General features: G+C 62.4%; 62 protein-coding genes and 1 tRNA gene (1 of these 63 cut by a window edge). 29 read left to right on the top strand and 34 right to left on the bottom strand.

Annotated elements, in window-relative coordinates; translation table 11 throughout:
- Nucleotides 1-88 precede the first annotated feature (88 nt).
- The 4 genes from lhpI to sppA form a co-directional block, all read right to left on the bottom strand.
- The gene (gene lhpI, locus NKJ20_RS01645) at nt 89-1,057 is read right to left on the bottom strand and encodes a bifunctional Delta(1)-pyrroline-2-carboxylate/Delta(1)-piperideine-2-carboxylate reductase (RefSeq protein WP_352742198.1); all 969 of its coding nucleotides are present in this window, start codon (nt 1,055-1,057) and stop codon (nt 89-91) included.
- Nucleotides 1,058-1,109: 52 nt separating this feature from the next.
- A complete protein-coding gene (locus tag NKJ20_RS01640; RefSeq protein ID WP_352742196.1) occupies nt 1,110-1,442 on the bottom strand; it encodes a LapA family protein in 333 nt (110 codons plus the stop codon).
- A gap of 47 nt (nt 1,443-1,489) precedes the next feature.
- A complete protein-coding gene (locus NKJ20_RS01635) occupies nt 1,490-1,774 on the bottom strand; it encodes an integration host factor subunit beta (RefSeq protein ID WP_023675261.1) in 285 nt (94 codons plus the stop codon).
- 81 nt (nt 1,775-1,855) lie between these two features.
- Complete coding sequence (sppA, locus tag NKJ20_RS01630; protein WP_352742194.1) at nt 1,856-2,812, bottom strand: signal peptide peptidase SppA; 957 nt, start codon at nt 2,810-2,812, stop codon at nt 1,856-1,858.
- 306 nt (nt 2,813-3,118) lie between these two features.
- On the opposite strand from sppA, the gene lptC reads away from it, so the two are divergent.
- The 6 genes from lptC to ptsN all read left to right on the top strand — a co-directional run bounded on the left by lptC (nt 3,119) and on the right by ptsN (nt 8,369).
- A complete protein-coding gene (gene lptC / locus NKJ20_RS01625) occupies nt 3,119-3,832 on the top strand; it encodes an LPS export ABC transporter periplasmic protein LptC (RefSeq protein WP_352469430.1) in 714 nt (237 codons plus the stop codon).
- Nucleotides 3,819-4,427, top strand: a complete 609-nt coding sequence (locus NKJ20_RS01620) for an LptA/OstA family protein (RefSeq protein WP_292664963.1) — start codon at nt 3,819-3,821, stop codon at nt 4,425-4,427. The genes lptC and NKJ20_RS01620 overlap by 14 nt, the downstream gene beginning before the upstream one ends.
- Nucleotides 4,427-5,245, top strand: a complete 819-nt coding sequence (gene lptB / locus NKJ20_RS01615; RefSeq protein WP_292664962.1) for an LPS export ABC transporter ATP-binding protein — start codon at nt 4,427-4,429, stop codon at nt 5,243-5,245. Before NKJ20_RS01620 ends, lptB begins: the two co-directional genes overlap by 1 nt.
- A 197-nt stretch (nt 5,246-5,442) precedes the next feature.
- Complete coding sequence (rpoN, locus tag NKJ20_RS01610; RefSeq protein ID WP_023675266.1) at nt 5,443-6,969, top strand: RNA polymerase factor sigma-54; 1,527 nt, start codon at nt 5,443-5,445, stop codon at nt 6,967-6,969.
- A gap of 291 nt (nt 6,970-7,260) precedes the next feature.
- Nucleotides 7,261-7,845: a ribosome hibernation-promoting factor, HPF/YfiA family gene (gene hpf / locus NKJ20_RS01605; protein WP_023675267.1), complete on the top strand. Its 585-nt coding sequence runs from the start codon at nt 7,261-7,263 to the stop codon at nt 7,843-7,845.
- 59 nt (nt 7,846-7,904) lie between these two features.
- A complete protein-coding gene (gene ptsN / locus NKJ20_RS01600; RefSeq protein ID WP_023675268.1) occupies nt 7,905-8,369 on the top strand; it encodes a PTS IIA-like nitrogen regulatory protein PtsN in 465 nt (154 codons plus the stop codon).
- Nucleotides 8,370-8,480: 111 nt separating this feature from the next.
- On the opposite strand, the gene NKJ20_RS01595 is transcribed toward ptsN, so the two are convergent.
- Both NKJ20_RS01595 and NKJ20_RS01590 read right to left on the bottom strand, forming a co-directional pair.
- Nucleotides 8,481-8,738: a BQ00720 family protein gene (locus NKJ20_RS01595; protein WP_023675269.1), complete on the bottom strand. Its 258-nt coding sequence runs from the start codon at nt 8,736-8,738 to the stop codon at nt 8,481-8,483.
- 63 nt (nt 8,739-8,801) lie between these two features.
- Nucleotides 8,802-9,227 (bottom strand): Hsp20 family protein, encoded by a 426-nt coding sequence (locus tag NKJ20_RS01590; RefSeq protein ID WP_352742192.1) that lies wholly within the window; start codon nt 9,225-9,227, stop codon nt 8,802-8,804.
- A gap of 144 nt (nt 9,228-9,371) precedes the next feature.
- Here NKJ20_RS01590 and NKJ20_RS01585 point away from each other — a divergent pair, with 144 nt between their 5' ends.
- Nucleotides 9,372-10,313: a nucleoside hydrolase gene (locus tag NKJ20_RS01585; RefSeq protein ID WP_352742190.1), complete on the top strand. Its 942-nt coding sequence runs from the start codon at nt 9,372-9,374 to the stop codon at nt 10,311-10,313.
- A 9-nt stretch (nt 10,314-10,322) separates the two neighbouring features.
- Here NKJ20_RS01585 and NKJ20_RS01580 read toward each other — a convergent pair whose 3' ends face one another.
- The 6 genes from NKJ20_RS01580 to NKJ20_RS01555 form a co-directional block, all read right to left on the bottom strand.
- On the bottom strand, nt 10,323-10,682 hold the full coding sequence (locus NKJ20_RS01580) for a hypothetical protein (protein WP_352742188.1): 360 nt from the start codon (nt 10,680-10,682) through the stop codon (nt 10,323-10,325).
- A 3-nt stretch (nt 10,683-10,685) separates the two neighbouring features.
- Nucleotides 10,686-11,054, bottom strand: coding sequence for a hypothetical protein (locus NKJ20_RS01575; RefSeq protein WP_352742187.1), 369 nt, complete (start codon nt 11,052-11,054; stop codon nt 10,686-10,688).
- Nucleotides 11,055-11,106: 52 nt separating this feature from the next.
- Nucleotides 11,107-11,721: a LysE family translocator gene (locus NKJ20_RS01570; protein ID WP_023675274.1), complete on the bottom strand. Its 615-nt coding sequence runs from the start codon at nt 11,719-11,721 to the stop codon at nt 11,107-11,109.
- 103 nt (nt 11,722-11,824) lie between these two features.
- Nucleotides 11,825-13,285, bottom strand: a complete 1,461-nt coding sequence (locus NKJ20_RS01565; protein WP_352742185.1) for an amidase — start codon at nt 13,283-13,285, stop codon at nt 11,825-11,827.
- Between the two features lie 6 nt (nt 13,286-13,291).
- Nucleotides 13,292-14,200: a ribokinase gene (locus NKJ20_RS01560; protein WP_352640818.1), complete on the bottom strand. Its 909-nt coding sequence runs from the start codon at nt 14,198-14,200 to the stop codon at nt 13,292-13,294.
- A gap of 117 nt (nt 14,201-14,317) precedes the next feature.
- Complete coding sequence (locus NKJ20_RS01555) at nt 14,318-15,208, bottom strand: methylated-DNA--[protein]-cysteine S-methyltransferase (RefSeq protein WP_031211349.1); 891 nt, start codon at nt 15,206-15,208, stop codon at nt 14,318-14,320.
- Nucleotides 15,209-15,323: 115 nt separating this feature from the next.
- Here NKJ20_RS01555 and NKJ20_RS01550 point away from each other — a divergent pair, with 115 nt between their 5' ends.
- Nucleotides 15,324-16,139: a class I SAM-dependent methyltransferase gene (locus NKJ20_RS01550; RefSeq protein WP_352742183.1), complete on the top strand. Its 816-nt coding sequence runs from the start codon at nt 15,324-15,326 to the stop codon at nt 16,137-16,139.
- Between the two features lie 9 nt (nt 16,140-16,148).
- On the opposite strand, the gene NKJ20_RS01545 is transcribed toward NKJ20_RS01550, so the two are convergent.
- Nucleotides 16,149-16,643 carry a DUF2244 domain-containing protein gene (locus NKJ20_RS01545; protein ID WP_352742181.1) on the bottom strand — a complete coding sequence of 165 codons (495 nt, stop codon included), beginning with the start codon at nt 16,641-16,643 and terminating at the stop codon, nt 16,149-16,151.
- Nucleotides 16,644-16,665: 22 nt separating this feature from the next.
- Here NKJ20_RS01545 and nth point away from each other — a divergent pair, with 22 nt between their 5' ends.
- Nucleotides 16,666-17,487 (top strand): endonuclease III, encoded by an 822-nt coding sequence (gene nth, locus NKJ20_RS01540; RefSeq protein WP_352742179.1) that lies wholly within the window; start codon nt 16,666-16,668, stop codon nt 17,485-17,487.
- Nucleotides 17,488-17,521: 34 nt separating this feature from the next.
- Here the strand turns inward: nth and NKJ20_RS01535 are convergent, their stop codons facing one another.
- The 4 genes from NKJ20_RS01535 to NKJ20_RS01520 form a co-directional block, all read right to left on the bottom strand.
- Nucleotides 17,522-19,033 (bottom strand): tripartite tricarboxylate transporter permease, encoded by a 1,512-nt coding sequence (locus NKJ20_RS01535; protein WP_352742178.1) that lies wholly within the window; start codon nt 19,031-19,033, stop codon nt 17,522-17,524.
- Nucleotides 19,034-19,042: 9 nt separating this feature from the next.
- Complete coding sequence (locus NKJ20_RS01530; RefSeq protein WP_352742176.1) at nt 19,043-19,510, bottom strand: tripartite tricarboxylate transporter TctB family protein; 468 nt, start codon at nt 19,508-19,510, stop codon at nt 19,043-19,045.
- A gap of 79 nt (nt 19,511-19,589) precedes the next feature.
- Complete coding sequence (locus NKJ20_RS01525) at nt 19,590-20,567, bottom strand: tripartite tricarboxylate transporter substrate-binding protein (protein WP_352742174.1); 978 nt, start codon at nt 20,565-20,567, stop codon at nt 19,590-19,592.
- A gap of 184 nt (nt 20,568-20,751) precedes the next feature.
- Nucleotides 20,752-21,207: a DUF2214 family protein gene (locus NKJ20_RS01520; protein WP_352742172.1), complete on the bottom strand. Its 456-nt coding sequence runs from the start codon at nt 21,205-21,207 to the stop codon at nt 20,752-20,754.
- A gap of 226 nt (nt 21,208-21,433) precedes the next feature.
- On the opposite strand from NKJ20_RS01520, the gene NKJ20_RS01515 reads away from it, so the two are divergent.
- From NKJ20_RS01515 to NKJ20_RS01490, 6 genes are all read left to right on the top strand, one after another.
- Nucleotides 21,434-21,973 (top strand): GNAT family N-acetyltransferase, encoded by a 540-nt coding sequence (locus NKJ20_RS01515; RefSeq protein WP_352742171.1) that lies wholly within the window; start codon nt 21,434-21,436, stop codon nt 21,971-21,973.
- 205 nt (nt 21,974-22,178) lie between these two features.
- On the top strand, nt 22,179-23,156 hold the full coding sequence (locus NKJ20_RS01510) for a Bug family tripartite tricarboxylate transporter substrate binding protein (protein ID WP_352448305.1): 978 nt from the start codon (nt 22,179-22,181) through the stop codon (nt 23,154-23,156).
- 155 nt (nt 23,157-23,311) lie between these two features.
- Nucleotides 23,312-23,845 (top strand): tripartite tricarboxylate transporter TctB family protein, encoded by a 534-nt coding sequence (locus NKJ20_RS01505; RefSeq protein WP_352448304.1) that lies wholly within the window; start codon nt 23,312-23,314, stop codon nt 23,843-23,845.
- 4 nt (nt 23,846-23,849) lie between these two features.
- Nucleotides 23,850-25,373, top strand: coding sequence for a tripartite tricarboxylate transporter permease (locus NKJ20_RS01500; protein WP_352742169.1), 1,524 nt, complete (start codon nt 23,850-23,852; stop codon nt 25,371-25,373).
- 15 nt (nt 25,374-25,388) lie between these two features.
- Complete coding sequence (locus tag NKJ20_RS01495; protein WP_352448302.1) at nt 25,389-26,573, top strand: CaiB/BaiF CoA transferase family protein; 1,185 nt, start codon at nt 25,389-25,391, stop codon at nt 26,571-26,573.
- The gene (locus NKJ20_RS01490) at nt 26,570-27,421 is read left to right on the top strand and encodes a citryl-CoA lyase (protein WP_352703002.1); all 852 of its coding nucleotides are present in this window, start codon (nt 26,570-26,572) and stop codon (nt 27,419-27,421) included. The genes NKJ20_RS01495 and NKJ20_RS01490 overlap by 4 nt, the downstream gene beginning before the upstream one ends.
- Before the next feature lie 78 nt (nt 27,422-27,499).
- Here NKJ20_RS01490 and NKJ20_RS01485 read toward each other — a convergent pair whose 3' ends face one another.
- The 14 genes from NKJ20_RS01485 to NKJ20_RS01420 form a co-directional block, all read right to left on the bottom strand.
- Entirely contained in the window at nt 27,500-28,009 is a 510-nt protein-coding gene (locus tag NKJ20_RS01485) for an NUDIX hydrolase (protein WP_352703000.1), read from the bottom strand.
- 130 nt (nt 28,010-28,139) lie between these two features.
- Nucleotides 28,140-28,445: a hypothetical protein gene (locus NKJ20_RS01480; protein WP_352702998.1), complete on the bottom strand. Its 306-nt coding sequence runs from the start codon at nt 28,443-28,445 to the stop codon at nt 28,140-28,142.
- A 120-nt stretch (nt 28,446-28,565) separates the two neighbouring features.
- A complete protein-coding gene (locus NKJ20_RS01475; protein ID WP_352448298.1) occupies nt 28,566-29,258 on the bottom strand; it encodes a response regulator transcription factor in 693 nt (230 codons plus the stop codon).
- Entirely contained in the window at nt 29,255-31,996 is a 2,742-nt protein-coding gene (locus NKJ20_RS01470; RefSeq protein ID WP_352742165.1) for a DUF4118 domain-containing protein, read from the bottom strand. The genes NKJ20_RS01475 and NKJ20_RS01470 overlap by 4 nt, the downstream gene beginning before the upstream one ends.
- Nucleotides 31,997-32,049: 53 nt before the next feature.
- Entirely contained in the window at nt 32,050-32,619 is a 570-nt protein-coding gene (gene kdpC, locus NKJ20_RS01465) for a potassium-transporting ATPase subunit KdpC (RefSeq protein ID WP_352502664.1), read from the bottom strand.
- Between the two features lie 12 nt (nt 32,620-32,631).
- Complete coding sequence (gene kdpB / locus NKJ20_RS01460) at nt 32,632-34,725, bottom strand: potassium-transporting ATPase subunit KdpB (RefSeq protein WP_352742163.1); 2,094 nt, start codon at nt 34,723-34,725, stop codon at nt 32,632-32,634.
- Between the two features lie 213 nt (nt 34,726-34,938).
- A complete protein-coding gene (gene kdpA / locus NKJ20_RS01455; protein ID WP_352742161.1) occupies nt 34,939-36,642 on the bottom strand; it encodes a potassium-transporting ATPase subunit KdpA in 1,704 nt (567 codons plus the stop codon).
- Between the two features lie 25 nt (nt 36,643-36,667).
- Nucleotides 36,668-36,757 (bottom strand): K(+)-transporting ATPase subunit F, encoded by a 90-nt coding sequence (locus tag NKJ20_RS01450; RefSeq protein ID WP_023675300.1) that lies wholly within the window; start codon nt 36,755-36,757, stop codon nt 36,668-36,670.
- A 333-nt stretch (nt 36,758-37,090) separates the two neighbouring features.
- Entirely contained in the window at nt 37,091-38,530 is a 1,440-nt protein-coding gene (locus tag NKJ20_RS01445) for a hypothetical protein (RefSeq protein ID WP_352742159.1), read from the bottom strand.
- A 150-nt stretch (nt 38,531-38,680) separates the two neighbouring features.
- On the bottom strand, nt 38,681-38,863 hold the full coding sequence (locus tag NKJ20_RS01440; protein WP_352677561.1) for a hypothetical protein: 183 nt from the start codon (nt 38,861-38,863) through the stop codon (nt 38,681-38,683).
- Nucleotides 38,863-39,054 carry a DUF3606 domain-containing protein gene (locus NKJ20_RS01435; protein ID WP_352742158.1) on the bottom strand — a complete coding sequence of 64 codons (192 nt, stop codon included), beginning with the start codon at nt 39,052-39,054 and terminating at the stop codon, nt 38,863-38,865. Before NKJ20_RS01435 ends, NKJ20_RS01440 begins: the two co-directional genes overlap by 1 nt.
- A 115-nt stretch (nt 39,055-39,169) precedes the next feature.
- Entirely contained in the window at nt 39,170-39,448 is a 279-nt protein-coding gene (locus tag NKJ20_RS01430; protein ID WP_352702984.1) for a DUF982 domain-containing protein, read from the bottom strand.
- A 73-nt stretch (nt 39,449-39,521) separates the two neighbouring features.
- Complete coding sequence (locus tag NKJ20_RS01425; RefSeq protein WP_352702982.1) at nt 39,522-39,752, bottom strand: hypothetical protein; 231 nt, start codon at nt 39,750-39,752, stop codon at nt 39,522-39,524.
- Between the two features lie 405 nt (nt 39,753-40,157).
- Nucleotides 40,158-40,592, bottom strand: coding sequence for a DUF3597 domain-containing protein (locus tag NKJ20_RS01420; protein WP_352742155.1), 435 nt, complete (start codon nt 40,590-40,592; stop codon nt 40,158-40,160).
- Nucleotides 40,593-40,898: 306 nt separating this feature from the next.
- On the opposite strand from NKJ20_RS01420, the gene NKJ20_RS01415 reads away from it, so the two are divergent.
- From NKJ20_RS01415 to NKJ20_RS01395, 5 genes are all read left to right on the top strand, one after another.
- A complete protein-coding gene (locus tag NKJ20_RS01415) occupies nt 40,899-41,324 on the top strand; it encodes a cupin domain-containing protein (RefSeq protein WP_352742153.1) in 426 nt (141 codons plus the stop codon).
- Between the two features lie 120 nt (nt 41,325-41,444).
- Nucleotides 41,445-42,053, top strand: a complete 609-nt coding sequence (locus NKJ20_RS01410) for a YdeI/OmpD-associated family protein (protein ID WP_352742151.1) — start codon at nt 41,445-41,447, stop codon at nt 42,051-42,053.
- A gap of 457 nt (nt 42,054-42,510) precedes the next feature.
- The gene (locus tag NKJ20_RS01405; protein ID WP_352448287.1) at nt 42,511-42,783 is read left to right on the top strand and encodes a hypothetical protein; all 273 of its coding nucleotides are present in this window, start codon (nt 42,511-42,513) and stop codon (nt 42,781-42,783) included.
- Nucleotides 42,784-43,054: 271 nt separating this feature from the next.
- A complete protein-coding gene (locus tag NKJ20_RS01400; RefSeq protein ID WP_352448423.1) occupies nt 43,055-43,462 on the top strand; it encodes a hypothetical protein in 408 nt (135 codons plus the stop codon).
- 382 nt (nt 43,463-43,844) lie between these two features.
- On the top strand, nt 43,845-44,120 hold the full coding sequence (locus tag NKJ20_RS01395; protein WP_352742149.1) for an Arm DNA-binding domain-containing protein: 276 nt from the start codon (nt 43,845-43,847) through the stop codon (nt 44,118-44,120).
- 111 nt (nt 44,121-44,231) lie between these two features.
- On the opposite strand, the gene NKJ20_RS01390 is transcribed toward NKJ20_RS01395, so the two are convergent.
- On the bottom strand, nt 44,232-44,537 hold the full coding sequence (locus tag NKJ20_RS01390; RefSeq protein WP_352719647.1) for a hypothetical protein: 306 nt from the start codon (nt 44,535-44,537) through the stop codon (nt 44,232-44,234).
- A 284-nt stretch (nt 44,538-44,821) separates the two neighbouring features.
- Nucleotides 44,822-44,911 (bottom strand) — tRNA-Ser (locus tag NKJ20_RS01385).
- Between the two features lie 429 nt (nt 44,912-45,340).
- Here NKJ20_RS01385 and NKJ20_RS01380 point away from each other — a divergent pair.
- The 3 genes from NKJ20_RS01380 to NKJ20_RS01370 all read left to right on the top strand — a co-directional run bounded on the left by NKJ20_RS01380 (nt 45,341) and on the right by NKJ20_RS01370 (nt 47,598).
- Nucleotides 45,341-45,664, top strand: a complete 324-nt coding sequence (locus tag NKJ20_RS01380) for a hypothetical protein (RefSeq protein ID WP_352448284.1) — start codon at nt 45,341-45,343, stop codon at nt 45,662-45,664.
- A 66-nt stretch (nt 45,665-45,730) separates the two neighbouring features.
- Nucleotides 45,731-46,393: a peptide-methionine (S)-S-oxide reductase MsrA gene (msrA, locus tag NKJ20_RS01375; RefSeq protein ID WP_352448283.1), complete on the top strand. Its 663-nt coding sequence runs from the start codon at nt 45,731-45,733 to the stop codon at nt 46,391-46,393.
- A 215-nt stretch (nt 46,394-46,608) separates the two neighbouring features.
- Complete coding sequence (locus NKJ20_RS01370; protein WP_292657345.1) at nt 46,609-47,598, top strand: BMP family lipoprotein; 990 nt, start codon at nt 46,609-46,611, stop codon at nt 47,596-47,598.
- An 84-nt stretch (nt 47,599-47,682) separates the two neighbouring features.
- On the opposite strand, the gene NKJ20_RS01365 is transcribed toward NKJ20_RS01370, so the two are convergent.
- Nucleotides 47,683-47,892: a SlyX family protein gene (locus NKJ20_RS01365; protein WP_031211352.1), complete on the bottom strand. Its 210-nt coding sequence runs from the start codon at nt 47,890-47,892 to the stop codon at nt 47,683-47,685.
- A gap of 181 nt (nt 47,893-48,073) precedes the next feature.
- Here NKJ20_RS01365 and NKJ20_RS01360 point away from each other — a divergent pair, with 181 nt between their 5' ends.
- The 6 genes in view from NKJ20_RS01360 to deoA are tightly spaced (at most 6 nt apart) and all read left to right on the top strand, a layout consistent with a single transcriptional unit that may run on beyond the window.
- Nucleotides 48,074-49,606, top strand: a complete 1,533-nt coding sequence (locus NKJ20_RS01360) for an ABC transporter ATP-binding protein (protein ID WP_352742147.1) — start codon at nt 48,074-48,076, stop codon at nt 49,604-49,606.
- Nucleotides 49,603-50,742 (top strand): ABC transporter permease, encoded by a 1,140-nt coding sequence (locus NKJ20_RS01355; RefSeq protein ID WP_352677550.1) that lies wholly within the window; start codon nt 49,603-49,605, stop codon nt 50,740-50,742. The genes NKJ20_RS01360 and NKJ20_RS01355 overlap by 4 nt, the downstream gene beginning before the upstream one ends.
- Before the next feature lies 1 nt (nt 50,743).
- Complete coding sequence (locus tag NKJ20_RS01350; protein ID WP_352742145.1) at nt 50,744-51,715, top strand: ABC transporter permease; 972 nt, start codon at nt 50,744-50,746, stop codon at nt 51,713-51,715.
- 6 nt (nt 51,716-51,721) lie between these two features.
- The gene (gene cdd, locus NKJ20_RS01345) at nt 51,722-52,114 is read left to right on the top strand and encodes a cytidine deaminase (protein ID WP_352488680.1); all 393 of its coding nucleotides are present in this window, start codon (nt 51,722-51,724) and stop codon (nt 52,112-52,114) included.
- Nucleotides 52,111-52,929 (top strand): purine-nucleoside phosphorylase, encoded by an 819-nt coding sequence (locus NKJ20_RS01340; RefSeq protein ID WP_352448279.1) that lies wholly within the window; start codon nt 52,111-52,113, stop codon nt 52,927-52,929. Before cdd ends, NKJ20_RS01340 begins: the two co-directional genes overlap by 4 nt.
- Nucleotides 52,929-53,221, top strand: partial view of a thymidine phosphorylase gene (deoA, locus tag NKJ20_RS01335; RefSeq protein ID WP_352742143.1) — the start only. 1,027 nt of this gene lie beyond the right edge of the window; 293 of the gene's 1,320 nt are visible here — the first part of the coding sequence; it begins with the start codon at nt 52,929-52,931; the stop codon falls past the right edge of the window. The genes NKJ20_RS01340 and deoA overlap by 1 nt, the downstream gene beginning before the upstream one ends.

Below are 53,221 nucleotides of genomic sequence, written 5' to 3'. Positions count from 1 at the left end.
CGATCAGTACAGTTTCCAACTGCCCAACTGCCCAACTGCCCAACTGCCCAACTGCCCAACTGCCCAACTGCCCAACTGCCCAACTGCCCTACTGCCCTACGCTTGCGCGATACACGGCAATGCCGGCGGCGAGGTCCTCGAGGGCTGCGCCGACCGACTTGAACAGCGTGATCTCGTCGTCGTTCTGCCGGCCTTTTTTCTGGCCGCGCGTGAGTTCATAAAGGTCGGCGACGATGGCTTCCGGCTTCAACACGCCGGAGGCCAGCGGCTGGACGATGTCACCGGCTTCCTTGGTGGCGCCGGCGCGGGTGTCGACATAGACGCGGGCGCGTACGATCGCGTCGTCGTCGCTTTCGCGCATCGCCGGCGTGAAGCCGCCGACCAGATCGACATGGGCTCCGGGCTTCAAGAGGGCGCCCCTGATCAGTGGCGTGGTGGTGATGGTCGCCGACGATACGATATCGGCCTTTCCGAGTTCGGCGTCGAGATCGCCTGCGGCTTCGGCTGCAAAACCCTCGGCACGCAATTTTGCCGCGACCTTTTCGGCATTCGCCGGCGTGCGGTTCCAGATGCGGATGTTCTTGATCGGACGCACCGCCGAATGCGCCTTTGCAAGGAATGGCGACAGCGCGCCGGCGCCGACCACCAGCAGCCGCGATGCGTCCTCGCGGGCCAGATAGGAGGCGGCCAGCGCCGAGGCACAGGCAGTGCGCCACTGTGTCAGCCGCTGGCCATCGATCAATGCCTGCGGTTCGCCGGTGGTGCCGTCGAGCAAGAGGTAAAGCCCCATCACCGCGGGCTTGCCGACGGCATTGTTGTCGGGCGACACGGTGACGATCTTGACGCCGATATGGCCATCGGCCGAGGTGCCGGCTGCGTTGAAGTCCGTCCAGGCCGGCATCAAAAGCAGCGTCGAGGCGGCGCCATCGGGCCGCTCGACCGTGTGATGGTGCCTGACCGGCTGCACGGCGCCATCGCGAAAGGCGGCGCGCAACGTCTCGACCAGCCCGGAAAAGGTCAGCGCGCGGTCGACCTCGGCGGCGGAAATGGTCAGCATGAAAGGCTCCGTGGAGAACTGGGCCGGTTGTGCTTCAGGCCCGAGCCGCGGCTCAGTTCGTCGGCTTCGGCAAGGCTGGGCTCTGCGACGCGGCAGGCGCGCGGCTGACCGCCTGGCGCAGGTTCTCGGCCTCGGCGCCGCGCTGGCGCGCCAGCTTGCGGTAGCGGCCCTGCTTGATCCAGGTCGCCAGGCTGCCGACGATCATGCCGATGGCCAGCGCCAGGAACAGGAAAATGAAGAGCGGCATGGTCAGCGTCAGCGCCGGATTGCCGGGATTGAACGGATCGAGTGTGAAGGCCACCGGTTCGCGGTTGGCGACGGCCAGCGCAATCAGGATGACGGCCAGCGGCACGAAAACCACGATGAGAATGAAGCGATTGAACATGTTTTTCCGTTCGGAAGCAAAGGCACCAGCGGTGGCGGGCGCCGCGCCTATTTGCCTCCGTTCAGCCTTTCACGCAATTCCTTGCCGGTCTTGAAGAACGGTACCCATTTCTCCTCGACCTCTACGGATTCGCCGGTGCGCGGGTTGCGGCCGGTGCGGGCAGGACGATTTTTCACCGAAAACGCGCCGAAGCCGCGCAACTCGACCCGGTTGCCCTCGGCAAGCGCGTCGGTGATTTCATCGAAGATGGCGCTGACAATGTTTTCGACGTCGCGCAGGAAAAGATGCGGATTACGCGTGGCGATGATCTGCACAAGTTCGGATTTGATCATGAAAAGGCTCCCCGTAAAAGCAGTGCCGCCGAAATTATCAGAATGATTTTATTTGGTTTTTCACTCGTCCCAAGCGGTTCCTCAAGGGTGCCAGACGGAAACGAGACCGTCAAGAAACAAGCGGTCCGCTCCAATTTCGTGAAGGACGTCGCCGTCATGGCCGGCCAGGCCAAGCGCAGCACCGACGGTCTGCGCCATCGCTTTGGAGAACAGGAAACCGCCGCGTTTTTCCGTGTCCTTCCATTCCACCACCTTGAGCTTGGCATCGACACCCTTGCCTGCAAGCCAGTCGATTGCTTCGGCCTCGCCGCCGACCGCGTCGATCAATCTGTTGGTGACCGCCTGCCGGCCGGTGAAGATCGACCCGTCTGCGAGCGCCAGCACCTCCGGCTTGGTCATGTTGCGGCGCTCGGCGACGATGCCGACGAACCAGTCGTAGCTGTCGAGGATGAGCTTGCGGACCATGGCGCGCTCATCGTCATTGGTCGGCTTGAAGGGAGAAGGCGAGGCCTTCAAGGGCGAGGATTTCACCTCCTCCAGCTTGACGCCGAGCTTGTCCATGAGGCCGCTGACATCCGGGTACTGGATCAGCACGCCGATCGAGCCGACGATCGACGATTTGCGTGCGACAATATGGTCGGCCGCAGTGGCGATCATGTAGCCCGCCGAAGCCGCGAGCGTGCCGACCTCGGCCACCACCGGCTTGTCGGCGGCGAGCTTGCGCACTGCCTCATAGATCGATTCGCCACCGACGGTGGTGCCGCCGGGTGAATCGATCGACAGGATCACAGCCTTGACGCGCGGCGACTGACGGATTGCCTCCAGCCGCTTGACCAGTTCTTCGTCTTCGGTGATGGTACCTTCGATCTTGACCTTGGCGATGTGGTCGACAGCCGCGCCGGTGAAGTCGTCACCATAGATCCATGCCGAGAAGGCGATCAGTCCCGCTGCTGCGACGATAATCGCCGCAACACGCCAGAATGTCAGCTTGCGGCGCAAGCGGCGGCGGTCGATCAGGTCGTCGGCTCTCAATGCCATGGTCAGCCTCGTAGTCGGTGGGAGCAGATGCTTTTAAAGCAACCATTCGCGCCCGGCTACCGTTTCCTGACGGCCTTGCGCCAAAGGCCGTTAGGCATTCGCGGCAAACCTCAACCTGTCACGTTCCACGGGCTCTAACACTGTGCGCCCATATCTGGTATGAGGTACAGGCTGCGCTGGGGCCATTTTCATTGTACAGGGGCGGCTGTCACATTTTTGCGGTTTTCCTCGGCTTGTGCTTGCTTGAGGGCGCCGGCACCCCACCTATAGGGCGGCCTGGCGGGCAGGGGTTTAGAAGAAGCAGTCATGTTAGCGGGACCAATCGAACCGACCAACACCGAGACGGAGTTGGCTCCCAAGGCCGCAGGCCGGGCGCGGGTCGACGCGTTTGACGTTGCACAGCGTCATTCGCGCCGGGTCCGTGTCCTCAAGCTGGCCGTTCCGCTGGTCGCTGCCGTGATTGCGGTCGCGTTTCCTGTCTATTCCTATCTCATGGCTCCCGCTGCAATCGAGGTGCAGGCCGACGGCGGCGCCTTTGCCGATGGCAAGCTGGTGATGGCCAACCCCAAGCTCAACGGCTTCACCAAACAGAACCTGCCCTATTCGATGACAGCCCTGCGCGCCATACAGGATGTCAGCAAACAAGGCATCATCGATCTGGAGGGCATCAAGGCCAAGCTGCCGATTGCGGCCGACAACACGGCCGCCATCGATGCCACGCACGGCACCTATGATCGCGACGGCAACACGCTCAGCCTGACCAGCGATGTGACCGTGTCGACCACGGATGGTGTGGTGGCAAAATTCAAATCAGTCTATCTCGACATGGGCGAAGGCACTATGAAGACAAGCGAGCCCGTCGATGTCAGCCGCGGCGGGTCGCGGATCAGGGCGGATTCGATGTCGGTCCAGGACAATGGCAAGGTCCTGGTTTTCGAGAACAAGGTGCGCGTCGACATCGATCCCGCCAGTTTGAAGGCGGCAGAGGCAAAGAGCGGAGAGACCAATGCGGTTCAGTAGTTCGGCACGGCGCCTCGCCGCGATTTCGGCGTTGACGCTTGGGTTGCCCTTGGGGCTGACCTTCGGGACGGCGCCGTCGCTGGCGCAATCCAGTGCCACCAGCCAAATGTCCGGCCTCAGGCTGTCGGGCGACAAGCCTATCCAGATCGAAAGCGACAAGCTCGAGGTGCGCCAGGCGGAAAGCGTCGCCGTCTTCACCGGCAACGTCAACGTCGTCCAGGGTCCAACCGTGCTCAAGGCCGGCAAAATGACGGTCTATTACGTCAGGGATGCAGGCGCCGCTAAAGGCGCCCAGCCCGCGGGTGCCGCGGCAATGACCGGATCCGCCAACATCGACCATCTCGAGGTCGACGATAAGGTCTACATCAAATCGGACAATCAGGTTGCTACCGGCGACCGCGGCACCTTCGACATGAAGACCGAAGTGCTGGTGCTTTCGGGCAGCAAGGTCGTGCTCTCGCAAGGCGACAACGTGCTTGTCGGCTGCAAGCTTACCGTGCAGATGAAGAGCGGCCTTGCCCAGGTCGACGCTTGCGGCGGCCGCGTCATGATGTCGATCACGCCGCCGGCGAAGTCTGGAGCAGCGAAACCCTGATGACCGGTATATCGTCGCTGCTGGCGCGTCTTCCAGGGCGCGCCGCCAGCAAACTTGCGGCACCGGCCAGGGTCACCGTCGAAGCGGCAAAGTTCAAGGGAACCTTGATCGCCAAGGGGCTGACCAAAAGCTACAAGGGTCGCAAAGTCGTCAGCGGCGTGACGCTGGGCGTGCGCGCCGGCGAGGCGGTTGGGCTGCTCGGCCCCAACGGCGCCGGCAAGACGACCTGTTTCTACATGGTAACCGGCCTGGTGCCGGTCGATGAAGGCACGATCGAAATCGACGGTTTCGACGTCACGTCGATGCCGATGTATCGCCGCGCCCGTCTCGGCATCGGCTATCTGCCGCAGGAAGCCTCGATTTTTCGCGGCCTGAATGTCGAACAAAACATCCGGGCCGTGCTCGAAGTGGTCGAAAAGAGCCGCAAGGAGCGTGAGCGCCTGCTCGACGAATTGCTCGAGGAATTTCACATCAGCCATCTGCGCAAGGCTCCGTCGCTGTCACTCTCCGGCGGTGAGCGGCGACGCCTCGAAATTGCCCGCGCCTTGGCAACCCGCCCCGCCTACATGTTGCTCGACGAACCGTTCGCCGGCATCGACCCGATCGCCGTCGCCGACATCCAGCAGCTCGTGCGCCACTTGACGGCACGTGGCATCGGCGTGCTGATCACCGACCACAATGTCCGCGAGACACTTGGCCTGATCGACCGCGCCTACATCATCCATGCCGGCCAGGTGCTGACCCATGGTCGAGCCGACGAAGTGGTCGCAAATGCCGATGTGCGGCGGCTTTATCTCGGCGAGGGATTTACACTCTAAGTGCGAAATTCCGGCTCGAGCGGGATTTCCGGCGTAGTCCAGCAGCTTTTTCTTCAATTTTCTGCCTGAAAAGGCGCCGGCAGGCGAGTTTTACCGCTCCTCGCCTTGACAAGCAAAAGCCGGGCCAGTTTCTATGCTGGCCTGGAAAATTCCTTCCAGCAGTGCGGGTGCGTAGACGGAGCGTTTGAAACCGAACCATGGCGTTGGCGGCAAAACTACAGCTACGACAGTCGCAGTCGCTGGTGATGACGCCGCAGCTGATGCAGTCGATCCGCCTGCTGCAGTTCACCCATCTCGAGCTGGAACGCTTCATCGACGACGAGATCGAACGCAATCCCCTGCTGGAACGCGCCGAACCGCAGGAGGACGCCGCCAGCGACCAGGCGCAGAAGGGCGACGCCGCATCGGAACCGGCTGCCGACGGTGACTGGTTCGAGGCGGAAACGGCGTGGAGCGCCGAGGCGATCTCGGAAAAGCTCGATACGTCGCTGGAAAACCTGTTTCCTGACGATCCTGGTACGAGCGAGCGGCTCGGGCCCGACCTGACGGCACAATGGAAATCGGCGTCCGGCAACGGTTCCACCTCTTCCTCCGACGGCTTCGACGTCGCGGATATGGCGGCGGCGGCCATCACGCTGCGCGACCATGTCGGCGAGCAGGTGGCGCTCGCCTTTGCCGATCCGGCGGCGCGCCTGATCGCCGGCGAGCTTGCCGACGGCCTCGACGAGGCCGGCTACATGCGTGCCGACATGGCCGAGATCGCCGCCCGCCTCGGCACGGACGCCACGGCGGTGGCAACGGTCCTGGCGGTCTGCCAGACATTCGAGCCCGCCGGCATCTTCGCCCGCGACCTCGCCGAATGCCTGTTGCTGCAGCTTGCCGTGCGTGACCGGCTCGATCCGGCGATGAAGGCGCTGATCGCCAATCTCGAACTCCTGGCACGGCGCGATTTCCAGACGCTGAAGCGGATTTGCGGCGTCGACGAGGAGGATCTGCTCGACATGCTGGCCGAGATCCGGGCGCTCGACCCGCGGCCGGGAATGGCGTTTTCGCGCGGTGCCAGCGATGCGATCGTGGCCGACGTCGAGGTGCGTGCAGCCAATGACGGCAGCTGGACGGTCGAGCTCAATGCCGAGACGCTGCCGCGCGTGCTGGTCGATCACATCTATTTCGCCCAGGTCACGCCACATGCGAAAAACCAGGCGGAAAAGGATTTCCTTGCCGAATGCCTGCAGAACGCCAACTGGCTCACGCGCAGCCTCGACCAGCGGGCGAAGACCATTCTCAAGGTGGCCTCTGAGATCGTGCGCCAGCAGGACGCTTTTCTCGTCCACGGCGTGCGGCACCTGAAGCCGCTCAACCTGCGCACGGTGGCGGACGCCATCGGCATGCACGAATCAACGGTCAGCCGGGTCACGGCAAACAAATACATGCTGACGCCGCGCGGTGTGTTCGAGCTGCGCTATTTCTTCACCGCCTCGATCGCTTCGTCAGGTGGCGGCGATGCGCATTCGTCGGAAGCGGTGCGCGACCGCATAAAGCAGCTGATCGACGAGGAGAAAGCCATCGATGTGCTTTCCGACGATGCCATCGTGGACATGCTGCGGGAAAGCGGCGTCGACATCGCCAGGCGCACGGTGGCCAAATACCGGGAAGGCATGAACATACCCTCTTCGGTGCAGCGGCGGCGCGAAAAACGCGCTTTGGCCAGCGCCGGCCGTTGATCTCCGGCGGAATTTCCACAGCTTTCGCCCTTCATTGACAAGCGGCGACGAAGTGGCTAGAAGCCCGCCCGCATGAGACGGGCTGGCGAGTGGATTTGAGTTCGCCGATGCCCGCACGAGAGATGGTCCGTCACGACGTAGGCCACGGGACGGCCAAGAAGGCGGCTTGTGATCAACCGGAAAGTTCGGATCTAAAATCGGCGCAAGTGACGCCGCAAAAGCTTGTGCGCGCGGACCACGAGTATAAACTCGGGACAGTTTGAAGCCTGAGCAAGGAAGGTCAGTTTTCAGATGACACTGCGCATATCGGGAAAACACATGGATATCGGCGATGCGTTCCGTACGCGCATCAACGACCGTGTCGGGGAAGTGATCGGGAAATATTTCGATCGGGGCTTTTCAGGGCAAATCGTAGTCGTCAAATCGGGGTCGCGCTACACGGCCGATTGCATGATCCGGCTGGACTCCGGTGCTTCGCTGCAGGCGACCGGCGATGCCCAGGATCCAACGCTTGCCTTCGATACCGCGGCAGACCGTCTGGAAACGCGCCTCAGGCGCTACAAGCGCCGGCTGAAGTCGCACAATTCGGGCAATAGCAACGGCGAGCTCACCGACGTCGCCTATACGGTGATGGCGCCGCTTGCCGACGACGAGGAGGACATACCGGAGAATTTCGCGCCGGCCATCGTCGCCGAATCGACCATGACGCTGCGGACCATGTCGGTGGCGTCAGCGGTGATCGAACTCGACACCAAGGACAGCCCGGTCCTGGTCTTCCGCAATGCCGGAAACGACCATCTCAACATCGTCTATCGCCGGCCGGACGGGAATATCGGCTGGATCGACCCGTCCACGGCCAAGGTCGCGCAGGGGTAAAGACCAGCCGCACGCGAGCGTGGGGACTGGCGACGGCAGGCGAACAAGGGATTTCAAGCATGGATCTGAGCGATCTCGTCAGCGTTCCGGCAATCATGCCGGCGTTGAAGGCGAACTCCAAAAAGCAGCTGCTGCAATTGCTGTCCGAAAGGGCGGCGGCGATTTCCGGGATTCCGGAGCGAGAGGTGTTCGACACCATCCTGCAACGCGAGCGGCTCGGCTCCACCGGCGTCGGCAACGGCATCGCCATTCCGCACGGCAAGCTGGCTGGGGTGAAGCGGATTGCCGGCGTTTTTGCCCGGCTGGAGACACCGGTGGACTTCGAGGCCCTCGATGATCAGCCGGTCGACCTGGTGTTTCTGCTTTTGGCTCCCGAAGGTGCCGGCGCCGACCACCTCAAGGCGCTGTCGCGCATCGCGCGGGTGCTGCGCGACGCCGACACGGTTGCCAAGATCAGGGGCACGCGCGACGCCGTGGCCATCCATGCGCTGCTGTCGGACACGCAGGCCTCGCACGCCGCTTGAGGTTTTGATTAAATCCGTTGAAGGGCCGCCGTGAGCGGCCCTGTCTGTTTCCAGCCAGATCGCTGCGCCATATTTGTCAGTTGATGGCGCCAATGTTGGTGGATAGCGACGTTAGTGGATAGCGACCGGGGTCAGATCGTTTTCCAGCGCGCCAGCCAGTGCCCGGTCGCGAGCGTCCGAAAGCAGGATCGGCTGGCCATTAGCGGCAAACAGGGCCCACAGTTCCAGACCCGGCGCGATTTCGCCGAGGCCCGGGAAACGGCCGCGCAGATCGTCGCTCGACACTTTCCTGAGATAGGCGACCGAACCTTCGCCGAGATGGGCGAATTCGCCGCTGGTCATGATGATGTTCTCGTTAGTTCTGGTCATTTCAAGCCTCCTTGCCGCGAGACGCCGCTCAAGGCCATCCCGCATGAGAGCTATCGGCAAAAATCAGTCTTTCACCGATATGTTTATTTTTCGTACCAGCCGTTCGGATTCCGGCCGATCGAGATCGATCGACAGAAGGCCATTCTTCAATTCCGCCGCAATCACCCGCATGCCGTCGGCCAGCACGAAACAGCGCTGGAACTGGCGCGCGGCGATGCCGCGGTGGAGAAATTCGCGCTCGGTGTCGTCGTTCTGACGGCCCCGCACGACCAACTGGTTCTCCTCCGTTGTGACATCGAGATCGTTTTCCGCGAAACCGGCGACGGCGAGCGTGATACGCAGCCTTTCGGTTTTGCCGTCGGCACCGCTGAGGCGCTCGATGTTGTAGGGAGGATAGCTGTCACCGGACTTTGCCAAGCGCTCCAGCGTCTTTTCCATGGAATCAAAACCGAGGAGAAGCGGGCTGGAAAAAGGCGTCATTCGGCTCATGTTACAGTGTCCTCTCAAGAGCGACATAAAGTGGAAAAACCCGGATGGCATTTTTCCCGATGGTCTTGATATGGTCCGCCGCCCGGCAGACTTCAAGCCGTCACACGTCCCGCCCAAAAAGACTTGCCAAAACAAGGAATTGAAATGCCCCAATCCCGCAGGATCATCATCGACACTGACCCCGGCCAGGACGATGCCGTCGCCATATTGCTGGCGCTCGGCAGCGCCGAGCTGGAGATCGTCGGCATCACCGCGGTGGCCGGCAACGTGCCGTTGAAACTTACCGAAAAAAACGCCCGCAAGATCTGCGAGCTGGCCGGCCGGCCGGACGTCAAGGTCTATGCAGGCGCCATCCGGCCGCTGGCGCGCGAACTGGTCACCGCCGAGGAAGTGCATGGCAAGACCGGCCTCAACGGGCCGCAACTGCCCGAACCAAAGATGAAACTGCAGGAAGAGTATGGGGTCGATTTCATCGTCGAGACGCTGATGAGGGAGGAGAGCGGCACGATCACGCTTTGCGCGCTCGGGCCGCTCACCAACGTTGCGCTGGCGCTGATCCGCGAGCCGAAAATCGCGCCGCGCATCAAGGAAATCGTGCTGATGGGCGGCGGCTTCTTCGAGGGCGGCAACGTCACGCCGACCGCCGAGTTCAACATCTATGTCGACCCGCATGCTGCCGATGTCGTGTTCAAATCCGGCATTCCGATCGTGATGATGCCGCTCGACGTTACCCACAAGGCGCTGACCACCGCCAAGCGCACGAAGGCCTTCCGTAAGCTCGGCACCAGGGTCGGCACGGCCACCGCGGACATGCTGGAATTCTTCGAACGTTTCGACGAGGAGAAATACGGTACCGACGGCGGCCCGCTGCACGATCCTTGCGTGATCGCGTATCTGCTGAAGCCGAAGCTGTTCAAGGGTCGCAACTGCAATGTCAGCGTGGAAACCGCCTCGGAGCTCACCATGGGCATGACGGTGATCGACTGGTGGGGGGTGACCAAACGGCCGAAGAACGCCATGGTGATGCGCGACATCGACCATGATGCGTTTTTCGCGCTGTTGCTGGAAAGGCTGGGGCGGCTTTAGCGCCGTCTTTCATTCCCGAAGCAGACGATACGTTTCGGTGTCGTTCATGCGACGCTGTCGCTCGATCAATACTTGCGAGCCGATGGCGCGCGGCGCGCGCGGGTCGCCATACACGAACACCAGGAGGTTACTTTCTTCGAGACGGATTCCATAGAGATAGCGGAATCCGTCACCGACCGCCCCTTCAGCATTGAGGACGTTAACCACCGTGCCTGTCACGCGCTCCACATCGACGATGGGGCTGCTCCGCCTTGCAATCAGTGCACCGATTGCCAAAATGCAGACGCCCACCACAAGGCTGGTGATAATGACGCCCCGGAGGTTTTCCCGCAGCATCAACAAGGTGAAGGCCAGCCGCGCTCTTGGCATGGTTCAATTTGCAAACCGGTAAAAGACGAAGCCATTGTCGCGCGTGACGCGCTCGATGCCGACGCGCGAGCCGATCAGATGCGGGAGGTCGTCGTAAACCAGGACCGTCGAACCGTTCTCAAGGACCAGCAGATGTTGGATATTCCGCCCTTTACCCTGTCCACTTTTGATCGTTGCATCGACCGGATCAACCGACCGGATCGGACTTGCGTCATTCGCCCATTTGTTCAGAGCCGACGGAAACATAACCGCGAACAAACCAATGAGCAGGATCACGCCAAACGCGTTCCTTTTCAAATCCGCGTAAGTCCACGGCATAGACATGAATCCCCAACTGTTGATCCATGTGGTGGCCTGAAGGCCGACTTTCAATCGGCCTTCCTATTCCAGGATGTTGCTGTTGGCGTCGCCGGGCTCGCGGCCGTTACTTCGCCTTGGAAAAGGCCAGCCACAGGCCGCCGCCGACCAGGAAGCTGCCGCTGATCCTCGACAAGAGCTTGACGCGGCCGGCCGACAGCAGACGCCCTGCGCGGCCAGCGGCCAGCGCGTAGGTCGAATCCGAGACGGCGGCGAAGATCATCGCGGTGAGACCCATGACGCCGATCTGTAACGCGTAATTGCCTTCAGGCGCGATGAACTGCGGAAAGAAGGCGCCGAAGAACACTAGCGTCTTTGGATTGCTGATCGCCACCAGCAGGCCCTGCAGGAAGAAGCCGCCACGCGGCTTTTTTGCCGATCCGTCGGCGTTAAGCTTGCCTTTCGAGCGGAACATCTGCACGCCCATCCAGATCAGGTAAGCGGCGCCGATCAGCCGGACCCATTCGAACCAGTGGCCCATGCCGGCGATCAGCGAGGTCAGCCCGATGCCGACAATGGCGATCATGATGGCTAGCCCGGCCTGGGTGCCAGCGACATTGGCGAGACCGGCGCGCGAGCCGTGGCGGATGCTGTTGGCGATGATCAGCGTCACCGTCGGCCCCGGCACCAGGATGATGACGATGCAGGCGACGACGTAGGTGGCGTAGAGTTCCAGCGACATTTTTCCCTCCACAGAATGCCGCTCGTGCGGCGCGCTGTCGCGATCAATGCATGACGATGAGTTGCGTGCAAGTCGGCGAGGCGCCGACAATACGGAGCTGATTTCAGCAGGCGCCGGCCTGCCATGGCAGCGTGGCCTCATACGCGGCAGCCGCCCTCAGCACGGATAGGTCACCGCGCGGCCGCCCGATCAATTGCATGCCCATTGGCCTGCCCCTGGCGTCGAAGCCCGCCGGTACGTTGACCGCCGGGCAGCCGCCCAGCGTGGCGAGCGCTGAGACCTGCATCCAGCGGTGATAGCTGTCCATGGCACGCCCGGCCACTTCCCTTGGCCAGTGGGTGACGACATCGAAGGGAAAGACCTGTGCGGCTGGCAGCGCAATCAGGTCGAAACGCTCGAAGAGCGACAGCAGCATTCGATGCCAGGACGAGCGCCTCACCGTGGCGGCGTGGATCTGCGGCGCGGTGAGGCGCAGTGCATGTTCCACCTCCCAAACGGCCTCCGGCTTCAGCAGACTTCGTTTCAGGAGATCGTCGTAATGCGCCTTGAGTGCACAACCGCTGCTCGCCTGGCGAAGCGTTACAAAGGCTTGCCACAGCGCTTCGAAGTCGAATTCCGGCATCAGCGGCTCGGCCTCGAAGGATACATCCGCGAACCGGCCGAGTGCTGCCTCGCAAAGCTGTAGAACGCCTGCTTCAACCGGCAGATGGCCTTCGAGATCGCCGAGCCAGGCGATGCGCCCGCCGGCCGCCGGTGCTTCCAGCCCTTCGAGGAACGAGCCTGGCTTATCATGCGACAGCGGCGCGCGAGGATGATAGCCGGCCTGAACGTCGAGCAGCAACGCCATGTCACGCACGTTACGCCCCATCGGCCCTTCGACGCCCATTTGCGCAAGAAACACATCAAGGTCAGGGCCGGCCGGCACCAATCCCTGCGATGGACGGAAGCCATAGACATTGTTGTAGGCAGCGGGATTGCGCAGGGAACCGCCAAAATCGCTGCCATCGGCAACGGGAACCATGTCGAGCGCCAGCGCGACCGCCGCACCGCCGCTCGAGCCGCCGGCGGTCAGCGCCGGGTCAAATGCGTTGAGCGTCTGTCCGAACACGGTGTTGTAGGTGTTGGAGCCGAGCCCGAATTCGGGAACGTTGGTCTTGCCGATGATGATCGCGCCGGCCTTGCGGACGCGCTCGACGAAGAAGTCGTCTTCCTCAGGCACAAAATCGGCGAAGATCGGCGAGCCGAAGGCGGTTCTCAGGCCTTTTGTCAGCGCAAGATCCTTGATCGCGATCGGCAGGCCGAACAGCGATCCGGTATCTCCTCCTCGCGCCAGATGAGCGTCAGCGCTGTCGGCCTCGCGCAGGATGTCGGCACGCTCACGCAATGAAACGATAGCGTTGACCAGCGGGTTCACCGCCTCGATCCTGTCGAGGAATGCCGCGACCACTTCGCGCACCGAAAGCTGCCGGCGCCTGATCTTCCCGGCAAGCTCCACGGCAGACAGGCGGCAGATGTCGCCGGCGGGCGGCACCGCGTGCTTCGTCGTCGGGCGCATGGCTGTCATCCCGCTTTAGCCTGCAGATTTCTGCAGGGCGGCATCGACGTCCCTGGCCAGCGGGATGGCCGGCTGTGCACCGGCCTTCAGGCAGGCCAGCGAACCGGCTGCGGCAGCGCGGGCAAGCGCCTGGTCGAGCGGCAGGCCGGCTGCCAGCCCGGCTGCAAAATAGCCGCAGAACGTGTCGCCGGCGCCGACCGTATCGAGCGGACTGATCTTCAGCGCCGGAACCATCAGGAGATCGTCCGGCGTTGCCGCCAGAACGCCGTCCGAGCCAAGCGTGACGACGATGGTGCGGCCGGTTCTCGCGGCATAGTCGCGCATCCGTGCCGGGCGGTCGCGGCCATTCAACGACAGCGCCTCGCCGTAGAGGTCGAACTCGGTTTCGTTGGCGACGAGATAGTCGGCCTTGCCGAGGAAGCCGGCCGCGTCGCCATGGAAAGGTGCGGTGTTGAGCACTGTGATCGCGCCGGCTGTCCTTGCCGCGTCGAGTGCTGCCTCGACGGTCTGCAGCGGGATCTCCAATTGCAGCAGCACGATGTCGCCGTTTTTCAGGAAGGCCTTGGAAAGGTCACCCGGCACGACCGAATCATTGGCGCCCGGCACAACGGCGATCACGTTCTCGCCGTCGGCGCCGACCATGATCAACGCGGTACCGGTCGAGGCAAAGGTCTCGCCGACGCCGGACAGGTCGATCTTGCCGTCGCGCAGCAGCGCCAGAGCGTCGCTGGCGAAGCTGTCCTTGCCGACCGCGCCGACCATGCGCACCTTGGCGCCGGCGCGGGCGGCGGCCAGCGCCTGGTTGGCGCCCTTGCCGCCGGGGGCAGTAGCGAAACCGGAGCCGCGCACGGTCTCGCCGGGACCGGGCAAGCGGTCGACACTTGCGATGAGATCGAGATTGATGGAGCCGATGACGACGATCAAGAAATGCCTCCCGCTAGCGCATACCACTCTAATTGCGCGGGAAGCTACTCCGTAAGATCGCTGCTTGTCACCCTAGCGGTCCTTGCGTCGCTCGTGTCGTTTCCATTCGTTGGCTATTCAAGAGACCTGTCCCGCCTCCCAGCCGAGGATGGCGCGTTTTCGGGTCAGGCCCCAATGGTAGCCGGTGAGTGCGCCGGACTTGCCGAGAGCCCGGTGGCACGGCACGACGAAGGACATCGGATTGGCACCGACCGCGGCACCGACAGCCCGGCTGGCGCTCGGTGCGCCGATGCGCGCGGCGATCGAGGAATAGGTGCAGGCCTGGCCCATCGGAATACGCAGCAAGGCCTCCCAGACACGGACCTGGAAGTCTGTGCCGATCATGACGACGCGCAGCGGCTGGTCGGCGCGCCACAGCGACGGATCGAAGATGCGCGCGGCATAGGGCGCCGTCGCCGCCATATCCTCGACATAGGTCGCATTCGGCCAGCGGCTGGACATGTCGGCAAAGGCCGCACGCTCGCCGCCTGGGTCGTTGAAGGCGAGGCCGGCAAGGCCGCGGTCAGTCACCATGATCAGCGCGATGCCGAAAGGCGAGATATGATAGCCGTAGCGGATGGTGAGCCCTGCGCCGCGGGTTTTGTAATCCCCCGGCGACATCGCTTCGTGGGTGACGAACAGATCATGCAGCCGGCCTGGGCCGGACATGCCGAGTTCGAACGAGGTTTCAAGCAGCGGCATGCCGGCATCGAGCAGCTTGCGCGCATGATCGAGGGTGACGGCCTGCAGAAAAGCCTTGGGCGACAGGCCGGCCCAGCGGGTGAACAGCTTCTGCAGCCCGGTCGGCGTCTCGCCGACCTCCTCGGCCAGCACTTCCAACGAAGGCTGGTCGCGATAGTCGAGGCTGATCTTTTCGATGGCACGACGGACGATTTCGTAGTCACCACCTTCAGGCGTGATGTCTTTCTGAAGGATTGCTGTCGTTTTGAGAGGCATTTGGGCGTTCATGGCAGTATCTCCTTGAATGCGAATATCGTCCTTCGCGGCGCCGATCACCACCCGAAACTTGCTTTCCCGCGGCATGTGCCCAGATAGAGCTGGGCTTTGAATGGGGAGGACGGTCGTGGCTGGTGAAAAAGTAAACCTGACCGGGGCAAAGGAGACTTTGCTTTTGACACTTTACGGCAAGGCGCTGGAGAGCCGGCTGCCCAATTCGCTGCTCAGGGACTACTTTGCCGACGAGGCGGTGCGCAACATCGACTATGATTTCTCACGGCTCAAGGTCGACAACAATCTCGGCATCGGTCTAGCAATCAGGGCAAAGACGCTGGACGTCTGCGTTCAGGACTTTCTCGCCCGAAATCCTGACGCCATCGTACTGCATCTCGGGTGTGGGCTCGATACGCGCATATTCCGTATCGACCCGCCAGCCGGCGTGGACTGGTTCGACGTCGACTATCCCGAAGTCATCGACCTCAGGCGCAAGCTCTATCCAGTGCGGGATCACTACCACCTGATCGCTTCGTCGGTCACCGAACCGGGATGGCTGAACGAAGTACCTCGGGATCGCCCGGCCATAGTCGTGGCGGAAGGCCTGACTCCCTACCTGGGCGCCGAGGAGGGGCAGCAACTGTTTTCTCGTTTGGTGGGACATCTTTCGAGCGGCGAACTGGTTTTCGATGCCTATAGTCGCCTGGGCCTGAAGATCATTCGCCTCAATTCCTCCTTCCGCGCCACCGGTGCCGAGGTCCACTGGAGCATCGAGAACCCGCATGAATTGGAGCGAGCCGTTCCGAAGCTGCGGTTCGTCGAGGACATCCCTGCCTATAAGCCGGAACATGCCGCTCGCATGCGCTGGTTCGCGAAACTGTTCGTTCGCCTTTGGAAATACATTCCAGCATTGCGCAAGATCGGCAGGCTGTTGCGCTATCGGTTCTGAAACGCTGGCTCAGCGCGTCTTGGCGGTCGCCAGAGCGCGCGAAAATGCGGTGGCAAAACTTTCGCGGTCGTCAGGGTTGAGGAAGCCGCCGATCGAGACGGTTCTTCCTTGCGCCTCGACCGCCATTCTGGTGATGCCGATCTCGGCGTGGCGGGCGATCGAAAAGCGCGCCCAGAACGGATTGAAGCGGTGTGCTTCCGATTTGCCTGACGGGGCAGTCTTGCGGATGTCGAGGCTGGTGCGCGACACCGATACCTCCTCGCGAGCCCGGGCGGCACGATAATTGGCGCGGAAGGCGATGTAGACGGCGATCACGTCGAGGCCGAAGAAGCCGAACACCGGCCAGGCGCCGCGCGACAGAAAAAAAGCTCCGGTCACCAGCCAGCCGAACAGCAGGGCGCCCATCAGGATGGCAAAGCCGGTCTTGCTCAGCGACCGGTGCGGTGTCAGCAGCGCCTGGAAAAATGGCTCGTCGGCCTGAAATGAGGCGTTTGTGTCGCTCATTGGGGAATATTATAGGAAGGCAATGACAAGCCCCAAGCCCAAAAACTCTTCTGCGCTAAAAAAAGACCTGTTGCCCGGCCGCCGCGACGGCTCGAACGTCAAGCCGCGTCCGCGGTCGGCGAGATCGCGGGTGCTTTACAGCGCGGCCGAGGTGCATGAGATTTTCCGGCGCTTTTCCGTTCAGCGGCCGGAACCGAGGGGCGAGCTCGAACATATCAACGCCTTCACGCTGTTGGTGGCGGTGGTGCTTTCGGCTCAGGCGACGGACGCCGGCGTCAACAAGGCGACGCGGGCGCTGTTCAAAATTGCCGACACGCCGCAAAAGATGCTGGCGCTGGGCGAGGTCAGGCTCGGCGACCATATCCGCACCATCGGGCTATGGCGCAACAAGGCCAAGAACGTCATCGCGCTGTCGGAGGCGCTGATCCGCGACCATGGCGGCGAGGTGCCTGAAGATCGCGATCAGCTGGTCGAGCTGCCGGGTGTCGGCCGCAAGACCGCCAACGTCGTGCTCAACGTGGCATTCGGCCAGCATACGATGGCGGTCGACACGCACATCTTCCGCATCGGTAACAGGCTCGGCCTGGCGCCGGGCAAGACGCCGGAACAGGTCGAGCAAGGTTTCCTGAAGATCATTCCGGATGAATATATGCGGCACGCGCATCATTGGCTGATCCTGCACGGCCGCTATGTCTGCAAGGCGCGCAAGCCGGATTGCCCGGCCTGCGTCATCGCCGATATCTGCAAGGCCAAGGAAAAGACGACCAGCGTGCCTGCACCGCTGGTCGAGATCGCGCCGCTCGGGCCAGTAGAAGCGGCTACTGAGTCAGTGCCCGGCAAGTGACTGTGAAGTTCCTCGTATGTGGCGCCGTCCACGTTCAGGAACTCTCCTCGACGAACACCTCCTCGCGCTTCTTCCTGACCGCGGGGAGAAACACGATGACGAGCACGGCAAGCGCGATGAGGAGCAGGCTGGCGCTGATCGGCCGCGTCACGAAGGTGCTCGGATCGCCGCGCGAGAGGATCATGGCGCGGCGCAGGTTTTCCTCGAGCAGCGGGCCGAGCACGAAGCCGAGCAGCAGCGGCGCAGGTTCGCAGCGCAGCTTGGTCAGGAGATAGCCAAGCAAGCCGAAAAGGGCGACGGCATAGAGGTCGTAGACGTTGGTGTTGACGCTGTAAACGCCGATCGAGCAGAACGCCATGATGATCGGGAAGAGCACGTAATACGGGATCGTAAGCAGTTTCACCCAAAGCCCGATCAGCGGCAGGTTCAAGACGATCAGCATCAGATTGCCGATCCACATCGAGGTGATGATACCCCAAAACAGCGCAGGCTGTTCGATGGCGACATTGGGGCCGGGCACGATGCCCTGGATGATCATCGCGCCGATCATCAGCGCCATTACCGGGTTGGCCGGAATGCCGAGCGTCAGCATCGGGATAAAGGAGGTTTGTGCGCCGGCATTGTTGGCCGATTCCGGTCCGGCGACGCCTTCGATTGCGCCCTTGCCGAATTCCCCGGGATTTTTCGAGACACGTTTTTCGACGGTGTAGGAGGCAAAGGCGGCAAGGATCGCGCCGCCTCCCGGCAGGATGCCGAGCGCGGAACCGATGATTGTCCCGCGCACGATGGGAGCCGCCATGCGCCGAAAATCTTCGCGGGTCGGCATAAGGCCGGAGATCTTTCGGATCAGCACGGAACGCTCATGCTCGTTTTCGAGGTTGCGCAGTATCTCGGCGACGCCGAAGACACCGACCGCCACTGCGACGAAATTCAGCCCGTCGGCATATTCGCGGATGCCGAGCGTGAAACGGGGTGTACCGGTGTAGATATCTGTGCCGACAAGGCCGAGCAGCAGGCCGAGCACGACCATGGCCAGCGCCTTGACGATCGAGCCGTGGGCGAGCGCGACGGACGAGACCAGACCGACAATCATCAGCGAAAAATACTCGGCAGCACCGAATTTCAACGCTATGGCCGTCAGCGGCGGGGCAAAGATGGCGACGAGGAAGGTCGACACCGTGCCGGCAAAGAACGAGCCTATCGCCGCGGTCGCCAGTGCCGCCCCGGCGCGGCCGTTCCTGGCCATCTGGTACCCGTCGATGGCGGTGACGGCCGACGAGGATTCGCCGGGCATGTTGATGAGAATAGCGGTAGTCGAGCCGCCATACTGCGCGCCGTAATAGATGCCGGCGAGCATGATCAGGGAGGAAACCGGATCGCCGATCTGGAAGGTGATCGGCAACAGCATGGCGATGGTCGCGGTGGCGCCGATGCCGGGCAGGACACCAATCAGCGTGCCGAGAAGGACGCCGATCAGGCAGAATCCGAGGTTTGCCAATGATGTGGCGGTCGAAAAGCCGAGTGCGAGGTTGTTGAGGAGTTCCATTTCATCTCCTCACAACGATAGGGGCAACCACGGGCCGAAACGCCGAAACGGCAGGCCGAGTGCGTAGCTGAAGACGACGAACGCGAACAGCGTCAGGCCGGCCGACAGCACGAGCGCGGTCAGCGGCTTCATGCGGCCGCTGGCAAACGATGCGATCAGCGCCGTCAGGAAGATCGACGGGATGAAGCCGAGGCCGCGCACCGTCAGGCCGAAGAAGATCGGAGCAGGCAGGATGAACAGCATGCCGCGCCACGCAATGTAACCGATCGGCTCGCTCTCGAAGCGCACTGCCTCGACCAGGATGATGGCGCCGAGCAGAATGAGCACGATCGCCAGAACCAAGGGGAAATAGCCCGGTCCCATGCGGAATGCGGTGCCGATTTCGAGACCGAGCGACTGCAGCGCAAAAAAGGCGCCGAGAAAGATGAACAGCGCGGCGCATATGCCGTTGGTTCTGTCGATTGCGAAAGGTTTCATGGCGTCCTCCCGGCCCGCCTCACGGGCGTGCCGATGCCGGTGTAAAAACGGGGCGCTGGCGGCGCCCCGTTAAAAACCTTTAGTCGGCGTACTGGCCGGCCGCTTCGATGATCGGCTTCCAGCGCGCAATCTCACTTTCCAGCTTGGCCTTGAGCGCGGCCGGCGTGGCATCGGCCTCGGGCGACGGCTTGGTGCCGAGTTCGGCAAATCGGGCGACGACGTTCTGGTCCTTCAGCGCCACCTGCAGAGATTTCGACAGGCGTTCGGTGATCTCGGCCGGCGTGCCCTTGGGTGCATAGATGCCGTGCCAGATGCCGACCTGCACCTGGGGAAGACCGGCCTCTACCGTCGTCGGAACGTCCGGCAGCACGTCTAGCCGTTGCGGCGAGGTTACGGCATAAGCCTTGATCGTGCCGCCCTGGATCTGCTTGGTGGTATTGGTCGTCTGGTCGCACATGATGTCGACCTGGCCGCCGAGAAGATCGGTCATGGCCGGGCCGGTGCCCTTATAGGGTACGGTGACCAGCGGCGTGCCGATGGCGCTCATAAACAGCATGCCGCACAGATGCGAGGCGGCACCGATCCCGGCATTGGCAACGGTGATGCTGTCCTTGTTGGCCTTGGCGTAGTCGACCAGCCCCTTCAGATCGGTCGGCTCGAGGTCCTTGCGGCCGACGATGGTCATCGGCACCTCGGTGACGAGGCCGACATATTCGAATGCGTTCAGCGTGTCGTAGGCGAGCTTTCTGTAGAGCGTAGCACTTGTCGCCATGCCGATGTGATGGAGGAGCAGCGTGTAGCCGTCAGGCTCGGCATTTGCGACGCGGCCCGCGCCGAGCGTGCCGCCGGCGCCGCCGACATTCTCGACGATGACCTGCTGGCCGAGGTCCTTCGACATGGCTTCCGCGACAAGACGCGTGACGGTGTCAGTAGGGCCGCCGGCCGAAAACGGCACGACAATGGTGATGGTGCGTTCGGGGTAGGTCTGCGCGCCAGCGGCCGGTGGGTAAAGCATGGCGGCCGCAGCGACAGCTAGCGCGGCGACGAATTTTCTCATCGTGATTCCTCCCAGGATATGATTGCCAACCGCTGCGCGGAGTTCCTCTCAAAACCGAATGTAGATGGAGCAATAACTAGCGCAACCCGACAAATGACAATCGGGCTCAAACGGCAAACTGCACGTCTATCCGCGCAAATGAGTGGGAAGGCTGGGCCGTGCGATGCCCTTCCTCCAACCTATGCTAGTAGCCATAGCCGCGCGCCATCGCCGCCGCGAACACCGGGATCAATCGGAAGATCAATGCCTCGGTGCGGACATAGGTGCGAACGGACGTTAGCTCCGCCGCAGGCACCTGGAAGCCGGGATTGGCGACTACCTTCCTGTTCCAGGACAGGAAACGGATGGTCGGGATAATCGACAACAGGCCGACAATGGCGAAAGCGGCCATCTTTGCCCAGAACATCCAATTGTAGACGTAGAATTCCCAGCCCTTCAGACCATAGACGACGCGGCCGATGCCGGCGACGATGATCAGCATGGCGATGATGCCGTAGTGGCGATCGATGCCGACAAGCCGCTTCAGCGTCGCGGCGGACAAGTCGCTGCGGATCAGGACGAACTCGGCGCCGATGATGCCTGCCAGCGAAAACACCAGCAGATGATGGAAGATGGCAAGCACAAGGTCGGTGGTGTCCATGCTGTTCCCCTCTGTCGGACGGCAGCGCCGAAACCCAACGCGCCTGAACCAGTACTGGAGAAAAACTAACACCGCCTGGCAGGATTCACATCAGCCTGGAAGATGATCTACACAGCCTTGGCTCTTGTTTTTCGCAACGGATTTGGATTTCCCGTCTCGGGCGTGTCGCTGTCCCCACTTTTGGAAGACCTGCATTAGGCACCGGCAACACAACCGAGACATGATCATGGCCAGTCCGCATACAATTGTCGCCCCAGTGATTGAGACCTCGCGCACGGTCCTGCGGCCGCACCGGCTTGACGATTTCGACGCCTATGTCGCAATGTGGGCCGATCCCGTCGTCACCCGCTTTATCGGCGGCAAGCCGCGCACGCGGGAGGAAAGCTGGATGCGCTTCCTGCGGCATGCCGGCCTGTGGTCGCTTCTGGGCTACGGCTTCTGGGCGATCGAGGAAAAGGCGACCGGCCGCTTCATCGGCGAGGCCGGCTTTCACGATCTGAAACGCGACATGACGCCGTCGATCGAGGGCATTCCGGAGGCCGGCTGGGCTCTGGTTTCGGGCGTGCATGGCCAGGGGTTGGCCAGCGAAGTCGTCGCACGGGTGCTTGCCTGGGGCGACGAGACGTTCGGCGCCGCGAAGACCGTCTGCATCATCGATCCGGAAAACACCGGATCGCTGAACGTCGCGGCAAAACGTGGTTATGGCGAAGTGCTGCGAACCGTCTACCAAGGCAAGCCGACCATCCTGCTGGAGCGGCAACCCTGACGGATGCTGTTTGGCACTGCCTGCCACGTCGTCTTCGGGCGTCCGGTTCGCCAGCCTGAAAATCGCGCAGGCCGATTGCCGCATGCGGAGTGTTCTGTCTTTGACAGGAGGACGCAAACTCTGCATGAATTTTATCGAGCGGGTCTGAAGTCAGGCCACGTTTCTGGCAGGCACCGGAGGAGGTGTCGCGATTTGGAGGAATCCCATGCTGAACAGACGCCGATTCTTGATGAGCACCGCGGCAGCAGGTGCTGCCGGACTCGCGCAATCGCATTTTATCCCCGCCTTCGCGCAGGACGCGCCGCAGCTGCAGATTTTCGTGCCAGCGGCGCCAGGCGGCGGCTGGGACCAGACGGCGCGCGCCATGGACCAGGTGCTGCGCAGCGAAAAACTGATCTCCGGCTCGCAGATCACCAATGTCGGCGGCGCCGGCGGTACTGTCGGCCTGCCGCAATTCGTCAACCAGTGGAAGGGCAAGGGCAATGCGCTGATGGTGGCTGGCATGGTCATGGTCGGCGCGATCATCGCCAACAAGGCGGCTAACAACCTTACCGAGGTCACGCCAATCGCCCGCCTTACTGGCGAGTTTGAGGCGCTTGTGGTGCCGGCCGCCTCGCCATTCAAGACTGCGGCCGACTTTGTTGCCGCCCTCAAAGCCGACCCGACGCAGGTTCCGGTCGCCGGCGGTTCGGCTGGCGGCTCGGACCACATCTTGTTCGGCCTCATCGCCAAGACCGTCGGTGTTCCGGCCACCAATCTCTCCTATGTGCCGTTTGCCGGCGGTGGCGAGGCGCTCTCGGCGCTGCTCGGCAACCAGGTCGCGGCCGGCATCTCCGGCTATGGCGAGTTCGCCGAACAGGTCAAGGCGGGTGCGCTGCGGCTGCTGGCCATCTCCGCAGATAAACGCCAGGAGGGAATCGATGCGCCGACGATGAAGGAAGCCGGCATCGATGTCGAGCTGTTCAACTGGCGCGGCGTCTTCGCACCGCCCGGCGTCTCGGACGCCGACAAGGCAGCAATGATCAAGCTGATCGAGACCATGGCCAAGAGCGACGCCTGGGCCACCGAATGCAAGAACCGCAACTGGACGCAGATCCTGCTCACCGGTGACGATTATACGAAATTCGTCGCCGAAGACACGGCCCGCATCGGGACGATACTCAAGGACCTCGGCCTGGCGTGATGCTCTCGGCAAGGGGCGGCCTGCGCCAACCCTTGCCGACTTTCGCCAGCCGCATGGACATACGCGGCGCCGGAGGTGAAACTACGCCGAGATCGGCCGAGTGAGACCGGTCTAAGGAGAACCGGCCCCAAGGGACCGACATTGGGAGGACGATGATGAGCACCAGCGACCAGCCGGCGCCGCCGCGCCTTGCAGTGCCCGAACTGCTGATCGGCGTCGGGCTCCTCGCCTGTGCCGGTGCGGTTGCCTGGCAGACGCTGGCAATCCCGGTGTCGCCGCTCTATTCCAAGGTCGGTCCGACCGTCTTTCCCTACATCACCATGACCGGGATGGTGATCCTGTCGCTGCTGCTCATCATTGCCGCCTTGCGGGGCGGCTGGCAGCCGGAGGACGAAAAGGAGACGCCGACCGACTGGAAGGCGATGGGCATCGCTGCCCTCGGACTGATCGCCAACCTCGTGCTGATCCAGCCGCTCGGCTTTACCGCTGCATCTGTCGTCATGTTCGTTCTCATCTGCCACGGTTTCGGCAGCCGGCGTCCGCTGCGTGACGTGCTGCTCGGGCTGATCCTGGCGCTGGCCGCCTATTTCGGCTTTGCCAGGGCGCTTGGCGTCAATATCGGCGCCGGCTTCATCGAAAACCAGCTGAACGCGATCGTCGATTCGGTCGTTGCCATGCTGAGGGGCTGACGCCATGGAAACGCTCGGCCATCTCGCGCACGGATTTTCGGTCGCCTTCTCGCCGATCAATCTCATATGGTGCCTGGTCGGCACCACGCTGGGGACTGCGATCGGCGTGCTGCCCGGCCTCGGGCCGGCACTGACCATCGCGCTGCTGTTGCCGATCACCTACCAGGTGGCACCGGAGGCGTCGTTCATCCTGTTTGCCGGCATCTACTACGGCGCCATGTATGGCGGCTCGACGACATCGATCCTGCTCAACACGCCTGGCGAAAGCGCCACCATCGTCACCGCGCTGGAAGGCAACCGGATGGCCCGCTCCGGCCGTGGCGGTGCGGCGCTGGCGACCTCGGCGATCGGCTCCTTCGTCGCCGGCACGCTGGGCACGATCGGCGTTGCCTTCCTGGCGCCGATCGTCGTCAAATTCGCGCTGGCCTTCGGCCCGGCCGAATATTTCTCGCTGATGGTGCTGGCCTTCATCACGGTTTCGGCGGTGCTCGGCTCGTCGTCGGTGCGCGGCCTGACCAGCCTGTTCGTCGGCTTCGTTGTTGGTATGATAGGCGTCGACCTGCAGACGGGGCAGCCGCGCTTCACCTTCGGCACGAGCGAATTGCTCGACGGCGTCGACGTCATCGTCGTCGCCGTTGGCCTGTTCGCCGTTGGCGAGACGCTTTACATGGCCTCGCGCCGCTATGCCGGCAAGGACGATATCGTGCCGTTGAAGGGCTCGCTCTACATGACCGCAGCCGAATGGGCGCGCTCGTGGAAGCCATGGCTGCGCGGTGCCCTGATCGGCTTCCCGATCGGTGCCATGCCGGCCGGCGGCGCCGAAATCCCGACCTTCCTGTCCTATGCGATCGAGAAGAAACTCTCCAGACACAAGGAGGAGTTCGGCACGGTCGGCGCCATCGAGGGCGTTGCCGGGCCGGAAGCGGCCAACAATGCATCCGCGGCCGGCGTGCTGGTGCCGATGCTGACGCTCGGCCTGCCGACCTCGGCGACGGCCGCGATCATGCTGTCGGCGTTTCAGAGCTACGGCATCAATCCGGGGCCGCTGCTGCTGACGACGCAGGCCGACCTGGTGTGGGGGCTGATCGCCAGCCTGTTCATCGCCAATGTCATCCTTGTCGTCCTCAACCTGCCGCTGATCGGGCTTTGGGTGCGATTGCTGAAGATCCCGGCGCCGCAGCTCTATGCCGGCATCCTGGTGTTCGCCACGGTCGGCACCTACGGCATCTCGCAATCGCCGATCGACCTCGCCATCCTCTATCTGCTCGGTGCCGCGGGCTTTCTGATGCGGCGTTTCGATTTCCCGACCGCGCCCGTCATCATCGGCATGATTCTCGGGCCGCTTGCGGAAACGCAGTTCCGCCGCGCGATGACCATCTCGAACGGCGATTGGACGGTGTTCTACAAGCATCCGCTGTCGCTGACGCTGCTGACGCTGGCCTTCATCGGGCTGGTTGGACCGCATATCTGGGCCTACATCGAGCACAGGCGCATGCGTGGACCGGAGCACGTGCCGGGCGATGCCTGAGCTGTTCGTGACGTCATGACAGACCTGCTTTCCGGCATCCGCGTTCTCGACCTGACCAATGTGCTGGCCGGCCCCTATTGCGCCTACCAGCTGGCGTTGCTCGGGGCCGACGTCATCAAGGTCGAGACGCCGCAAGGCGGTGATCTGGCGCGCCAGCTCGGCGCCTCTCCGGAGCTCAACCGGGCGGGCATGGGCGCTTCGTTCCTGGCGCAGAATGCCGGCAAACGCTCGGTGGCGCTCGATCTCAAGCAGGAGGCCGACCGCGAACGCTTCCTCGATCTGGTCGCTTCGGCCGACGCGCTGGTCGAGAATTTCCGCCCCGGCGTGATGAACCGGCTGGGGCTTGGCCATGCCAGGCTGAAGGAGGTCCGGCCAAGCCTTGTCTACTGTGCGATATCGGGCTTCGGCCAGACCGGGCCGATGCGCGACAATCCAGCCTACGACCAGATCATCCAGGGTCTTTCCGGCATCATGAGCATCACCGGTACACCGGAAACGGCGCCGCTGCGTGTCGGCTATCCCGTCGCCGATACGCTTGGTGGGCTGGTCGGAGCCTTCGCCATTACCGCCGCACTGGTCAAGCAGAAGACGACTGGCGAGGGCGCGTTCCTCGACGTGTCGATGCTCGAATGCACGCTTTCTGCGCTCGGCTGGCCGGTGTCGAACTATCTGACGGCGGACGTCGAGCCGCAGCCGATGGGCAATGAAAACATGACGGCCGCACCGTCTGGCGCGTTTCGCACCGGCGACGGCTTGCTCAACATCGCCGCTAACAAGCAGGAGCAGTTCGTCGCGCTCTGCCGATTGATCGGCCGGCCGGAGCTGGCCTCGGATGTCCGCTTTGCCGAGCGCGAAACGCGCAAGCAGAACCGGATCGCATTGAAAGCGCTGATCGAGGACGCCCTGGCGAGCGGCTCTGCCGCCGCCTGGGAGGAGACGTTCAATCGCGCCGGCGTGCCGGCCGGCCGGGTGCTGACGATCCCGCAGGTCCTGCAGGAGCAACAGGTGGTCGAGCGCGGCATGACGGCACGCTTCCAGGCTGTGTCCGGGATGGCCAGACCGCTGACCGTGGTGCGCGGCGGCTTCATGGTCGATGGCGAGGCACCTTTGCCGAGCAGGCCGCCGCCGGGGCTCGGCGAGCATATGGACGAGGTTTTTGCCGGCCTGCCGCCGCGTGCCAGGAAAAGAGCGAAGGCATGAGCGGAACGCAAAACAAGACTGGTCGCACACGCGGCGAGGAATGGTGGCAGACCGGCATCATCGAGATGCGCCCCGGCGTCATCCGGCTGCGCGGCTATGAAATCCAGGATCTGATCGGCCGCGTCAGCTTTCCGGCAATGATCTGGCTGATGCTGCGCGGCGAACTGCCAAGCGAGGAGCAGGCGGCGCTGCTTGGCATCGCGCTGGGTGCTGCCGTCGACCACGGGCCGCAGGCGCCGTCGATCGCCATCGCCCGTATGGCGATCACCTGCGGCGTCGGCATCAACAGCGCCATGGCATCAGCCGTCAACGTGCTTGGCGATGTGCATGGCGGCGCCGGCGAACAGGCGCTTTCCTTCTACGGAGACATCGCTGCCGAACTGGACGCCGGCATGCCGCTTGCGGACGCCGTGTCGGCGCGGCTCGATCGTTTCCTTGCCGGGGAAAACGGCTATGTGCCCGGGCTCGGCCATCGTTTCCATCCGGTCGACCCGCGGGCGCCCCGCCTCATCGAGCTAACCCACGACTTTGCCGCGCGCGGCATCGTCAGCGGGCGCTTCGCCGACATCGCCGAGGCGATCGAGGCCGAGGTGGCGCGGCGCAAGGGCAAAAAAATCCCCCTCAATATCGACGGCGCCACGGCCGTCATCTACGGCGAGCTCGGCTTTCCGCCGCCGCTGACGCGCGGCCTTTTCGTGCTGTCGCGCTCGGTCGGTATCCTCGCACATGCGTGGGAACAGTCGCAGGAAAGCGACCGCAACAAGGGGCCGCTGCCGCGCGAATGGCTGTGGGCCTATGCCGGCACGCCGGCGCGGCCTCTGCCCGAGGAAGACGATGGCAGTCAGTGAGGCATCGGTTCAAGAGACGGCGGCGGCGGGCGCTGGAATCAATTCCATCCCGACACAGTCGGGACAGGCCTCCATCTTCTATTGAGCGGGATCTTTTCCGAACGCCGGACTCTGCTTTTTGGGATTATGCTCCAGCTCGGCAATCCTGATGTTCCTCACCAGCGCCGAAAGATCCGGCTCGTCGATGAGCAACGCCGCGTCGGCTGGTGCCAGCCATGCCCGCTGCCGCCTCCTGGCTTCCTGCCAGTCGGCAAGTTCCTCGGTTACTTCCAGCAAATAGACGACGACGTCGACACGGACGAAGCGGTTTGCCAGCCGCTTCCAGTAGGAATAGGTGCCGGCCGGTTGTTTCAGTGTCTTGCCGAGAACGCCGGCTTCTTCCTGTGCTTCGATAGTGGCCGCCTTGCGGCCGCTCTTGCCCTTCATCGGCCAGCCCTTCGGCACGATGAAGCGCCTCGTCGTTCGCGATGTGACGAGCATCACCTCGACTCCGCCATGCCCATTCAGCCGAAAGGGGATCGCCGCGACCTGGCGAACCCCGTCGCCCTTCCTTGCCTTGCGTACAACCTTCTTCTTGCTGGCTGCCATTCGATAATCCAGTCGAATCGGTGCCCAGACGGCAAGGGCAGCGTTGCAAACTCGCCCGCTTTCAATGGGGCGCAGGCGGAGCGGTTTCCCCAGTATATAAGTCGGCTAAATAAATGAAAGGGACCGGTCGTCAGCGGCAAGAGCTGACAAAGCCGCTCCCCGACGGCAGCAACTGGCAAGTTGGCCTCATCTGCGGCACCTCCTGCCGTTGCGGTATTGGGATTTGGCGATCCTGGGCACGGTACTGCTGTTGCTGCTGCTGGTATTGCTGCCGACGCAGCCTGTTCTCCAACATCTGCAACTGGTCCTGCTGGATCAACACGTTGCGGTCGGCGGGACTGACGACCTGTGCCGATGCAGCAGGATTTACGCCCGACAGCATCGCCGCAGTCAGCATTGCCGACCCTAAAAACGTCAATAGACGAAGCCGTGACATCCATTCATTCCCGCACAAACCGATCTTCCCTTAATATAGGGCTTTTGTCCGGCGACACCATGGCCGCCGCTGATTTGAAGCGGATTGGAAGGGGCATTTCCGCTTCGGATGCTCGTCCCGTCAATCGACTTCGCGCAGCCGGTATCCGACGCCGGTCTCGGTCGTGATATAGCGGGGCTGGTCGGGCGTCTTCTCAATCTTTAGCCTGAGTTGCCGGACATAGACTCTGAGATATTGAACGTCGGTGGAATCGCCCCAGACCTGCTTCAGCAGGAACTGGTGGGTGAGAACCTTGCCGGCGTGCTGCACCAAGGTGCGAAGAATGTCGTATTCCTTCGGCGAGAGCTTTATCTCCTTGTCCTCGACCTTGACGATGCGCTTCACCAGATCGACGGAGAGGTCGCCGGTCTGGAACACCGGTCTCTCACCCTGCTGCTGGAACTTGTGGCGAAGCGCGACGCGGATGCGTGCGACAAGCTCGTTCATACCGAATGGCTTGGTGACATAATCGTCGGCGCCGAGTTCGAGGGCCGAGACGATGCCGGCCTCGTCGGTTCGGCTGGAAAGAATAACCACGGGAATGTCCAGGCCATCATCCCGCCATTTGCGGAGCAACTCATGCCCGCTCATGCCGGGCAGGCCGAGATCGAGCAGCACAAGGTCCGGCTTTTCCGTCGCGATGAGTTCAATCGCCGCCCTGGCGTTCGGCGCCTCGCTGATCGCATAGCCTTGGCTGCCAAGCCCGACGCGAAGCAGTTTCCGGATCGGCGGTTCGTCGTCCACCACCAATATCCTGACGTCCAGGCTCGTCATGCCAGATCGTCCATATTTTGATGGCCCGTCTCGGGTTCGCCGAGATTGGGCAGTTCCGCCGGCACCAGTTGCATCCTGATGGTGAAAACCGCCCCCGAGCGGTCGGACCTGTTTGCCGCCAAGAGCGTCCCGCCCATCGCTTCGATGAAGCCGCGGCAAATCGACAGGCCGAGCCCCGTGCCGGCACGCACCTGGTCACCCTTGCGCACACGGTAGAAAGTGTCGAAAACGCGCTCTAGATCCGCTGGCGGAATGCCTGGTCCCTCATCCATGATCTGCAGGATGACGAAGCCGTTGTCGGCCCAGGCTTGCAGGCGGATCGTCGAACCTGGCGGCGCGTATTTTGCAGCATTGTCGAGGAGGTTGAACAGCACCTGTTCGAACAGAACGGGGTCGACCCGCAACATCGGCAGATCCGATGGAATGTCGATCTCGGTCTTATGCTCGCCGACGATTTTGCGGGCCCGATACAGAGCTGAACCGACAATGTCGCCGAGATAGTGAAACGCATAGTTCGGCTCCATCGTGCCGGATTCGATCTTGGTCATATCGAGCAGATTGGCGATGAAGCGGTTAAGCCTCTCCGCTTCATCGAGCACGGTCGACAGCAGTTCCGCCCGGTCCTGCTCGGGAAGCGCGGCCTCGAAGTCCCTGAGTGTTCCGGCCGCGCCCATGATGGCGGCAAGCGGCGTTTTCAAATCGTGGGAAATGGAGGTGAGCAAGGCTGAGCGCAGACGGTCTGCCTCGGCCGCAAGCTTGGCCCGGTCAACATCGGCGACGAGCTGGATGCGCTCGATGGCGACCGCCGCCTGGTCGGCGAGCGCATCGAGCAGACGCTGCTGCTCGGGTGTCAGCAGCGGACCTTGCTTGTCGTTGTCGAGGCCGACAACGCCTACCGCCGTGCGTCCGGTCCGCAAGGGCAGATAGAGGCGCTTTGCTCCGGGCAGCGTGTCGGCGCCGCGCCCGGCGGCGCGGTTATGCTCCCAGGCCCAGCGGGCTGCTGCGATGTCGGCCTCGGCCAGCGTGTCGTCGGGTGGGTAGCCGGCTTTGACCGCAATTGTGCCGTTCTCCGGCAGAAGCAGCACCACGCGCAGCTTCAGCATCGAGGCGATCTGGAAGGCAGTCGCCCAGAGAACGTCATCAAGCGTCCCAGCGCCGGCGAGCTTCTTTGAGAAGAGATAAATATCTTCCGTGGCGCGTGCCCGCGAGCGCGCAGCGACCGCCTGACGCTGCACGCGCGCTGTTAGATTGCTGGCAATGACCGCAACAACCAGGAAGACAGCCAGCGCAACGATGCTCTCCGGATCCTCGATCGTCAGCGTGTAGCGTGGTTCCAGGAAGAAATAGTTGAAGGCAATGGCGCTGATGAGGCAGGCATACAAAGCCGGCCAGAGACCGCCGGTCACCGCCGACGTCAGGACCCCAATGAGAAAGATGATCGCGAGATTGCGGACGTCGAGAAACTGGTCGAGAAGGACGGCGAAGGCGAGCGAGCCAACAACATAGGCCGTGGCCATGAGATAGGGCCAGATCTCGAACTGCCACTGCTCGTCCGCCGCCTTGACGGTCCTCGACGTCGCCTCGGCGTTGCGTTCGCTTCCCGAAATGACATGGACGCTGATGTCGCCGGCATTGCGGATGAGATCGTAAGTGAGCGAGCCTTCGATCAATTCCCGCCAGCGCGATCGGGTCGGCCTGCCGATCACGATATGGGTGAAGTTGTTCGCCGTCGCATGCCGAACGATGTCTTGCGCGACGTTCTGACCCGGAATGGTCGTCACCTCGGCACCGAGCTGCTCGGCAAGGCGCAGCTGCGTCGCCAGCCGATCCTTGTCCTCCTCGGGCATGGCAGCTGAACGAGGGGTATCGACATGAAGCGCCGTCCAAGGGGCGCGGAGCCGGTCGGCCAACCTCCGCGCATAACGTACACGGGCCGCCCCGCCCGGACGCGCATCGACGCAGACGAGAACCCTTTCCCCCGCCGCCCAAGGCCCGGGTATCGCGTGGGCCTGCATGTGGGTCAGCAACTGCTCGTCGACCCGCTGGGCAGTGCGGCGGAGCGCCAATTCCCGGAGCGCCGTCAGATTGCCCGGCGAGAAATAGTTCTCGATGGCGCGCTGGGCGGTGCTGGGGATGTAGACCTTGCCTTCCTCAAGCCGTTTGATCAGATCGTCGGGGGTGAGGTCGATGATCTCGATGTCGTCGGCCTGGTCGATTATGGAGTCGGGGACAGTTTCCCGCACCCTGACGCGGGTGATCTGCGCCACGACATCGTTCAGGCTCTCGACGTGCTGGATATTCAGCGTCGTGTAGACATCGATGCCGTGCGTCAGGATTTCCTGGACGTCGAGATAGCGCTTGGGGTGACGGCTGCCGGCGACGTTGGTGTGGGCGAGTTCGTCGACCAGAACTAGCGCCGGGTGCCGGGCGAGGATGGCGTCGAGATTCATCTCCTCAAGGATCCGCCCCTTGTAATCGATCTCAAGGCGAGGAATGACCTCGTAGCCTTCGACCAGCGTCTGGGTTTCCTTGCGGCCGTGCGTCTCGACGATGCCGATCACCACGTCGACCCCGTCGGCCAGCCTGGCGCGGCCCGACATCAGCATCTCGTAGGTCTTGCCGACACCGGGGGCGGCGCCGAGAAATATCCTCAGGCGGCCGCGCTCCTCCCGCTCGGCATGCTCGAGCAGCGCGTCGGGAGAGGGCCTGGTTTCGGCGGTGCGTCTGTCGTCTGGCATACGGGTCAATCATGAACGGCGCCGGCTTCGGTGTCGATCCCGGCGCCGGTCCTTCACTGTTTCATGGCATCGTCCAGCGCAAGGTTGAGGGCCAGCACATTGACTACCGGCTCGCCGATGAATCCCAATTCGCGATCTTCGACATGGCTGTCGACAAGCGATTTGATCCTGGATTCATCGACGCCCCTGGCCTTGGCCACCCTGGCAACCTGAAAATAGGCCGCATCGGGGCTGATATGCGGATCGAGGCCGCTGCCGGACGTGGTGACCAGATTCATCGGTACCGGCTGGCTCGGGTTTTCGGCTCTCAGCTTTTCGGCGTCGCTCTTGATCCTGTCGATGAGCTTCGGGTTGGTCGGGCCGAGATTCGAGCCGCCCGAGGCGGCGGCATTGTAGCCGTCGCCGGCAGCCGACGGGCGGCCATGGAAGTAGCGGTCGCTTTCGAAAGCCTGGCCGATCAGCTCGGAACCGACGAGCTTGCCGTCCTTCTCGATCAGGCTGCCATTGGCCTGGCGCGAAAACAGCGCCTGGGCAATGCCGGTCATGCCGATCGGATAGACCAAACCCGTCAGAATGGTGAAGAAGACGATCATGACGATCGCGGGCCTGATTTGATTGAGCATCGACGTGGTTCCTTAGGCGAGACCGAGAGCGGTGATGGCCATGTCGATCATCTTGATGCCGACGAAGGGCACTACGACGCCGCCAAGGCCATAGACAATGAGATTGCGGCTGAGCAGCGCACCGGCGCCGACCGCGCGGTATTTGACGCCCCTCAGCGACAGCGGGATCAGCGCAATGATGATCAGCGCGTTGAAGATGATGGCCGAGAGGATAGCGCTCTGCGGCGTCGCCAGATGCATGACATTGAGCGCTTGCAGCGGCCCGGCGGTCTGGCCCGGGGCGATGTAGAAGACGGCGAATATTGCCGGGATGATGGCAAAATACTTGGCCACGTCGTTGGCGATGGAGAAGGTGGTCAGCGAGCCACGCGTCATCAGCAGCGCCTTGCCGATTTCGACGATCTCGATCAGCTTGGTCGGATCGCTGTCGAGATCGACCATGTTGCCGGCCTCGCGCGCCGCGACCGTGCCGGTGTTCATGGCAACGCCGACATCGGCCTGCGCAAGGGCCGGCGCATCGTTGGTGCCATCGCCGCACATCGCGACCAGTTTGCCTTTGGCCTGCTCGTCGCGGATCAGCTTCAACTTGTCCTCGGGCGTCGCCTGGGCAAGGAAGTCGTCGACGCCGGCTTCCGCCGCGATCGCCGCCGCGGTCATCGGATTATCGCCGGTGATCATCACCGTGCGGATGCCCATGCGGCGCAATTCGGCAAAGCGTTCTGCGATGCCACCCTTGACGATGTCCTTCAGATGGACGACGCCGAGCAGGCGCCCGTCGCGCTCGACCGCGAGTGGAGTGCCACCCGATTTGGCGATCTCGTCGGCGATCGCCTGAAGGTCGCGGACGGTGTCGCTGCTGGGGCGCGTACTGCCTGTGGCAACGGTCGAGAGGTTGACGTGGGCAAGTACCGCATCGACTGCGCCCTTGCGGACCGAGGAGCCTTCCAGATCGACACCGCTCATGCGGGTTTGCGCGGTGAAGGGCACGAAAGTCGCGTGCAGGCTTGCCATGTCGCGGGCGCGGATGGCGTATTTTTCCTTCGCCAGGACGACGATCGAGCGGCCTTCCGGCGTTTCGTCGGCAAGCGAGGCAAGCTGAGCCGCGTCGGCCAGTTCCTGTTCGGTGACGCCCTTGACCGGTCGAAATGCCGTCGCCTGACGGTTGCCCAGCGTGATGGTTCCGGTCTTGTCGAGCAGCAGCGTGTCGACATCGCCGGCCGCCTCGACGGCGCGGCCCGACATGGCGAGCACGTTGAAGCGCACCAGGCGGTCCATGCCGGCAATGCCGATAGCCGACAGCAGGGCGCCAATTGTGGTCGGGATCAGGGTAACGAACAGGGCGACCAGCACGGTCACCGAGATATAGCCGCCCGAATACGAGGCGAAGCTCGGGATCGTCGCCGTCGCCAGTACGAAGATCAGCGTCATGCCGACGAGCAGGATGTTGAGCGCGATCTCGTTGGGTGTCTTCTGGCGCTCGGCGCCCTCGACCAGCGAGATCATGCGGTCGAGGAACGTATGACCGGCAGCCGCAGTGATGCGCACGCGGATCCAGTCGGACAAGACCTGCGTGCCGCCGGTCACCGCCGAACGATCGCCTCCGGATTCGCGGATGACCGGTGCGGATTCGCCGGTGATGGCCGCCTCGTTGACCGACGCCACGCCTTCGACCACCTCGCCGTCCGAGGGGATGATGTCGCCGGCTTCGACAAGCACGATGTCGCCGACCTTCAGGCTGGTGCCGGGCACCAGTTTGAACTTGCTGCGGTCGCCACCGTTCAACAGCTTGGCCTGTGTCTCGGTTCGCGCCCGACGCAGCGAGTCAGCTTGCGCCTTGCCGCGGCCTTCGGCCACCGCTTCGGCGAAATTGGCGAAGAGCACGGTGAACCACAGCCAGATGATGATCTGCAGCGTGAAGCCAAGATCGCCGCCGCTGGTAACGAGATCCTTGACGAACAGCACGGTGGTGAGCGCCGAGACGACGGCGACGACAAACATCACCGGGTTTCGCATCAAGGTGCGCGGGTTCAGTTTTCTGAAGGAACCGCCGATAGCGGGCCACAGAATGCGGGTATCCATGATGCTCACGGATTTCGACGGGCTCATTTGGTAGCTCCAGTGTCGATGTTGTTGACCGGTCGATCGTGTGCCGAACGAAGGTGCGGCGGCCCGTAAGCCAGCAGCCAGATCATGATCAAGGCTGCCGCAATAGCGAGGAATGTGGACAGCGTCGGGAAAGGAGGGGGCGTTTTCTCCCCCTCCGGCTCGGGGCGATGCCGGACCTTTCGAGGTATGATCTTGAACCAGGGCATCGCCGTTTCAGAATGTCTGACCGTTGATCATCGCCAGGTGCTCGACGATCGGTCCGACCGCCAGGGCCGGGAAGAAGGTCAGGCCGCCGACGATCAGGATGACACCGGCCAGCAGCCCGACGAACAGCGGACCGTCGGTCGGGAAGGTGCCGGCGGAGGCAGGGACGGTCTTCTTCGCAACCAGCGAGCCAGCAATCGCCAACGCCGGAATAATGACCAGGAACCGGCCCATCAGCATGCCGATGCCGAGCGTTACGTTGTACCAGGGCGTGTTGCCGCTGAGGCCGCCAAAGGCGGAGCCATTGTTCGCCGCGGCCGAGGTGTAGGCATAGAGAACCTCGGAGAAGCCGTGCGGGCCGGCATTGGCGATGGAAGCAACGCCGGTCGGCAGCACCACCGCGATAGCGGTGAAGATCAGCATTGCAAGCGGCAGGCAGAGCACGGCCAGCATAGCCATCTTGACCTCCTTGGCCTCGATCTTCTTGCCGAGATATTCGGGCGTGCGTCCGACCATCAGCCCGGCGACGAAAACGGCAATGACGATGAACATCAGGATACCGTAGAAGCCGGCGCCGACGCCGCCGACAATGACCTCGCCGAGTTGCATGTTGATGATGGGGATCATGCCGCCGAGTGCGGTGAAGCTGTCATGCATGGCGTTGACCGCGCCGCAGGATGCGGCCGTGGTGATGACGGCAAACAGTGCCGACAGGGCGATGCCGAAGCGGCTCTCCTTGCCCTCCATGTTGCCGCCGTCGACGCCCAGCGCATGGACGAGCGGATTGCCGGCGGCTTCCGCCCAGTAGCAGACGGCAACGCCGGCGATGAACAGCACGCCCATAGCCGACAGAATTGCCCAGCCCTGGCGCTGGTTGCCTACCATGCGGCCGAAGACATTGGTCAACGCCGCGCCGAGGGCGAAGATCGTCACCATCTGGATCAGGTTGGAGATTGCATCGGGATTTTCGAAGGGATGCGCTGCATTGGCGTTGAAGAAACCGCCGCCATTGGTGCCGAGCATCTTGATGGCAACCTGGGAAGCGACCGGCCCGACCGCGATAGTCTGTTGCGCGCCTTCGAGCGTCGTCGCGTTGACGTAGGCAGCGAGCGTCTGCGGCATGCCGAGATAGACATAGACCAGAGTCAACACGATGCAAAAGGGCAAAAGCAGGTAGAGCGTGCCGCGGGTCATATCGACCCAGAAATTGCCGATCGATTTGCCTGAGGCTCTAGCAAAGCCGCGGATCAATGCGACCGCAATGGCGACGCCAGTCGCCGCCGACAGAAAATTCTGCACGGTCAAGCCGGTCATCTGCACGAGATAGGACATCGTGCTTTCGCCGCCGTAGTTCTGCCAGTTGGTGTTGGTCATGAAGCTGGCGGCGGTGTTGAAGGCCAGCCCAGGTTCGACGGCGGTCATGCCGGCCGGATTGTAGGGCAGGCCGCCTTGCAGCCGTTGCAGCGAATAGAGCACCAGGAAGCCGGCCAGGTTAAAGAACAGCAGGGCCGCCGCATAGGAGGTCCAATGCTGCTCCTCGCGCTCGCTGGTCCCTGATATGCGGTAGAGCCCGCGCTCGAGCGGGGCCAGAATTGACGACAGGAATGTGCGCTCGCCGCTGAAAACGCGATGCATGTAGCCGCCGAGCGGCTTGGCCAGCAGAACGACGATCCCGCAATAGACGAGGATCTGCAGCCATCCGTTGATTGTCATGGGGTTGGCTCCTTGCCAGCGGAGATCAGAAGCGTTCCGGGCGAACGAGGGCGTATGTCAGGTAGGCGAGAAGAAACAAGGTCACGGCGCCGCCGAGGATATAGTCGAAAAGCATGTTACGATCCCCTAAACTTACAGCTTGTCGCAAGCTTTGATGTAGCCGAAGCATAGAGCAAAAAACGCGATTCCAGTCGCGACAACAACTATGTCCACCGCGCGTTTTCCTTATGTTGTATTTGTTTGTTTACTTTAACAAACTATCAAAACCCGTCGCCGCATCATATCGGCGGCTGGATACACCGCTCCTGTGAATATGGATCAAAGTGCCATAAAGGTTCGAGACGGGACGCGGAGCAAAGAAATCAAAATCCCATAAGGATTTCGCCGCCTCGGCGCTGGCCACAGCTTCAGGGGGGAGGTGCGCACCGGCGCGCGAAGCTGCCGGGGCTCAGTCCGCGCGGGTGTAGATCACCGCGTAATCGTCCGCATAGGCCCGCTTCCAGCCCAGTTGGTCGAAGAACGGAATGCGGCTGTCGTCGGCGGTCAACAATGCCCAGCCTATCGTATATTTGTCGAGTTGGGCTTTCAGGATCGGCTTGCCCCGGCTGTGCCCAGTCTGCTCATCCGTTTCCGTAAAGCCATTCAGGAAGAGCTGATCCGCGCGGCCGTCAATAAACGTCCTGATGCCATGAAAAATCAGCGTACCGCCGAAATCGTAGGAGTTCAGCAGATTGCCCGACAGATTATGGGTTTGGGCGAAGGCCAGTGCGTCCCTCGCCGAGGTCTTCTGGCTCGGCGCGACCGGATAGGTCGTGAAGGCGGCAGCCGCCAAAACCAGCAAAACGGCAAGTCCAGCGCAAATCCTGGAAAATTTCCGTGCGAAAAATTGTTCAAGTCCGTCGCGCTTTTCCGCCGCCCATTTCTCGGCTGAAAGCACTGGATATTGTTGCGCGACCTCGACGGTAAGGACCACCGGCACGAGAAGAAAGAACAGGTACATGAACCGTATGTGGGTGAGATAGACGTGCAACGTGAAGACAAGGAACAGCGCCTTGGCCCAGCCAATGCGCAATCTCGACACGAGCAGCCCGAAAAACGCCACCAGCAGGGCCAGCTCCTGGAGGGTGTGCCGCGAGGCGTCGAAGGGTTGCCACTCCGCAATGTAAGGCACCGCCTCATTGCCATAGGCCACGGTGAATGTGGCGAGTATGGCCTTGACGCCATAGGGATTGAGCAGGCTGACCAGCGGGCAAAGCAGCCCGAAAACGATCCACTTGGCCAGCAGCCGGGGGTTCGACAAGCGTGTGCGCATGACGAGATCGAGGCCGGCGAAGGCGGCGATGACGAAACCGAAGGTGAAGGTGGCATGGAGATTGGCCCACAGGCAAAGCAGCGCCAGCAGCCATAAGGGCGGTGCTTTCTCGTTGCGTGCGGCCTGGAAAAGACCGGCGGTCCAGACGACGATGATGGGCAAGGTAAAGATGTGCGGCCGGGCGACATAGATTGGCCCGATCACGAGCGCGAGCACCAGCGTCAGTCCTATCGCCAGCGTCGGCTTCAACCACGCGCTGAGATACCACGACGTCAAGAAGGCCGTCAGCGCGATTACCGCAGTCGCCAGCAGCACCACGCCGTTCCAACCGCCGGCTTCATAGGCAATTGCAAGGAGAACCTGGCTAAGCCATTCCTTGGCGATCCATGGCTGGCCGGCAAAAGTGTAGGAGTAAATGTCGATGGTCGGGAATGTGCGGCTTGCCAGCATATCAATGCCGACCTTAATGTGCCACCAGCTATCGGGATCCTGCAGGAGGGAGGTGGCAAAGGCGAGGAGCGCCGCCGCCATCACAACCGCGGCCAACAGGCAAAACACCAGCCTCACATGCTGCATGTCATCTATCGACGGCCTCGCCTCACCAGACATCCCGCGCATATGGCATCCCTGAGCCGCGATAGCGGAAGGCATAGGCCGAATTTGTTAGAAAACCGATAAGCCGCAGGATTGCGGCCCCTATGCCGCGCGTCCAATCGGCTCGGCGGCTTAGCCCTCGGCCTTGAAGTTCTTGGCTTCCTTCTCGACCTTCGGGTTGTCCTTGCCGTGCTTGCGCATCAGATCCTTCGCCTGCTTCGGCGAAACGTCGGTGGTTTCGGCCAGGTGCAGAGCCTCCTTTTCGTCCGGATCGCGCGTCTTGCGGTCGGCCATTGCGGTTTTCTTGTCAGCCATTACAACGCTCTTATGCTCTCGGCGATTTCGTTCAGCACCTTGCGGTCGGTGCCGTGGCGCTTGATCAGCGTACGGGCCTGATCCGGGGTAATGCCCGCTTCCTCGGCGAAATGATGTACCTCATAATCTTCGCCGCCGCCCGCCACTCGTGAGCGGTCGCGACTATCGGTCTTGGTTTTGTCGTCGGCCATGCCAGCTCTCCTCATCTCGACGAGAGCATAACGGGCAAGATTTCAGCGAGTTCCTTCGAGCGTGTCGCCCAATTGCCTGCCCTCGGGCATGACCCGGTATGCGCGGCGATTTTGCTCAAAACAAGGGCTTGGTGTCAGGCCGGCCTTCGCGCACAAAAAGGCTGGCCTCTTTGGCGGCCGCGGTGAATGCCCGTCGAGCGCTGCCAACCGCCCGCCGCTGCTCCAGGGCGTCCATCATTGCTTGCAAGGCCGAGCGGTATTTCGGCCCGCGCTTTTCGTTCGGCCACTTTTCGACCAGCAGTGATGCGGCCTCGACCGCCCGCGTCACCGTCAGGATGCGTCCGTTCCGCCCAGTTTCGATTGTCACGGGAACGTCGAATTGTTCATCACGCATGGCACCATTCCACAACTCAAGCGAGATAAGTTTTGCGGACTGAACGGTGCAGCCTGGTATTCGTTCCGGATTGCTAACGGGAGCGATGGTCGAACACGACCCCCATGGTCCTACCAACGGCCGTCATGACGATAAGCTCGACCAGATCGTCGTCACTGTCGCCGCAGGCTGGGGCCGTCCGGCGAAGGATGTCCAGCATCGCCCTCGTCGATATGGTGTCGCCGGCGCCGAATCTTGAAAGCGCAGATGAAACAAGCTCTTGGGCCGTCAAGTCGGCGACAGTCACCCTCTGCACCACGTTCATTGGCTTCCTCCCACCATGAACCCTCGCCCGGGAGAATGATACGCCGAACGTCGCGTTTCGCCAGCAAAATGGTGGTCCTACCAGCGTGCGGACGGCGACCGAAAATCATCGGTTTTGAGTGAGACAAGCCGGGCGAGGCGGCAGCGCTTTTGTGCCATGCGACTTCGCCACAGACCCAATCCCGGCGGCCGGGATGGGTCCCAATTTATTTACTTTGCAGTTTGATGGCTTGGCAGTCTGGTTTGCTCGGTTGCGGCTGAAGTCAGCGCAGCAAGACCGCGGTGCGGACAGGACTAGATCGGTTCGTCGTTTCACGGAAGCGCCGAACCGGTCTGTCTTTTTTGCTTGACGCAATGCCGGGCGGAAACCGTTCACATTTTTCCCGGAATTGCTTGTCTTATGACTCTAGGCGGCCAGATCGCCCGGAAGCTTGCCGCCATTCTCGGCCAGCTTTTTCATCAGTGCGTCGTGCAGCCACAGATTCATCGTTACAGTGTCGTTCATATCGCCGGTGTAGTTCAGCTCGTGGGCAAGCTCCTTGCGGGCGCCGAGGCTGCTGTCGATATTCAGAGCCTTCATCAGGTCGACGATCGAATTCTTCCAGTTGAGTTTCTGCCCCTTCGCGGCCACCGCCTTGTCGAGAATGGCAGCGATGTCTGGGGCGGAGGACGGCGCGGCCGGCGCGGCCGGAGCCGGGGTTGCAGCCGGGGCGGATCGGGTAGGCGCCGTCGGCTGCGTGGCCGTGCTCGGAGCCGGCGCGGCAGACGGTTGCGCCGACGGCGCTTCGGCCGCAACCGCGCTTCCGAAAATCGCACCTTTGATACTGTCGAAAATGCCCATTGGCTCGACGGTGTGTTGCCTTGACGGTCGGTGAGGCGACCGTTGCCGAATGCCGCATTGAGCGCCCTGGTTGTACCTGACCACGAACGCAACGCAGGGGCAACTCAAAACTGGCTAAAAGGTAAAGGCTTGGTTGCATTGGGGAATCGGCTCAGTGATCCGGCCCGAGAGTAGAATAGGTCGGATCGCGGCCCGACAAATCGTCACGCGCAATAGGCGAGGGAACGGTCAGCAGCCAGTTTTGCTGACGCAGACCAGAAAAATCATCTAGATTCGTGTTCGCAATTCGCTGAGAGGAACGAAGCCGTGACAGCAGTCGTCGCATCCGACAGGCTCGAACGTTCGCTGGTTTGGGCAGAGGACGATCCGTCGGTCAAATGGGCCGGCGCTTTCGCGGTTTGCGGCGGGCACGGCACCACCCAGTCCTCGGTCATTGTCTACGAGATCGAGCCCGGCAAGCGGCTCGGCTGGCACAGCGACGCCACCGAAGAGACGCAATACATCATCGCCGGCACCGGCGAGCTGCACATCGAGGGCGGCAGCACCCACCCGGTCGGGCCCGGCAGCGTCCTGGTACTTCCGACGCCGGTCCGGCACGACCTCGTCAACACCGGCACCGAAACCCTGCGCGCCGTCGCTTTCTTTGCGGCGGCGATGTTCACGCAGACATTCGACAACGTCATGCTGCCGCCGAAATCCCATGTCCTCGGAACGCCCAATCGTGCGGGCTGAATGCGTGCCGGCGAGAATCACCAGGCCTGCGGATTGCGGACTCGGAGCTGATATGAGCGCGCGCGCGGCCGGCAAGCGGTTTGGCGTCGTTACGCGCTCGCGTCATGGGCGGACCGGCTGATGGCGCCCGTCAAGGTCGACCCCGCCAAGGTGCGCGAGTTCAGGGATGCCGAAAGCTTCCATGCCTGGCTTGGCGAGCATCACGACAGCGAGGACGAAGTCTGGATCAAGATCCATAGGCTCGATTCGGGACTGCCGTCGATCACTCCGAAGCAAGCCATCGACGTGGCGTTGTGCTGGGGCTGGATCGATGCGGTGCGCAAGGCCTTGGACGGCAAAAGCTACCTGCAGCGCTACACCCCGCGCGGCAAGAAGAGCATCTGGAGCCAGATCAATGTCGACAATGTCGCTCGGCTGATCGAGGAGGGCCGGATGACCGAGCATGGGCTGAGGCAGGTCGAGGCAGCCAAGGCCGACGGCCGCTGGGCGCGCGCCTACAAGAGCGGCAAGGAGATGAAGATCCCCGACGACCTCCAGGCGGCAATAGACGCCGAGCCCATGGCGAAAGAGATGCTGGCAAAACTCAGCCAGCAAAACCGCTTCGCGCTCGCCTTCCGCATCCACAACATGAAAACCGAAGCCGGACGCAAGAAGAAGATCGCGGCTTTCGTGGAGATGCTGAAGCGCGGCGAGACGATCTATCCGCAACGAAATCGCGATTCTGGATGAGCATTTGGCCGCGCTTGCCTGCTGCGTCGTGTGCTCGCCCTGTCGGCGAGCCCCGAATGCGGCCGGATCGCAGCTCAAGCGCATTCCTGGCGATGTCGCCGACGATTTGTTTTCGACCAGCGTCGCCTGACATTTCGACTCCATTTCTCATTCGTTTAATCGATGTAGGAACAAAGCTCCGTCCCCACAGTCGGCATACGTATATTAGCAGGCGCTTCTATGACGTTTTTTGCCCATTCAGGAGCCGACTGGCACGTGGGCCGTGTTTGATGCGACGGTGGACGTGCCTGCGGACTTCGCTGGCAGTTGCCTTATCGGCTTGCCGCGGGAGCGGGCGGAGTGGCTCGCAGCAAGAGCCAATCGAGATGCTGCAAAAGGCACTTCGATTTGCCGGTTGTCAGTTGCCGGGCCAACACAAGCCGCGGTTCTTAGACTTAGACCGATAGGAGAGACTTCGATGATGCACGAACAGGTAATGGAAGCTGCGTTGGCAGCCAGGAACCAGGAAGTGGATATTTGTGGTGTCTTCGACATCACCAACAAAACCGATGCGCCAATTGGCTCTCGCCGATTGGGCGAGGCTATCCACTTTGTCGCCAATGCACCTATCGTTGGCTATGATGTTCACGCCGCCGTCATCAGATATGGCCCACTCGGAACCCCCAGCCTCAGAGCAACAGATTGCGAACAGCTGTGGGAGAAGTTTGGCGAGGCCCTGCTGCAACACTGACGGGCAGACCTTTGGCGCGTATGGGCACCACCATCGCGCAGGACAGTTCGCTAGCGAGAACGACATCGAAGCCTGGCCGGTGATGTTGCAATTAAATTAGCGTAAGCGCATATTTTTTGCAGGCTGGACTCGCAACCGGCCAGGCCCGGCGACCGGTCGCCAACGGGCTGTCAGGCCGGCAACACATGCTTCCGCAGGCCCGACGGTCCCTTGGCAAGATCGCCGGAACCACAGCATGATGCGGCGGCAAAACGGGTTTGGGAGAAATAGCATGCCTAAAGTTTCGGAGCTCTTTTTCAAGACAGCCATCGTCTTTCTTATTCTGGGAATTGCAGCTGGCCTGCAGATGGCAATTTCAGGCGATCACGGCGCGTTTCCGGCACACGCGCACATCAATCTGCTGGGGTGGGTCACCAGTGCAATATTCGGCGGCTATTATGCGCTGAATCCGGCGAAGGCTGCCCGCAGGAGCGCCATGATCCACTACGGCGTCTACAATCTCGGCCTGGTCGTGATGCTGCCGGCTCTTTACCTGATGCTGCAGGGAAACCCGGCGCTCGAGCCGATCGTCGCCACCGGCTCAATGATTGTCGCTGTCGCCGTGCTGATCTTTGCCTTCGTGGTTTTCTCCGCCGAAACAGAGCGCTCGGTCTCGGGAATACAAGCGGTCCCGCGCTAGACGGGGCGGCGATGGCGCCGAGTCGACCAAGCCCGTGCTTCTGGTGAAGCGCGGGCCGATTGGTTGTAGGCTGATCTGAGGTAAGGGTGCGGCGAAGATGAAAGCCGCTCCGTAGCCTTCGCGCCCCCTCTGCCTGCCCCAAGATACCTGCACCGCAGCGGCAGTAGCCATCCAGCGTCCCTTTAGGCTGGCGAACCGGTGAGATTTATCTGTCGGAGAGAGCGGCAGCCAGTCGGCTGTTCGTCTGCGGCCAATAGCGTCCAATAACGCTTTGAAATCAAGTTGTTAATTTTTCAGTTCGTCCAACGACATTCATTGCCGTCCAACAAAATCGCCGATACAATGTGGGTGAAAATGTGGGGTGGGGTGAGTTGGGCGGACGATGCAAAAATCGGGAAAGCACCCGGACAAGGCGCTAAGCGCGATCGAGGTGCGGCAGGCTAAGACTCCGGGACGATATGCCGATGGCAATGGCCTTTACCTCGTCGTGGACCCGTCGGGAGCGAAGCGTTGGCTCCTCCGGATCATCGTCCATGGCAGGCGTAGAGACATCGGATTGGGCGGCACGTCGATCATCCCGCTCGCCGATGCACGAGAAACCGCGCTAGCTTACCGCAAGAAGAGCCCAAATTTCGTGCGCGCAAACCGGATTCGATGACAAAATTTGCAGGCCGCGAACGCAAAATTCTACCCGCGCGAAGCACTATCAGAGGCAAAAATCAGCATGCAGAACAGCCAAAAATCGCTGCGCGGGCCCCAAGTGTCCCCTCTATTTGATCGTCAATCGACCGGTTAAATGCAACAATAGAAACAGCGCAAAGGACACAGTAACGGCAGCGAGAACTGCGATGCACGCCTTTCTTTCGGTCGGCTTGGCGTATCGCATCAGTATCAAGAGACCAAAAATGGAAGCCAGCGGAATCAGGTATTGCCTGACTAATTCGGGCTCCCCAATCCAAGCTCCGGGTACATCGTAGCGGAACATGTGCCAGATCAGTGAAGCAGTCAGTGCCGCATGCATCAATGCCAGCAGCCCAAGTACAGCGATGGCAATCCACTTCAGTATCGTCACCATCTTTCGCTCCCCACAGGATCGGGCGACAGGTCAAAATCAAAGCCTCTCCACACACCCGCCAACGTCGCCGTCGTCCCAGTAGTGACAGGACCATCCGGCCCCAGACTCACATAGTTGGAGGGGCGCTCAACTTCGCTCCACAATGAAGCGCTCTTGCTAGAGATAGCGTCCAGAGAAAGCCTGTGACAGCCATTTTAATCCACACAATTATGTGGGGCAAAAAGTGGGTCAAATACTGCGAGCCATGAAATTTATTAGGTATTTCAGCAATTTGGCGAGGCAACTGGCGGAGAGAGCGGGATTCGAACCCGCGTTACGGTTTCCCGTAAACACACTTTCCAGGCGTGCGCCTTCAACCACTCGGCCACCTCTCCGTCTTTTTAGCATTTTCGACGCGGCCGGTTTCGCCGCGCGGGTTGGGGAGATGCATCTCCTTTGGGATTCCGGCCGGAATTCCGGCCGTGGGCGCCGTCAACCAGCGGATACCCTTTCCCCGCACCCGAGCCGTCAAAGCAACAGGCGCGGGGCTCATCTAGTCGATCCGGTGCCGAATGCCAAGACATAACGGCAGTCTATTCGCTTTGCCGGATACGGATGCTCAGCCCATGTTATCGGAGCACCCGTTGGGAGCCTATCGAAAGGAGCGGCGGAGGTGTGCTTGCCGTCCCCGGCGCGCCGACGGTTTCGGCGAACCCGGCTGCCGTAGGTTCAACTTCGCGTGTCGCGATTGCGGATAAAGCACGCAGATCCTATTTAACAGTCCACACGACATTCTGATAAACTCCTGGGGAGGAAGGGTCCGGATGTTCCGCTTTATCTTCCGTCTTGCCGCAATGATTGCGCTTTCGGTTTCGGTCATCATGGCCGTGCTCGATGCGACCCGCTCGGTGGCGGCTTCGGCGCTGGTGATGACCCCGCTCAACACCAGCTGGCTCGCTGTCTCGCCGGATACGCGCAGCGCCTTCGAAAGCTTCGTCCGCGATAAGATCAACCCACTGCTGTGGGACGGTGCCATCGCCTGGGTGCTCAGCCAGCCCGGCTTTGCCGTGTTCGCGGTGCTGGCGTTCATTCTTTATGCCATCGGTTACAGGCGGCAGCGCCCCAGCGGGCGGTTCGCCGCAACCTGACATTTCCAGCCTGACCCGGTGTTCCCGTACCAGGAAGGCTCAACCAAGAAGAAAAGGAAGCCACACATGTTTCTCAGCGACATGCTGAACAAGAAGCTCAACCTGCCGAAACCCTCCGAGGCGTTGCCCGGCCGCGACCGGCCGATCCCGACCGCATCGAAGCACTTTGTCTCGAACAGGCCGCTCAAGGGTCCTTATCCCGAAGGGATGGAAACGGCGATGTTCGGCCTGGGCTGCTTCTGGGGCGCCGAGCGCCTGTTCTGGCAAGTCGAGGGCGTCTGGGTCACGGCGGCCGGCTATGCCGGCGGCGTCACGCCCAACCCGACCTATCAGGAAACCTGCACGGGGCTCACCGGCCATGCCGAAGTCGTGCTCGTCGTCTACGACCCCAAGATCGTGTCTTATGCCGAGCTCTTGAAGCTGTTCTGGGAAAGCCACGACCCGACGCAAGGCATGCGCCAGGGCAATGATGTCGGCACCACTTACCGCTCGGCGATCTATACGTTCAACGACGCTCAACACCAGGCTGCGATCGCCTCGCGCGACGCCTACGAGGCTTCGCTGCGCGGCGCCGGACGCGGCAAGATCACCACGGAGATCGCGCCGGCGCCGGAATTCTACTTCGCCGAGGAAGACCACCAGCAATATCTGGCGAAGAACCCCTACGGCTATTGCGGCCTGCAGGGAACCGGCGTCTCCTGCGCCATTCCGGCCGCCGTCTCCGCCTGATTTTATGCCCCTGACGCAAGGAATATGCTGTGGCGCCGCGATGCGGCGCCATGCTTTTCCAAAAGGTCAAAATTCCACGTGAATTTTGTTTCGGGCCGTGCCAGATTGACCCGAAGCGGGAGGAAGACACTCCTGCCCGACACCGCACGCCTGCCGGAGAACCGGGCCGGCATGCGATGCATAATGGACAAATAACCGACAGGGGTGTGGATCACATGAAACGTATCGTTCTCGGCCTCATGGCCGCAGCTGCAATGGTTCTTCCGGCCTTCGCCGCGGACATTCAACCCGCGATCCTCTATGATCTCGGCGGCAAGTTCGACAAGTCGTTCAACGAGGCGTCCTTCCACGGCGCTGAAAAGTTCAAGACCGAGACCGGCATCCCCTATGTGGAATTCGAGGTCAGCAACGCCACCCAGCGCGAGCAGGCGCTGCGCCGTTTCGCCGAGGACGGCCGCAACCCGATCGTCATGGCGGGCTTCTCGTGGGCTGACGCGCTTGACAAGATCGCCACCGAGTTCCCCGATACCAAATTCGCCATCATCGACATGGTCGTCGACAAGCCCAATGTCCGCTCGCTGGTCTATAAGGAGCAGGAAGGCTCCTACCTCGTCGGCGTGATGGCGGCGATGGCTTCCAAGACCAAGAAGGTCGGCTTCGTCGGCGGCATGGACATTCCGCTGATCCGCAGGTTTGGCTGCGGCTATGTCGGCGGCGCCAAGGCGGCCGGCGCCACCGACGTCATCCAGAACATGACCGGCGATACGCCAGCGGCCTGGAACGATCCGGCCAAGGGCGGCGAGATCGCCAAGACGCAGATCGACCAGGGCGCCGACGTGGTCTACGCGGCGGCAGGCGGCACCGGTGTCGGCGTGCTGCAGGCAGCGGCCGACGCCGGCAAGCTCGGCATCGGCGTCGATTCCAACCAGAACGGCCTGCAGCCCGGCAAGGTGCTGACCTCCATGGTCAAGCGCGTCGACGTTGCCGTCTACAACACCTTCATGGATGCCAAGGACGGCAAGTTCACGGCCGGCGTTAACGATCTCGGCCTCAAGGAAGGGGGCGTCGACTACGCCATGGACGACAACAACAAGGCGCTTGTCGACGATGCGATGAAGGCGGCGGTCGAAAAAGCCAAGGCCGACATCATCGCCGGCACCATCAAGGTGCACGACTACATGTCGGACAATGCCTGCCCGTATTGATCGATTGCCGTTATTGATCGACTGGCACTGCTGAACTGACGAGCCGCCGGGTGAAAGCCCGGCGGTTTTGTCTTGTCGGCCCGCTCACCAGTGCGGCGGCTTGGTCACCGGCACGTCGGGTGCGGCCTGTTCCTCCAGCGCCAGGAAGCGCTCGGCCAGCGCGTCGAGCTTGCGCTGCATGCGCTCGATCACCTTCCACTGCTCGGCGATCTGGCCGGACAGTTCCTCGATGGTCTTCTCCTGCTCGGCGGCGCGGATTTCCAGCGTCGTCAGCCGGTCCTCGGGCATGGTCATTTGAAATCCTCGATCAGGCGATTGTGCAGGCTGCGGCCACGTTGGAAATTGACAAGCATGGCGGGATTTGTCGAGAGTGAACCCTGCTCCGGCCAATTGGTACGGACCCAATTGGCACAGACTGGGCGTCATGCTAGGCGTTTGACCAAGCGGTAAAAAAATAACAGTGGGAACAGGCTGCATGGCGCAAGCCGCAATCGAGCTGATCGGCATCGACAAGAGCTTTGGCGCCGTGCGCGCCAACCGCGACATCAATCTGGAGATTATGCGCGGCACTATCCATGGCATCGTCGGCGAAAACGGCGCCGGCAAGTCGACGCTGATGTCGATCCTCTATGGTTTCTACCAGGCCGATTCCGGCGAGATCCGTGTCGGCGGCCAGCCGGCATCGATCAAGACACCGAACGATGCGATCGCGCTCGGCATCGGCATGGTGCATCAGCACTTCATGCTGGTCGACAATTTCTCGGTGCTGGAAAACGTCATTCTCGGCGCCGAAAGCGATGCGCTGCTGAAGAAGAGCATCGCCAAGGCGCGTTCCGAGCTGGAGCGGCTCGAGCGCGAATACGGGCTCGAAGTCGATCCCGACGCCATCATCGAGGAGTTGCCGGTCGGCCTGCAGCAACGCGTCGAAATCCTCAAGGCGCTCTATCGCGGCGCCGAGATCCTGATCCTCGACGAGCCGACAGGCGTGCTGACGCCGGCCGAGGCCGACCACCTGTTCCGCATCCTCAAGCAGTTGAAGGAGCAGGGCAAGACGATCGTGCTGATCACCCACAAGCTGCGCGAGATCATGGCGATCACCGACACCGTCTCGGTGATGCGCCAGGGCACGATGGTGGCGACCGGGGAGACCAAGAAGACTACGGTCGAGGAACTGGCCGAGCTGATGGTCGGCCGGCGCGTGCTGCTGCGCGTCGAGAAGGGCGAGGCGAAGGCCGGTGGCGTCAAGCTCGCGGTCAAGAACCTGACGGTCAAGGATTCCCGCGGCGTCACCATGGTCGACGACGTCTCCTTCGACGTCCATGCCGGCGAGATCGTCGGCATTGCCGGCGTCGCCGGCAACGGGCAGTCCGAATTGCTCGAGGCGATTTCCGGCATCAGGCATGCCGTTTCGGGCTCGGTCATGCTCGACGGCAAGCCGATCGACCTCACCGGCGCCGCCGACCCTGGCGAGCTGCGCGAGCGCGGCCTTGCCCATGTGCCGGAGGACCGCCATCATGTCGGCCTGGTGCTGGCCTTCGAGGAGAACGAGAATTCGATCCTCGGCTACCAGGACGACGAGCGCTATCTAAAGGGGCCGTTCCTCGACATCGACGCCATCCGTAACGATGCCAGGGACAAGATCGTCAAATACGACATCCGACCGGCGGACTGCCGCCTCAAGACCGCCAATTTCTCCGGCGGCAACCAGCAGAAGATCGTGCTGGCGCGGGAAATGGAACAGGATCCCGGCGTGTTGATCGTCGGCCAGCCGACCCGCGGCGTCGATGTCGGCGCCATCGAATTCATCCACAAGCGCCTCATCGCCATGCGCGTCCAGGGCAAGGCGGTGCTGGTGGTTTCGGTCGAGCTCGACGAGATCCGCTCGCTGTCCGACCGCATCCTGGTGATGTTTGCCGGCCGCATCGTCGGCGAACGCGGCCCCGACGCGACCGAGGGCGAGCTCGGCCTGCTGATGGCCGGCGTCGAGCAGCGCGAGGCGGCGGAATGAGCACTCCCTATGCCAAGCTGCCGGCCTGGGCCGACTACGTCCTGATCCCGCTGATCAACCTGTTCGTCGCCTTCGTCGTTGCCGGCTTCGTCGTCATATTGGTTGGCGAGAACCCACTGCGTGCGGCCGTCGTCCTGGTCGAGGGTGCCTTCGGCCGCGGCCAAGGCATCGCGTTCACGCTTTTCTATGCCACCACCTTCATCTTCAGCGGGCTTTCGGTAGCGGTTGCGGCGCATTGCGGCCTGTTCAACATCGGTGGCGAGGGCCAGGGCTATATCGCCGGTCTCGGCATTGGCATTGTTTGCCTGGCCTTCGACAGCGTGCTGCCTTGGTGGCTGACCTTCCCGATCGCCATTATCGCCGCCGCGGCGATGGGCGCGCTATGGGCGCTGATCCCGGCCTATCTGCAGGCCAAGCGCGGCTCGCACATCGTCATCACCACCATCATGTTCAATTTCATCGCCGCCAGCGTCATGGTCTATGCGCTGGTGGGGATGCTGAAGCCGCCCGGCTCGATGGCGCCGCAGACGCGCACCTTCCTCGAAGGCGCGCAATTGCCGAAGCTCAACTGGGTCATCGAATTGTTCGGCGCCAAAATCCGTTCGGCGCCATTCAACGTCAGTTCCCTGCTGGCGCTAGCCATGGCCTTTCTGGTGTGGGTGCTGATCTGGCGCACGAAGCTCGGCTACGAGATGCGCACCTATGGCCACAGCCCGAAAGCGGCGCGTTATGCCGGGATTTCGGAGATCCGCATCATCATCATCGCGATGATGATCTCGGGCGCGCTGGCCGGCATGATGGCGCTCAACCCGACGATGGGCGACCAGCACAATGTCGCGCTCGAATTCGTTTCGGGCGCCGGTTTCGTCGGCATCGCGGTGGCACTGATGGGACGCCTGCACCCGGTCGGCATCGTGCTGGCGGCGGTCCTGTTCGGCATGCTTTACCAGGGCGGCGCCGAGCTCGCCTTCGAGATGCCGGCGATCAGCCGCGACATGATCGTCATCATCCAGGGCCTCGTGATCCTGTTCGCCGGCGCGCTCGAGCATATGTTCCGGCCCTATGTCCAGGCGCTGTTCGCCTCGCTCAGCCCGAGATCAGTCGGCATGGAAGCGGTCAAGGGGAAGGGCGCCTGAGATGGATTTCTTCAACGCTATCGTGCAGGTCCTGGACTCGACCATCCGCCTTTCGGTCCCCTTGCTGCTCGCCTGCCTCGCCGGCCTCTATTCGGAGCGGGCCGGCGTCTTCGACATCGGGCTCGAGGGCAAGATGCTTGTCGGAGCCTTCGCCGGTGCGGCCGCCGCCTCGGTCTTTCACTCGGCCTTAATCGGCCTCGGCATGGCCATCCTCATCTCGGTCGCCTTCGCGCTGATCCACGGCTTTGCCTCGATCACCCATCGCGGCAACCAGATCGTTTCCGGCGTCGCGATCAATTTCATTGCCGCCGGATCGACGATTATGCTCGGCCAGGCCTGGTTCCAGCAAGGCGGGCGCACGCCGGCGCTCGCCGCCGGCGAGCGCTTCGAAGCAATCGTCTGGCCCGGCGCGGATGCGCTCAGGGGCGTTCCGATCCTCGGGCCGATCTATTCGGAACTCATCTCCGGCCACTCCGTGCTGGTCTATCTCGCCTTCCTGGCCGTGCCGTTCACCTGGTGGGTGCTGTTTCGCACCCGCTTCGGGCTCCGCCTGCGCGCCGTCGGCGAGAACCCGGCCGCGGTCGACACCGCCGGCATATCAGTCGCCTGGCTGCGCTATCGGGCGCTGATCTGCACCGGCGTGCTCACCGGCATTGCCGGAGCCTATCTGTCGATGGTGCAGAATGGCGGCTTCGTGAAGGACATGACCGCCGGCAAGGGCTATATCGCGCTGGCCGCGCTGATCTTCGCCAAATGGAAACCGGTCAACGCCATGTTCGCCTGCCTGCTGTTCGGCTTCCTCGACGCCGCGTCGATCCGCCTGCAAGGCACGCCGCTGCCGCTGATCGGCAAGGTGCCGGTGCAATTCATGCAGGCGCTGCCCTATGTGCTGACCGTCATCCTGCTTGCCGGCTTCATCGGCAAGGCAATCCCGCCGCGCGCCGGCGGCGTGCCTTATGTCAAGGAACGCTGATCTATCATGGCTCATGATCTGTTCGAAGCGGCGAAAGCCGCCATGGCCAAGGCCTATGCGCCCTATTCGAAATTTCCGGTCGGCGCGGCGTTGCGCACCGAGGACGGCCGTGTCTTCACCGGCGCCAATGTCGAGATCGCGTCCTATCCGGAGGGCTGGTGCGCCGAAACCACCGCACTTGCCAACTACATCATGGGCGGCGGCGGCAAAATCACGGAAATCGCCGTGATCGCCGAACGCGTGGCAAAATGCTCGCCCTGCGGCGGCTGCCGGCAGCGGCTGGCGGAATTCTGCCGGCCGGAGACGAAGTTCTATCTCTGCGATGATAGCGGCGTGGTCGAGACCGTGACCATGGGCGAGTTGCTGCCATACGGGTTTGAAGGCGATGTGCTGAAATGAAGGAAGCGCTCGATCACCTCGTCGAAAGGCTGGACGGGCTGGCGCCGACTACCGCCTTGGTGCTGGGGTCAGGGCTTGGCGGGCTTGTCGACCAAGTCGAGGATGCGGTGCGAATCTCCTACGCCGACTTGCCGGGGTTTCCCCGAAGCGGAGTCAGCGGCCATGCCGGCGAGGTGGTGGCGGGGCTCTTTGCCGGCACGCCGGTGCTGATGCTGTCCGGCCGGGCGCATTATTACGAGCACGGCAACGCGGCGGCGATGCGGCCGGCACTCGAGGTGCTCGCCGGCCTCGGCATCTCCAGGCTGATCCTCACCAACGCCGCCGGTTCGGTCGATCCCGGGATGGGCCCGGGCTCGGTGATGCTGATCACCGATCACATCAATTTCTCGGGCTCCAACCCGCTGATCGGCGAACCGAGCGACCGCCGTTTCGTCGGCCTGACCGAAGCCTACGACGCCGGTCTCCGCTCCGCCATCGAGCAGGCGGCGAAGGCCACCGGCACCACGCTGCACAAGGGCGTCTATATGTGGTTCTCCGGCCCATGCTTCGAGACGCCCGCCGAGATCCGCATGGCGCGCGTCATGGGCGCCAACGCGGTCGGCATGTCGACGGTGCCGGAGGTCATCCTCGCCCGCTTCCTTGGGCTGCGCGTCGCCGCGTGTTCGGTCGTGACCAACCTTGCCGCCGGCATGACCGGAGCCGAGCTGTCGCACCAGGAGACCAAGGACATGGCGCCGGTCGGCGGCGCGCGGCTGGCGACCATTCTGCAGCGTGTTTTTCAGGACGGGCTTCCGGAGCACAGGGTAGACGCCTGATGCTTCCCCAGGAAATCATCCGCCGCAAGCGCGACGGTCAAAAACTCTCGGCTGAGGAGATATCGGCTTTCATCGAGGGCCTGACCGCCGGCACCGTCACCGACGCTCAGGTCGGGGCGTTCGCCATGGCGGTATTCTTCAACGGCATGAGCCGCGACGAGGCGGTGGCGCTGACTATGGCGATGCGCGATTCCGGCGATGTGCTCGACTGGTCGGATCTGCCCGGCCCTGTCACCGACAAGCATTCGACGGGCGGCGTCGGCGACAATGTCTCCTTGATGCTGGCGCCGAT

The sequence above is a fragment of the Mesorhizobium sp. M0185 genome, assembly GCF_040322175.1.
GTDB lineage: Bacteria > Pseudomonadota > Alphaproteobacteria > Rhizobiales > Rhizobiaceae > Mesorhizobium.
The sequence above is the reverse complement of the archived record's forward strand: the minus strand, read 5'-3'. Positions and strand labels throughout refer to the sequence as shown.

Coding starts and splice junctions, on each gene's coding strand:
- lhpI (WP_352742198.1), bottom strand. CDS start 1,057: ATGCTGACCATTTCCGCCGCCGAGGTCGACCGCGCGCTGACCTTTTCC.
- NKJ20_RS01640 (WP_352742196.1), bottom strand. CDS start 1,442: ATGTTCAATCGCTTCATTCTCATCGTGGTTTTCGTGCCGCTGGCCGTC.
- NKJ20_RS01635 (WP_023675261.1), bottom strand. CDS start 1,774: ATGATCAAATCCGAACTTGTGCAGATCATCGCCACGCGTAATCCGCAT.
- sppA (WP_352742194.1), bottom strand. CDS start 2,812: ATGGCATTGAGAGCCGACGACCTGATCGACCGCCGCCGCTTGCGCCGC.
- lptC (WP_352469430.1), top strand. CDS start 3,119: ATGTTAGCGGGACCAATCGAACCGACCAACACCGAGACGGAGTTGGCT.
- NKJ20_RS01620 (WP_292664963.1), top strand. CDS start 3,819: ATGCGGTTCAGTAGTTCGGCACGGCGCCTCGCCGCGATTTCGGCGTTG.
- lptB (WP_292664962.1), top strand. CDS start 4,427: ATGACCGGTATATCGTCGCTGCTGGCGCGTCTTCCAGGGCGCGCCGCC.
- rpoN (WP_023675266.1), top strand. CDS start 5,443: ATGGCGTTGGCGGCAAAACTACAGCTACGACAGTCGCAGTCGCTGGTG.
- hpf (WP_023675267.1), top strand. CDS start 7,261: ATGACACTGCGCATATCGGGAAAACACATGGATATCGGCGATGCGTTC.
- ptsN (WP_023675268.1), top strand. CDS start 7,905: ATGGATCTGAGCGATCTCGTCAGCGTTCCGGCAATCATGCCGGCGTTG.
- NKJ20_RS01595 (WP_023675269.1), bottom strand. CDS start 8,738: ATGACCAGAACTAACGAGAACATCATCATGACCAGCGGCGAATTCGCC.
- NKJ20_RS01590 (WP_352742192.1), bottom strand. CDS start 9,227: ATGAGCCGAATGACGCCTTTTTCCAGCCCGCTTCTCCTCGGTTTTGAT.
- NKJ20_RS01585 (WP_352742190.1), top strand. CDS start 9,372: ATGCCCCAATCCCGCAGGATCATCATCGACACTGACCCCGGCCAGGAC.
- NKJ20_RS01580 (WP_352742188.1), bottom strand. CDS start 10,682: ATGCCAAGAGCGCGGCTGGCCTTCACCTTGTTGATGCTGCGGGAAAAC.
- NKJ20_RS01570 (WP_023675274.1), bottom strand. CDS start 11,721: ATGTCGCTGGAACTCTACGCCACCTACGTCGTCGCCTGCATCGTCATC.
- NKJ20_RS01565 (WP_352742185.1), bottom strand. CDS start 13,285: ATGACAGCCATGCGCCCGACGACGAAGCACGCGGTGCCGCCCGCCGGC.
- NKJ20_RS01555 (WP_031211349.1), bottom strand. CDS start 15,208: ATGAACGCCCAAATGCCTCTCAAAACGACAGCAATCCTTCAGAAAGAC.
- NKJ20_RS01545 (WP_352742181.1), bottom strand. CDS start 16,643: ATGAGCGACACAAACGCCTCATTTCAGGCCGACGAGCCATTTTTCCAG.
- nth (WP_352742179.1), top strand. CDS start 16,666: ATGACAAGCCCCAAGCCCAAAAACTCTTCTGCGCTAAAAAAAGACCTG.
- NKJ20_RS01535 (WP_352742178.1), bottom strand. CDS start 19,033: ATGGAACTCCTCAACAACCTCGCACTCGGCTTTTCGACCGCCACATCA.
- NKJ20_RS01530 (WP_352742176.1), bottom strand. CDS start 19,510: ATGAAACCTTTCGCAATCGACAGAACCAACGGCATATGCGCCGCGCTG.
- NKJ20_RS01525 (WP_352742174.1), bottom strand. CDS start 20,567: ATGAGAAAATTCGTCGCCGCGCTAGCTGTCGCTGCGGCCGCCATGCTT.
- NKJ20_RS01520 (WP_352742172.1), bottom strand. CDS start 21,207: ATGGACACCACCGACCTTGTGCTTGCCATCTTCCATCATCTGCTGGTG.
- NKJ20_RS01515 (WP_352742171.1), top strand. CDS start 21,434: ATGGCCAGTCCGCATACAATTGTCGCCCCAGTGATTGAGACCTCGCGC.
- NKJ20_RS01510 (WP_352448305.1), top strand. CDS start 22,179: ATGCTGAACAGACGCCGATTCTTGATGAGCACCGCGGCAGCAGGTGCT.
- NKJ20_RS01505 (WP_352448304.1), top strand. CDS start 23,312: ATGAGCACCAGCGACCAGCCGGCGCCGCCGCGCCTTGCAGTGCCCGAA.
- NKJ20_RS01500 (WP_352742169.1), top strand. CDS start 23,850: ATGGAAACGCTCGGCCATCTCGCGCACGGATTTTCGGTCGCCTTCTCG.
- NKJ20_RS01495 (WP_352448302.1), top strand. CDS start 25,389: ATGACAGACCTGCTTTCCGGCATCCGCGTTCTCGACCTGACCAATGTG.
- NKJ20_RS01490 (WP_352703002.1), top strand. CDS start 26,570: ATGAGCGGAACGCAAAACAAGACTGGTCGCACACGCGGCGAGGAATGG.
- NKJ20_RS01485 (WP_352703000.1), bottom strand. CDS start 28,009: ATGGCAGCCAGCAAGAAGAAGGTTGTACGCAAGGCAAGGAAGGGCGAC.
- NKJ20_RS01480 (WP_352702998.1), bottom strand. CDS start 28,445: ATGTCACGGCTTCGTCTATTGACGTTTTTAGGGTCGGCAATGCTGACT.
- NKJ20_RS01475 (WP_352448298.1), bottom strand. CDS start 29,258: ATGACGAGCCTGGACGTCAGGATATTGGTGGTGGACGACGAACCGCCG.
- NKJ20_RS01470 (WP_352742165.1), bottom strand. CDS start 31,996: ATGCCAGACGACAGACGCACCGCCGAAACCAGGCCCTCTCCCGACGCG.
- kdpC (WP_352502664.1), bottom strand. CDS start 32,619: ATGCTCAATCAAATCAGGCCCGCGATCGTCATGATCGTCTTCTTCACC.
- kdpB (WP_352742163.1), bottom strand. CDS start 34,725: ATGAGCCCGTCGAAATCCGTGAGCATCATGGATACCCGCATTCTGTGG.
- kdpA (WP_352742161.1), bottom strand. CDS start 36,642: ATGACAATCAACGGATGGCTGCAGATCCTCGTCTATTGCGGGATCGTC.
- NKJ20_RS01450 (WP_023675300.1), bottom strand. CDS start 36,757: ATGCTTTTCGACTATATCCTCGGCGGCGCCGTGACCTTGTTTCTTCTC.
- NKJ20_RS01445 (WP_352742159.1), bottom strand. CDS start 38,530: ATGCAGCATGTGAGGCTGGTGTTTTGCCTGTTGGCCGCGGTTGTGATG.
- NKJ20_RS01440 (WP_352677561.1), bottom strand. CDS start 38,863: ATGGCTGACAAGAAAACCGCAATGGCCGACCGCAAGACGCGCGATCCG.
- NKJ20_RS01435 (WP_352742158.1), bottom strand. CDS start 39,054: ATGGCCGACGACAAAACCAAGACCGATAGTCGCGACCGCTCACGAGTG.
- NKJ20_RS01430 (WP_352702984.1), bottom strand. CDS start 39,448: ATGCGTGATGAACAATTCGACGTTCCCGTGACAATCGAAACTGGGCGG.
- NKJ20_RS01425 (WP_352702982.1), bottom strand. CDS start 39,752: ATGAACGTGGTGCAGAGGGTGACTGTCGCCGACTTGACGGCCCAAGAG.
- NKJ20_RS01420 (WP_352742155.1), bottom strand. CDS start 40,592: ATGGGCATTTTCGACAGTATCAAAGGTGCGATTTTCGGAAGCGCGGTT.
- NKJ20_RS01410 (WP_352742151.1), top strand. CDS start 41,445: ATGGCGCCCGTCAAGGTCGACCCCGCCAAGGTGCGCGAGTTCAGGGAT.
- NKJ20_RS01405 (WP_352448287.1), top strand. CDS start 42,511: ATGATGCACGAACAGGTAATGGAAGCTGCGTTGGCAGCCAGGAACCAG.
- NKJ20_RS01400 (WP_352448423.1), top strand. CDS start 43,055: ATGCCTAAAGTTTCGGAGCTCTTTTTCAAGACAGCCATCGTCTTTCTT.
- NKJ20_RS01395 (WP_352742149.1), top strand. CDS start 43,845: ATGCAAAAATCGGGAAAGCACCCGGACAAGGCGCTAAGCGCGATCGAG.
- NKJ20_RS01390 (WP_352719647.1), bottom strand. CDS start 44,537: ATGGTGACGATACTGAAGTGGATTGCCATCGCTGTACTTGGGCTGCTG.
- NKJ20_RS01380 (WP_352448284.1), top strand. CDS start 45,341: ATGTTCCGCTTTATCTTCCGTCTTGCCGCAATGATTGCGCTTTCGGTT.
- msrA (WP_352448283.1), top strand. CDS start 45,731: ATGTTTCTCAGCGACATGCTGAACAAGAAGCTCAACCTGCCGAAACCC.
- NKJ20_RS01370 (WP_292657345.1), top strand. CDS start 46,609: ATGAAACGTATCGTTCTCGGCCTCATGGCCGCAGCTGCAATGGTTCTT.
- NKJ20_RS01365 (WP_031211352.1), bottom strand. CDS start 47,892: ATGACCATGCCCGAGGACCGGCTGACGACGCTGGAAATCCGCGCCGCC.
- NKJ20_RS01360 (WP_352742147.1), top strand. CDS start 48,074: ATGGCGCAAGCCGCAATCGAGCTGATCGGCATCGACAAGAGCTTTGGC.
- NKJ20_RS01355 (WP_352677550.1), top strand. CDS start 49,603: ATGAGCACTCCCTATGCCAAGCTGCCGGCCTGGGCCGACTACGTCCTG.
- NKJ20_RS01350 (WP_352742145.1), top strand. CDS start 50,744: ATGGATTTCTTCAACGCTATCGTGCAGGTCCTGGACTCGACCATCCGC.
- cdd (WP_352488680.1), top strand. CDS start 51,722: ATGGCTCATGATCTGTTCGAAGCGGCGAAAGCCGCCATGGCCAAGGCC.
- NKJ20_RS01340 (WP_352448279.1), top strand. CDS start 52,111: ATGAAGGAAGCGCTCGATCACCTCGTCGAAAGGCTGGACGGGCTGGCG.